The organism is Undibacterium sp. MH2W (genome assembly GCF_049340215.1).
Lineage (GTDB): Bacteria > Pseudomonadota > Gammaproteobacteria > Burkholderiales > Burkholderiaceae_D > Undibacterium.
The window spans coordinates 744,546-802,216 of the sequence record NZ_JBMPPA010000002.1; the positions used below are offsets into that span (position 1 = coordinate 744,546).

Genomic DNA, 57,671 nt, shown 5'->3' on the forward strand with positions numbered 1-57,671 from the left:
CACCAACCATCATCCACCACGTCGTCATTCCCGCGCAGGCGGGAATCCAGTGCGCGTCAGTGCTTTTGCCTTGAGGTAATCTCGATTGGCGGCACTGTGGATGGTTTTATTAAACTGAAAATGTGAGTCATTGTTGAGGTACCAATAGCAACTTCATTCGCTACCAATTCGCCTACTTGACTAGTTCATTGTTTGATAAAGAAGATGGGATATGTTAATGTTACTTTAATATTTTTCTTGTGCGCGATTTTTCACGGAGGTCATTGTTATGCAAATATGGACCAAAGTTATTGCCTTAATCGGTCTTTCTTTTATTCATCATTTTTCGCTGGCAGACGACACTATTTCCCATTCGAGGCCATCAGACCCAGTACGAGTACCTCTAAAGCCAACACACTTAAAGATTGTATTGACAACGCAAGACAAACAAGCGATCGACAGAGTGGCGGCACTATTTGATAAATTTCAACTATATCCATTGCAGAGTGTGTCTACTACCTACTTATCACCTGCTATAAACTCGAATAAAAATCCTAAAGAAAAAAACCGAGGAGAGGCCAAAGGTTCTACGACTTACAGTGTAAAACTTGATAGCGATGTGAAGCTCGATCAGGAAACCGTAAAAAAGATAATCGATGATGCATTTGAAAAATCTAAGACACCACTTGGTTATGAATTAACTCTACAAGCCAGTTAAAAACTCCTACTTCATCCCCTTGCAGTCCCATGACTATCACTAAATCAGCCTGAGGATTTGGTGCTTTCCTCAGGCCTATCTTTTAACGTCGCCCCACGTCGACAATACTTTTTCCACCCGCCGCTTTGCGCACCATAATTTTGGTGGAGATACGCTCAGTCATTTCTTGAACGTGAGAAATAACGCCCACTTTACGGCCTTGGGCTTGTAGGCTATCGAGGGCGTCCATGGCGATGCGGAGGGTATCTGCGTCGAGACTTCCAAAACCTTCATCGATGAACAAGGATTCGACCTTGACACGGTTACTCGATAACGACGCTAAACCCAATGCGAGTGCGAGGGAGACCAAGAAAGATTCACCGCCAGAGAGGGAGTGAACTGAGCGGCGTTCATCACCCATGTCCTGATCAATGACCAGCAAGCCAAGGCTGTCGTCGATGCGTTGTAAGCGATACCGACGTGCGAGTTGATATAAGTGTTGGTTCGCATAGGCGAGCAACATATCGAGGGTGTATTGCTGGGCGTAATTGCGGAATTTTTTACCATCTGACGCACCGATGAGTTCACCTAATTGCGCCCAAATTCGGTAGCGATTTTCTTGTGCTTTTAATGCGTCTAAAAGTGAGGCTACTTGTTCCTTCCGGTGCTCATCTTGACTTAGTTGCGTGCGGAGTTGGATCACTTCTGCTTGCGCGACCTGCTGCTGTGTTGTAAAAAATGTGCGCTGTGTTTGTAGGGTAGCAATATCTGGCTGCGATTCTGTTGTGACCTCATCAGGGAGGGCGATTGGTTGTTGTTGAAGATGGGTGGTTCTTTGTTGCTGACGCTCTTGCACAATCGTACGCGCATGTTGGCATGCATTGCTGATGGCTTGGAGGGCTTCGCGCTCGGCAGTCATCCATTGATGGCTGTGTGCGAGTAGTGTCTTTAATTGTGGAAGATCCAGTGGGTGATCTGGATGTGCCAAATTGTGCGTCGACAGCCAGTTGTCAAGTTCGCTTAGGCGTTGCACTTGTTGCTGTTGGAGTACTGATAAGCGGTGTTGCGCTTGTGTATAAGCCTCGTTTGTCTGTATCAACAAATGCTGGTGCGCTAGCACCTTTTCAGCGAGCAATGTTTGGGCTTCTTTGGCAGCTTGAACCGCTTGGTGCAAGCGGGCGACAACGCTGTGTACCGCTTCTCCCTTGAAGAATTGTTGTCGTTGCTGTTGGAATGCTTCCAATTGCTGGATGCACCGCTGCCATTCTTGCGCAGTTCGGTGCTGTTCTTGTTGTGCGTGCAGTTCGGTACTTGCGAGTGTTGTCAGTGTCAAAGTGAGTGTGTTGCGTTCTTCGGACGCTTGTCGCAGGGTGTTCATCGAGTGCTGCCATTGGAGCACTTGTTGCGCACAGCTTTCTTGAAAGGCGACGGGAGATGCTTTCCACAAATCGCGCCAGGTATCGCGTAAAGATACCGCATCGCTTTCTGTATCCTCGGATGAGTCACGAGAGATAAATGCCTGATCTATATCATCGAGTGCGCTGTGCAAGCCTTGTTCGGCACTGGCGATTTTTTCTATGGCTTGTTGGCGCTGTGTGACAATTTGTTGTAAATCGAGATGGCTTGTTTGTAGTGCATCTTTGCAGATCGCCAATTGCTTTTGCGCTTGATCCCATGCGGTTTGTGCAGCTTCTTTGGCTTGTAAGGCTTGCTGGTATTCGATTTCTTGTTGTTGTAGCTGCGCAAGGCGATGTTCATTGTCGTCATACAACTGCGTCAGCCAAGTAAGAATCGCGTCCTCATTGATGAGCGGCGTCGGCAATGACGTCGCGAATGGATACAGCGGATGGTCGTGCCATACCTCTTCTTGTTGTCGCACCGCGTCTCGTAATTGCTGTAATTCAAGCGAGTGATGTTGCCGCTGCTGATGTTGCTGATCAGCGATGGTTTTTTGTTGATGCCACTGTTCACGCCATTGCTGCTCTTTCTGACGACAGGTGTTCAGTTGTTCTTGCAAGGTAGCGAGTAGGGCACGTAATTGTGGTTGATGTTGCGCATAAGGATGCTCTGTCGCGCCACAAACGGGGCATGGCGATGCTGCCTCAAGTTGCTCACGTAATTCTTCCACACTGGCGGCACATGCCAACTCTGCTGCCTTCAGTGCTTGCTCTGCTTGCTGTGTGGCGGCGAATGCGGCAGGTAACTCTGCTTCGGCGTGGAGTGCTTGTTCTTGCGCGTCATTGATGCGTTGGTCTATAGAAACGATATTGGTGTCGTGCGTTGTGATACGGTGGCGCTGCTCTTTGATATGTTGTAGAAGTTGAGTTGCAGACACGATGTCTCGTCGACGTTGGTCTGCAATATGCTTCTGCTGTTGAAGCGCAGGGAGATCAAAACGGGCATAATTTTGGGCCAGCAGTGAACGTTGTTGCTCTATGTGTGCAAGTTGCTCTGTGGCTTTAGTGACGGCATCTTGATGTTGTCCAACGAGCGCCTGTTGAGTGACCTCTGCCGTTTGAAAATCGGTTACTCGCTGCTGGTGAAATTGTGCGTCTTGTTGACACTGTGCCGCCTGACGGAACAGGCGTTCCCACGCTGGCCATTGCTCAGCCAGCCCTTCAATTGCGCGGTGCTGGTGTAGCCACAGTTGGCTGGTCTGAACACGTTTTTCGCACTGAGCTAAGGCTGCCTGTTTCTCTTGATGTTCACGACTCGCTTTCGCATGATGTTGATCAGCGAGAGCGGATTTTTCTTTTGCCTCTTGGAGCTGCGGTTGCAAATGCGCGATGCTGGCATCGATCAACCGGGCCTGTTCGAGCTCCGGTGCTGCGTTGCTTTGCGCTTGCTCGCTGAGTTGGTATTGTGTTGTTGCTTCTGCTAACGTCGCTTGTAATTGCAGTTCGTCCTGACGACCTTTTTCGAGACGGATTTGTGCCTGTTCGATGGTGCTTGTTTCTTGGCTTATACTGGCCGTGAGGCGTTGGATCTCAGTGATGAGAGGGCGCACACTTTGTACGAGATCGACGCGTCGGAGTAAAGTGGCGCGTGGCGCACTTTCTCGTTCAATGTCGTCAGCGCGTTGCACATCGAGACGCGCTGCCGCTTCTTGTTGCGTCAATTTTTCTAACTCATGATACCAGCGTAGATGGTCGTCGATCGCTTTCACGACAGCGTCGAGCTGCGTTAAACGCGCCGTGCTGGTGGTGATGTTGTTATCGAGAGCTTGTCGTTCTTCGTCGTTCAGTGGCTTATGATCAGCCAGTCGCAAATGAAATCGCTCCAATGCTTCGCGTTCTTCTTTCGCGCGTCGGAATGCATTGATCGAGAGCTCTTGATAAATGTGGCTACCTGTCAGTGTTTGCAGGAGGTTGCCTCGATCATCATCATCTGCTTTTAAAAAGCTAGAAAACTCATTTTGTGCCAATAAAACGGCGCGGGTAAATTGTTCAAATTTGAGACCAATACGTTGGACAATTTCTGCTTTAACTTCGGTTTTATTACCGCCAATCGCGATTAAGACTGGCAACTGATGCAAGCTCATCGTCGTTGCTTGTAAGTTGCCGCTGGCTTTGTTGTAAGAACGTTTGACACTCCAACGTGCGCGGTAGGTCATGCCATCATTACCAACAAAATCCACTTCCGCATAACCGTCACCTGTTCCGCGTCGGAGCAGGTTGCCAGTGTCTTGTTGAGAAATGAATATTTTCCCATCGGGTAAGGTTTTGTTGCCACTCGCTTTGACAAGTCTTGGCGTTTCATCATAGAGAGCCATACACAGCGCATCTAAGAGGGTACTTTTACCTGCACCCGTTGGCCCACTGATGGCAAACAGTCCGGCTGAACGCAATGGCTCTTCTTCAAAATTGACTTCAAATTCGCCCGCAAGGGATGCTAGATTTTTACCACGGAGTGCCAAGATTTTCATGACCGCACCTCCGGTGTTCCAAGCAGAAGTTCTGCAAACGCCGTCGTGATCTCGGCTGGAATCTCTGAAGGGTCCTTGGTGCCATATTTACGTTGGTAAAGACGCTCAAAGATCTGCTGTGGTTGTAGCTTTTCGAGCTCTTCTAATCGCTGGATATCGCTTTTTTCTGCAGAGGCATGGGTAAAGTGAGTATCGATCTTGGCGAGTCTGACCCGCTTACCTTCGATGGCTTGTTCTATGGTTGCACGAAGCGTTGGCTCAGGGGCATCGAGGAGCACGCGTACCTCTAAAAATGGCATGTTATCCGGCAGTGTATCTTGTGGAATATCGATGGCGGTCAGTGCCACTAAGACTTTGGCTAAAGATTGTGGTTGCCGTGGGATCCGTAATAATTCGACTGATCGAGGCACAGGCAATGATGTGATCTGTGTCACGGTATCGCCATCGAGGTCGATTTGCAGTACTTGATGTTGATAATCGACTTCAGCAAATGACAAGGGAATGGGGCTACCACAGTAACGTAGATGGTCCTTCTTACCGACTTTCTGTGCTAGATGTAAATGCCCTAGTGCAGCATAGGCGATCGATGTGTCAAATACATTGGCAGACAGTGCTTCAGTACCCCCAATAACGATAGGCCGTTCGGAGTATTCAGAGACTTCGCCGCCCACCATATGGCAATGTCCCAATGCAATGATTGCTTGATTGTCATTCCGCACACTGAGCGCGTAGTCCGTGGCTTGGCGATAGAGTAATGCAATTCCTTCCATATAGAGATCGCGCGCGCCCTCAACGCGAGGGACATCGCCTGGGCGGAGGAAAGGAATAGCGAGACACCACGCCGCGATGTGATGCTGCTTGTCGTGCAGAGGAATAACGAGACGTTGCAGATCGATATCGCCATTCTCTAAACGAGGGATAAATCCAATCACTGTTGCATCCAAGCTTTCCATGAGCGGTGCTGGAGCTTCGAGGCGTCCAGGAGAATCATGATTGCCAGCAATGATCACGATTTGAAGTGTTGGAGAAGCGATCTTTGCTTGTTGTAGGAAGCGGTAGAATTGCTTTTGTGCTGCGGCAGAAGGATTGGCAGTATCAAAAATATCACCAGAGATCAGCAACACATCGACTTCTTGTGTAACGAGCGTTGTGCGTAGCCAAGTGAGAAAAGCCTCATGCTCGTTATAACGTTCAAATTGATGGAGTGTTTGACCTAAATGCCAGTCGGAAGTGTGGATGAGGCGCAAGGAAAATCCTTCTTACTGATGCGGGGTAGCGGAACAAGCGGGTTGTTCTGAATATAGCGCAGATGCCGCAGAAATGGTAGCGCGTCTTCGGTGCGCTCGTGACGATTTTTTTGTTTTTTGTGTGTCATCTAATTCTGTTAGGATGCTGTTCTGCCTTACCCGCCTTTTAAAGAAAAACCGATCTCGAACCATGAAAAATACGCTGCAGCAACCCGCGATGAATTTTTATCTACTCGGCGAAAATGCGGCAGTGATGCAATCGCTTCTGCCTGTTGATCCGCATTGTCAGCGTCGGATCTGGGCGGTGGCGCAGGCGCTGAATGATGAAGCGCAGTGTATCGATGTCGTTCCTGGAATGAATAATCTCACCGCAGTGTTTGATCCCGATCTACAACGCGGTGACGAGATGATCGATCGACTCAAGACGCTTTGGGCATTGGTGGAGGCAGAACAGTTTTCCCCACGAGAAATAATCATTCCTGTCCGTTACGGCGGGGAAGATGGACCCGATTTAGCGGTCGTCGCCGCGCACACAGGATTGAGTGAAGAAGCCGTGATCGCTGCGCACAGTCAGGCGGAATATCTTGTTTATTTTCTCGGATTTCAGCCAGGATTTGCCTACCTCGGAGGCCTCCCCGCATCATTAGCGACACCGCGCCGTGCTGAGCCCAGGGTCGCCGTGCCTGCTGGTTCAGTAGGCATTGGCGGACAGCAAACAGGGATCTATCCGTCGAGTAGTCCTGGCGGATGGCAAATTATTGGACGGACAGACTTGCGTTTGTTTGATGTCAATCGCCCAACGCCGAGCCTCTTACAAAGTGGCGATGTGGTGCGATTTGTTCCGATTGATGTCGCTCTACAGCACGGAGAGAATCATGCTTGAAATTCTTCGTGCAGGTATTCAGACAACGGTGCAGGATCAAGGACGATCAGGATTTCGACACATGGGTGTGGCGCAGGCCGGTGCGCTAGATGCGCCTGCAATGTGGCTTGCGAATCGTTTGGTCAATAATGCAGGAACCGCCGCTGGGCTGGAGGTCGTGGCGGGGCCCGTAGAGATACGGTTTTTACGGGATGGTTGGCTTGCGCTCTGTGGTGCGGATTTTGATGCGACCTTGGATGATCAGGCGCTATATTGTGGTTGGCGCTACCCATTCAAAGAAGGGCAACGACTTCGTTTACGTGGTCCTAAGACGGGTGTCCGTACTTATCTGGCTGTTGATGGGGGAATTGATGTGCCGGTCATCATGGGCTCTCGGTCGACGGATGTCGGTGCTGGGTTTGGTGGTCATGAGGGGCGGCCATTGCGCAATGGCGATCGCCTGCCCATGGGCGAGACCTTTTCGTTAAAAAATAAACTAGGCACACCGCAGCGACAATGGACACCTGAAATACGTGTTTTACGTGGTCCTGAATTTGATCAGTTTGATGAAGTCAGCCAACAGCAATTCTTTAAACAAGCATGGACGGTGAGCACACAGAGTAATCGGATGGGTTATCGTCTACAGGGAAGCACCTTGCAACGGCATGCGCCATCAGAGCTTTTATCGCATGGCGTTTTACCAGGGGTGGTGCAAGTGCCACCAAATGGGCAACCGATTGTCTTGTTGGCGGATGCACAAACAACGGGTGGGTATCCCCGTATCGCCGTGGTGATCGCGGCAGACTTATGGAAGCTCGCCCAAGCCCCTGCTGGAAGACAATTCTGTTTTGTTGAGACGAACCTCGACGGAGCGACAGCGGCGCGTCAACAATGGCAACATGAGTTATACCGGTTTGAATGGAGTTTATATGGGAAATAATGTCTCTCAAGAGCAAAACATCACCATTGATTTAAATGCGGACCTTGGTGAAGGTGGGGCCGATGATGCAGCGATTCTGGCGTGCGTCAGTTCTGCCAATATCGCGTGCGGTGGCCATGCAGGTGATGCGGAAAGTATGCGAGAAGCGGTGCGTGCTGCGTTGCGGTGTGGTGTTGCTATCGGTGCGCATCCCAGTTTTGTCGATCGGGAAAATTTCGGTCGTACAGAAATGCAGATCCCTTTGCAGCAGGTGTTTGACGAGGTGTTAGCACAGATCCAAGCGCTGCAAGAGATATGTGCGGAAGAGGGGGCACAGATGGTACATGTGAAGCCCCATGGTGCCTTGTACAACCAAGCCGCGCGTGATGTGCACCTAGCGGAGACGGTTGTGAACGCGATTGCCGCTGCGGGTCCCCAATTGCGAGTGGTGGGCTTAGCAGGGAGTGCGTTGATTCAGGCTGCACGACGTGCTGGTATGCCTGTGGCGGAAGAAGCATTTGCTGATCGACGTTACAACGGTGATGGGACACTAGTTTCTCGTCGACTACCGGGTGCAACCATCGATGAAGTGCCACTTGCCTTGCAACAAGCGCTACGCATGGTTGAACAGCAATCCGTGACGAGCATCGAAGGCACAACGCTTTCCATGCAGATTGATACCTTGTGTCTCCATGGTGATGGTGCACATGCCCTGCAACTTGCCCGCGAATTACGCGCAGAGCTGATCGCTCGTCACATCCATATCAGCGCTTCGAAGGGTTTCAATAGCTAAAAAAGGTGGTCACGCCTTGTGCTTGATTCTTGCCAGTAGACGAATATCGTCACCAATCGTCGTCAGGTCATTGATCGATAACTGCGGGGACTGATCCACGTGGCTCAACGTAGGAAGCTTGAAGAGACCAGCGCCGTTACCGAGAAGCTTTGGCGCGAGATACACCAATAGTTCATCGACGCAACCAGCAGTCATGAGCGCGCCATTTAACGTTGCTCCTGCCTCGACATGGACTTCGTTGTATTGTCGCCGACCTAGTTCTCGCATGAGCGCTGGCAGATCAATGCGGCCTTGCGAGTCAGGTAAGCACAGAACTTCGGCACCGCGAGCGATGAGTGCCGCTTGTTTTTCTGCGTTTTCTTGTGCGCACACAATCATCACGTTTGCGGCATTGAATAGTTGTGCGTTCGGATCGATACGCAATTGCGAATCCAATACAATTTTGTGCGGTTGTCGAGGCGTGCTGATCCCTCTGACAGTGAGTGCAGGATTGTCTGCGATAACCGTGCCGATCCCCGTCAAGATGGCATCCGCTCTGGCTCTCCAACGGTGTCCATCCTGCCTTGCTTCTGGACCTGTAATCCATTGACTTTGCCCATTGGGTAACGCCGTCTTGCCATCAAGACTACCAGCGACTTTGAGACGTACCCATGGTGTGCCAGTTTCCATCCGTTTAAAAAAACCGATGTTCATTTCTCGTGCGGTATCGGCAATATCTTGCCAGCCGAGTTCAGCAGCCGATGCAACACTGATCCCCGCTTGCTGCAAGATAGCGAATCCACGCCCAGCAACCTGCGGGTTCGCATCGCCTATTGCTGCCACCACGCGTGCAACACCAGCGTCCACTAAGGCATTGGCGCAAGGCGGGGTACGTCCGAAATGACTACACGGTTCTAGAGTGACATAAGCAACTGCCCCCTTCACATCGTATCCTTGCGCGGCGGCATCACGCAGTGCTTGCACTTCGGCATGTGCCTGACCAACCGGCTGTGTCCAGCCACGACCAATCACGCTGCCATCTTTCACAATCACACACCCCACTTTGGGGTTGGGTGAGGTTTCTATCGTGGCGTTGGATGCCATCTCCAGCGCCAGTTCCATGAACCGGCGCTCATCCGTCCGCAAAGTGGCAGCTGTTGTCATCAGGTGTGTTGAATCGTGATGGTTGGGAACTTGCTCGTCATATCTTTCGCTTTCTCTGCGACTTTGATTGCGATCTTACGAGCAATATCTTTATACACGGCGGCGATCGGACCTTCTGGATCGGCGATCACCGTTGGTTTGCCTGCATCAGCTTGCTCACGGATCGCCATCGTTAATGGCAGACGTCCCAAGAAGTCGATACCGAAATCAGCACACATTTTTTCGCCACCGCCCTCACCAAAAATGGCCTCAGCATGGCCACATTGAGAACAAATGTGGGTGCTCATATTTTCGATAATACCCAAAATAGGGATGTCGACTTTTTCAAACATTTTTAAGCCTTTGCGCGCATCCAGCAAGGCAATGTCCTGTGGCGTTGTCACGATGACAGCGCCAGTGACAGGCACTTTTTGTGACAGAGTCAGCTGTACGTCACCTGTGCCAGGTGGCATATCAACAATCAGATAATCCAGATCACGCCAGTTGGTTTGCGTGAGTAATTGTTGCAACGCTTGGGTGACAATCGGACCACGCCAGATCATTGGTTCATCAGGGTTAATCATGAAGCCGATCGACGATACTTGCAGTCCGTGATTCTCCATTGGCTCCATGGTTTTACCATCGGTTGTTTCTGGACGACCAGAAATACCCATCAGCAAGGGTTGCGACGGACCATAAATATCGGCATCCAAAATACCAACCGCGGCACCTTCAGCGGCCAATGCCAACGCAAGGTTCGCTGCGGTGGTGGATTTTCCTACACCGCCTTTGCCGGAGGCGACGGCAATGATGTTTTTAACGGTTGGCAAAAGTTTTACGCCGCGTTGCACTGCATGGGCTACGATTTTTGATGTGACGTTGACCGTCACGTCGCCCACGCCGGGCACTTGTTTCAACGCACTGACAACTAACTGACGTATCGGTTCGAGCTGGCTTTTTGCGGGATAGCCGAGCTCCACATCTAGACTGATTGCTGAACCAGACACTTGGATGTTTTTAGCCGATTTACTACTGACAAGGTCTTTGCCAGTGTTCGGGTCGATGACTTGGGATAAGGTATTTTTTACAACTTCGGCAGTGAGCGTCATGTGTTTCTCCATTCAATTTCCGCAAGTCTAGCGCAAAACAGGAAATCCGATGTAATAGCCCTTGGCGGCGTCGTTGAATCTTCGTAGAAAAAATGCTGTCTTTCTGTTATGGTCAGGGCTCAACATCAATATAAAACGATATCCTTGGAGACCATAGATGGATATACAACTCTACCTGCCACTGATTGGCATTCCTATTATTGTCGTCGGCTTTGCGCTGCGGTTTAATCCGCTGATGGTCGTGACCCTAGCAGGGTTGATCACCGGACTCGCTGTCGGCATGGATGTAGGCGCGCTATTAGAGACGTTTGGCGAGAAATTTTTAAATAGTCGTCAACTGTCGAGTTCGATTCTGATTTTGCCCATCATCAGTTTGTTAGAACACTATGGTCTGCGCGAGCGGGCGCAAGAATGGGTGCGAAACATTCGCAGCGCGACGACTGGTCGGATTTTGATGTTGTATTTTGTGGTGCGTGAATTATCCGCCATGCTGGGATTACTGAGCCTTGGTGGTCATGCGCAGACCGTGCGCCCTTTGTTGGCGCCGATGGCTGAAGGGGCTGCACAGCAAAATTACGGTGATTTACCCCCCGATCTTCGCGATAAGATCGCTGCTCACGCGGCTGCTTGCGACAATATCGCCCTGTTTTTTGGGGAAGATATCTTCATCGCATTTGGTGCCGTGTTGTTGATGACAACGTTTCTGAAAGAGAATGGCATCAGTCAGATTGAGCCTTTAACGGTGGGGCTTTGGGGCTTACCGACAGCCATCGCGGCCTTATTGATTCACTTGGTACGGCTTTCACGTTTGGATGCCCGCATTGCCGCTGAGGTTAATGCATGGCGCACCACCCAAGAGGCCATCGGGAAAGCGAGTGCATCATGAACAGTATTGCTAATATTCATCTCGTTTTTTATGTAATTGGCATTGTGTTGTTGTTGGTGGCAGGAATGACATGGCGTGACACCGCTCATCCCAAACGGTGGTCGACCGGCTTGTTCTGGTTATTGTTTAGCAGCAGTTTCTTGTTCGGTGACCTGATGGTGGCGCAACTCGGCAAGCCGCTTGCCTATCGGATCAATGGCGTTGTAGTTCTATTGCTGGCGCTGATTGCTGGCGCCAATCTGTTGGGTTCCGGACAGCACAGCAGGGTGATGACGCCCGTATTCCAAGAAAAACTCAAAAAAATCGGCATGAAGATTTTTTTGCCTGCTTTATCGATTCCGGTGATCACCGTTATTTTGACGTTATTCGCAAAAACAGTGCACATCGGTGATTGGTACCTCTTGGATCAGAGCAACCTCACGCTGGCCGCGCTGGTCGTGGCATGCCTTTGCGCATTGCTCTTATCTTGTGGCGTGACAGGCGGCACACCGTTACAGGCAGTCCGCGAGTCACGCCGTTTGATCGATACCCTTGGCTGGGCGCTGGTCTTGCCGCAAATGCTGGCGATGCTGGGTGGCGTGTTTGTGACGGCGCACACGGGACAGGCTATTCAACATGTGGTTAGCATGCTGATCACGCCAGAGAGTCGCTTGGGTCTGGTGATTGCTTATTGTGTTGGTATGGCGGTCATGACCATGATTATGGGCAATGGCTTTGCCGCGTTTCCGATCATGACGGCTGGCGTCGCGTTGCCGTTTTTAATTATCGGCCAACATGCGAATCCCGCGGCGGTTGTGGCGATTGGCATGTTCTCCGGTTATTGCGGTACCTTAATGACGCCGATGGCGGCGAACTATAATATTGTTCCTGCGGCATTATTGGAGCTCAAGGATAAATATCTGGTCATCAAAACACAGATTCCTACCGCGTTGTTGGTGCTCATTGCCAATATTCTTTTGATGTATTTTTTGGCATTTCCTCATTCAGTTTAAGAAAAATTGATGCGTAAAATTCTATTAACGGGCTTTGCCCCCTTTGGTTCCGAGACGTCAAATCCTTCGTGGGAGGCTGTGCGGGTATTGCACGGCAGTCTTATTGATGGTCACGAGATAGTGGGTGTCGAGCTACCTTGTGAATTTAATACGAGCTTAGACGTGCTGGCACAGGCGATCGACGTGCATAAGCCAGACATTGTTCTTTGTTTGGGGCAGGCCGGTGGTCGTACTGACATATCGGTTGAACGCGTTGCCATCAACATCAACGATGCGCGCATTCCAGATAATGCCGGACAGCAACCCATTGACACCCCAGTAACGGAAGAGGGACCCGTCGGCTATTTCAGTACCTTGCCCATGAAGGCGATTGTGCAGGCATTGCGAGACAATGGAATTCCGGCGAGTGTCTCCCACACGGCGGGTACCTATGTGTGTAACCATGTTTTCTATGGTTTGATGCATCAACTTTCGCGCCTTCCTCATGTGAGAGCGGGTGGATTTGTCCATGTGCCGTATTCTCCACAGCAGGCCGCTGCCCATCCAGGTGCACCGAGTATGGCGCTTGGGATGATGACCGAAGCGATACGTATTATGATCAAGACAAGCTTACACACTGCCAAAGACGTGAAAGTCTCCGCGGGGATCACCCATTAGGCGACATGATGATGTGTTGTTAGCGAAATAAATATAAAAACGTGTAAGGTTTCCTGTTTGAGGTCGACTACATCCTACATTGTTGTTGCTTGTGTGATGGAGCCAATGATTCTTTTCACCGCGCTGGGCGGGAAGTCAGGGGGTCTTTTGATGGCATGACAATGTTTCTTTCATCCATCAGGAGAACACCATGGTGCAGGCAATAGATTCTTCTTCGACTTCGACAACATACACGACATCCTCCTCGTCCACGACCTCTGACGGTGCGGCGGCGGCGGCTTTGCAAGCGCAATTAGAGCAGTATCAACACCAGCTATCCGATTGCGTTAACTGTAGTTCTGCCTCAACGCCAGAGGGCAAGCATGCGATTGCCGAGATATCGAGCAAAATTAGTAGCCTCAAACACGTGATTGAGTCCAGTCAACAGAAAGCGCCTGCCGCATCCTCCTCGAATCGGAGCGATCGGACAAAAGCGACCGAGAAAGCCCAAGCAAACCCGTTGAACCCGACCCAACAGGTGGGCGGTGTGAATGCCAATCAAACTGCGCAACAAGTGCAAAATCAGATAAGCACGGATGCAGTCAGGCCCGTTGTTGCACCGAATTTGACGGTAGGGGTGAATGTGAACGTCTATTCGTAGGTCGACGCAGGACCTTTCCCTTACATTTATTCGAGTGAAAGTGCCCCCCCAAGACAGGCGCAACGTCAATCTGCATCCTCAAATGCTTGATCTATCCCAGTGGATAACCTGTGCATAGCTTGTGCATATATAGCGCTAAACAGTGGGCAACTCTGTGAACAACTTGTCAGGACACGCCTTGACGATGTCTCAGGATCGTTTGTTTTACTTAATTTGTAACATTATTTAAAAATGATGTTAAGAGTGAAATAAAAGATCGTATGATATGTCATCAAATTGTCACAAAGTTGTTGAGCTGAAACGCACGATGGCATGAGACCCGATTTCTGGTCGCATTGTCACGCCGTGGCGTTTTTGGTTATGGGGGAATGCTTGTAATGAAAAGTAATCATGAAGATGGTGTTGGAATCGCTCAATCTTCAGTTTGTGCTGCACCGAAGTCTGCACCGAAGTCCGCAAAGAAATTAAAGCAACAAGAAACGCTTTTTCAAGCGCCAACCCGAAAAGACCTCGCCACCTTGGCGATAGATGAACTTCGTCCTTGGCTTATTAGTTGGATGTGTACCAGTAACATCGAATGGATGCCATCAAAAACACAAATCCTCGATGTGCTCGATGTATTGCGCCAACGCGATGATGCTGCTGATTTTTTGCAGGTGATGGCAATGTGCCGAAACTATATTCAAAGTGAATAACTGCTTAATTATCGGGCATTGCCGATCGATTCGCGACCGTTGTACGGCATGCCCTCTCTACGCGTTTATAAGTAAAAAGATAAGAAATAATCCCCAGAAACAGGCGTGAATCATCGATTGATCACTGTTCCTGCTTTTTAGAGAATTTACTCCGTTCATAATTTGGCTAAATTCTATTGCGCACACTGAATTTCTGCTTCAAACTCCTGCAATTATTGGGAAAACATCGTTAAATACAGACATTGTCTACCTGCGCTATGCTGACAGATGTCTGTCTATCTGCAGACCATCGACGGCTGCAATTTTCTCGACCAAGCCCGTGGATTACCCGCATGAATGTATCGCGGGTTTTTTATTGACCTTCTTGTATGTACTAATTCATGAACACTCTTATCTGGTTCGTTATTCTGTATTGGGTTATTTCGGTCGGTATTGGGTTGTACGCCGCACGCTACGTGAACAATTCGAAAGACTATGCGGTCGCTGGGCGTTCATTGCCCATGTACGTGGTGACAGCGACGGTATTTGCGACTTGGTTTGGCTCTGAAGCCGTCTTAGGGATTTCATCCACCTTTGTGAAAGAGGGTTTTAAAGGTGTCGTGGCTGACCCGTTTGGATCTTCGTTGTGCTTGGTGTTGGTGGGTCTGTTTTTCGCCAAACCGTTATATCGCATGAATTTGCTGACAATCGGCGATTACTATCGCAATAAGTTTGGACGCATTGTCGAGATTTTGGTCACGTTATGTATCGTGGTCTCTTATCTGGGCTGGGTTGCCGCGCAGATTAAAGCCCTGGGGCTCGTGTTTAATGTTGTCTCTGGTGGCTACATCGAAATGAACACCGGCATGATTATTGGTGCTGCCAGTGTGTTGATTTATACCCTGATGGGAGGGATGTGGTCGGTTGCGATTACTGACTTTTTACAAATGATCATTATCGTTGTCGGCATGATTTACATCGGATGGGAAGTCTCAGGCATGGTCGGCGGTGCAGGCGCCGTCATTTCGCACGCCGCAAACGCGGGTAAATTTGAATTCTGGCCGAAACCCGAGGGGCGCGAGATGCTCTGGTTCTTTGCGGCGTGGATTACGATGATGTTAGGCTCCATTCCACAGCAAGACGTATTTCAACGCGTCGCGTCGTCTAAAAATGAAAAAATTGCTGGAAATGCATCTATTTTGGGTGGCGTTTTGTATTTCTGCTTTGCGTTTATTCCGATGTTCTTGGCTTACTCGGCGACATTGATTGATCCGGGCATGGTCGATAGTTTGATCGATAAAGACTCGCAGTTAATTCTGCCAACCTTGATCATGACCAAAGTGCCGATGCTGGCGCAGGTGATGTTTTTCGGTGCGCTTTTATCCGCGATTAAGAGTTGTGCTAGTGCAACTTTGCTCGCGCCGTCGGTGACTTTTTCTGAGAATATTTTAAAACCCTTCTTTCCTCAGCAAACGGATAAGCAATTTTTGCGCATGATGCGTGGTGTCGTGCTTGTTTTTACAGCAATAGTCACCATGTTCGCTATGAATACAGAGTCAAGTATTTATAAAATGGTCGAAAACGCTTACAAAATCACGCTGGTGGCTGCTTTTGTACCCTTGGCGTTTGGTTTGTATTGGAAGCGTTCGACAGCACAGGGTGGGTTGGTCTCGATTATCATTGGGATCGCCTCTTGGGTTTCACTGGAAATCATTGCACCAGATGGTTATTGGCCACCGCAATTAGTTGGCTTACTGATGAGTGCGGTTGGGATGATCGTGGGTTCCTTGTTGCCACAATACTCACGGAAAACGCTGACTGCCTGATAAAGCTTTTGATGCGATGCGCAAATCCGGCGTGAAACCCTTTATAATTCAGGGTTTTATCAGTTTTTTTAGGGCGAGAGTATGCCGATTTACGCTTACCGTTGTGACGATTGTGGTTTTGCTAAAGATGTATTGCAAAAAATTTCCGACGAGCCTTTAACTGAATGTCCGTCTTGTGGAAAGCCGGCATTCAAAAAGCAAGTGACTGCTGCAGGCTTTCAGTTGAAAGGCTCAGGCTGGTATGTGACGGATTTCCGTGGTGGATCTGGTTCCGCCGCGACGACCGGCACATCAGCGCCTGCCGTCAGTTCGACTGAGTCCGCATCGACAGCGGCAGCGCCATCGACGGCTCCAGCGTCTTCTACACCGACGGCCAGTACAGACTAAAACGGTTTATCCATCGACGTGATCTATTAACCAGAATTAACCAGAAAGTTCATCATCATGCGTAAATACTTTATCACTGGCTTGTTGATCCTGGTGCCGTTGGCGATCACGTTGTGGGTGCTCCATGCAGTCATTAGCACCATGGATCAGTCGTTGCTCTTGTTGCCTCCGGAGTGGCGGCCTGAGAATCTCGTTGGTTTTCAGTTCTTGGGGTTAGGAACCATCCTCACGCTCATGATTATTTTTGTGACCGGCTTGCTGGCACAAAATTTCATTGGCAATTATGTGGTCAAACTGTGGGAAGCGTTGCTCAATCGCATTCCCATCGTGAATTCGATTTATTCGAGCGTGAAGCAGGTGTCTGATACCCTGTTTTCATCCTCGGGCAATGCCTTTCGCAAAGCAGTGCTGATTGAGTACCCACGTCAAGGCTCCTGGACGATTGCTTTTTTGACAGGCGTTCCTGGTGGTGATGTGGTGAACCATCTGAAAGGCGAATTTGTGAGCGTCTATGTGCCGACAACACCAAACCCGACATCTGGTTTTTTCTTGATGGTGCCGAAAAAAGACGCGATCGAACTCGATATGAGTGTCGATGCAGCACTGAAATATATTGTTTCCATGGGCGTGGTGGCTCCCGAGCATCTCCCACCAAAATAATTGATCAGGTGAATGATCTCATTCATCCTTTCAAACCATTTTTAATTTTGAATACAGACAGGTAAGAAATATGTCCATGCGTACCCATTACTGCGGCCTCACTACTGAGGAATTACTCGGCCAAACCGTCAGCCTGTGCGGCTGGGTGCATCGCCGTCGTGACCACGGCGGTGTGATTTTTATTGATCTGCGTGATCGTGAAGGTTTGGTACAGGTTGTGTGCGACCCAGATCGTGCAGACGTGTTTGCTGCTGCTGAATCCGTACGTAATGAATTCTGCTTGCGTATCACTGGCTTGGTCCGCGCACGTCCAGAAGGTACTGGCAACGCCAACTTGAAATCCGGCAAAATCGAAGTATTGGCACACAATGTAGAAATCCTCAATGCGTCCGTCACGCCACCGTTCCAACTTGATGATGACAATCTGTCGGAAACAACACGCCTGACACACCGCGTGCTGGATTTGCGTCGTCCACAAATGCAAAACAACCTGCGCCTGCGCTACAAAGTGGCGATGGAAGTGCGTAAGTTCTTGGATGCAAACGGCTTTATCGATATCGAAACACCGATGTTGACGAAATCCACACCTGAAGGCGCACGTGACTACCTCGTTCCTTCTCGTGTGAATGCGGGTGAATTCTTTGCATTGCCACAGTCTCCACAGTTGTTCAAACAGTTGTTGATGGTAGCGAACTTTGATCGTTACTACCAAATCACGAAATGCTTCCGTGACGAAGACTTGCGTGCAGACCGTCAGCCTGAATTCACACAGATCGATTGCGAAACATCGTTCATGTCTGAACAAGAAATTCGCGACATGTTCGAAAACATGATCCGTTTGGTATTCAAAAACACGCTCAACATCGACTTGCCAAATCCATTCCCAGTGATGGACTTTGCTGAAGCCATGGGCCTGTACGGCTCTGATAAGCCAGACATGCGTGTGAAATTGCAGTTCACCGAACTGACTGACATCATGAAAGACGTCGACTTTAAAGTCTTCTCTGGTGCAGCAAACATGGCCAACGGTCGCGTCGTTGGTATGCGTGTACCAGGCGGTGCCAACATGCCACGTTCTGAAATCGACGCATACACACAATTTGTTGCGATCTACGGCGCGAAAGGCCTGGCATACATCAAGGTCAATGAACTGGCAAAAGGCCGTGATGGCTTGCAGTCACCGATCGTTAAAAACATCCACGACGCTGCATTGACTCAAATTTTGGAAAGAACAGGCGCGCAAGATGGCGATCTGATTTTCTTTGGGGCGGACAAGGCCAAAGTCGTGAACGATGCGATCGGCGCATTGCGTGTGAAAATCGGTCACAGTGAGTTTGGTAAATCCAATGGTCTGTTCGAAGACACATGGCGTCCATTGTGGGTGATCGACTTCCCAATGTTTGAACATGACGAAGAAAACGATCGTTGGACAGCAACACATCATCCATTTACGGCACCAAAAGATGGTCATGAAGATCTGATGGAAACCGATCCAGGTAAATGTATCGCGAAAGCGTACGATATGGTCCTGAATGGCTGGGAATTGGGTGGCGGTTCCGTTCGTATCCACCGTGCAGATGTACAGAGCAAAGTATTCCGTGCGTTGAAAATCAGCGACGATGATGCGCAATTGAAATTCGGCTTCTTACTCGACGCATTGCAATATGGCGCGCCACCACATGGTGGTCTGGCGTTTGGCTTGGATCGTATCGTGACGATGATGACCGGTGCGGAATCGATCCGTGACGTGATTGCTTTCCCGAAAACACAACGTGCACAATGCTTGTTGACACAAGCACCGTCGGCTGTGGATGAAAAACAATTACGCGAATTGCATATCCGTTTGCGCGCGACAGAGCCAGCAATCAAAGGCTAATGTCTTGATCGTATCAATAAAAAGCGAGGCACTGGCCTCGCTTTTTTTCATTTATCGACCATTCATTTTTGTTCCTCATTGTTTGGAGACGAATCTTCGCCAGCTGTCTAACATCCATTTCGTTGCCTTAAATGCAATAGCGCAAACAACGTTAAATTGCGTCACATCAATAGAAAGTAGCTTACTTGATGCTTTAAAGAAACCTATAATCAAAGCACATTAACTACAACGATACTGAGGAGACACAATGAAACAACTGAAAATGATGCGCCGTATAGCTGTTGCTATAGGCTTATTGGCATTGAGCGCTTCAACGGCTTTTGCATCCGAGCACGGTACAGAAGCAGAAGCCCAAGAAATGGTTAAAAAGGCCGTCGCGCTGGTGAAATCGGCGGGACCTGAAAAGGCCTACAAAGTATTCACAGAACATCCCGACGGCGCGTTTAAAGAAAAAGATCTCTACGTCTTTGTTTATCAATTCGACGGTACCTGCGTGGCCCAGGGCGCGAATGCAAAGATGATCGGTAAAAACCTGATCGCGATGAAAGACGTGGATGGTAACGCTTTCATTAAAGGGATGATCGATATGGTGAAGGCATCATCAAAAGGATGGTACGGTCCTTACAAGTTCAATAATCCAGCTAATCAGTCTTATGAGCTGAAAAAATCCTACTGCGAACGTGGTGCTGGCGACACGATGGTCTGTGTTGGTACTTATTTCGAGAAATAATACCTGACGTTACCGTCTGATCCCGAAAACTGCTGATGCATATGCTCAGCAGTTTTTTTATTGGGGCGTCGATATGCTCTCGACTGATGGTGGAGCGGGATGCATCAAGATGCAATAATGACGACGAAAAAAAGTGAAACAGATAAAGGCGCTAAAATAGCAACTCATTTGAACTGTTCTGTTTCATCACCATGCCTGCTCATAAAATTCCTGAATCTGTTCTCGTTGTCATTTACACCCCTCAACTCGAGGTCTTATTGTTAGAGCGAGCGGATAAACCGGGCTTCTGGCAATCGGTGACGGGCTCGAAAGATACCCCTGATGAAGATTTGCGCGAAACAGCAATTCGCGAAGTCCAAGAAGAAACAGGTATCGATGCACGTGCGTTTTCATTACATGATTGGCACACATCAAATATCTACGAAATTTATCCCGTATGGCGGCATCGTTATGCGCCGGGTGTGACGCATAATACGGAACATGTCTTTGGTTTATGCGTCAGCTCAACCGTTGACGTTACGTTAGCGCCACGAGAACATCTACAGTATCAGTGGATGCCATGGACTGCGGCTGCGGATAAATGTTTTTCTGCTTCGAATGCCGAAGCGATATTGCAATTACCGAATAGAATTTGAGTCCAATTCACCCCACGGAGGTCGCGTGTGAAACTCAGGATCGCCACCTATAACATGCATAAAGGCGTGAGCGCCTTTGGTCGCGAGGCGCGTATTCACGACATGAAAGAAGCGATTGCAGGGCTCAATGCGGATCTGATTTTTCTGCAAGAAGTACAAGGCCGCCATGACAACCATGCCAAAAGGCACAGCGCTTGGCCCCAAGCAGGACATCATGAGTTTCTCGCGGATGACTCGCATCACGTTGCCTACGGGATGAATGCTGTCTATGAACATGGTCATCACGGTAACGCTTTGCTGAGCCGCTATCCGATCATTTCGCTCGTCAACCATGATGTCTCCGATCACGCTTATGAGCAGCGAGGCATATTGCATGCGGTGGTGCAGATCGATACAGTGGCCGTTCACTGTTTTGTGATTCATCTGGGTTTATTTGCCGCCAGCCGACGCCGTCAGATTCACGCTTTAATCCAGACAATTGTCAGAGACACCCCCCCAGGGGCACCGCTGATTATTGCGGGTGATTTTAATGATTGGAATCAACGCTTGAGTTCTACGCTGTATGAACATCTTGGTGTTGACGAGGCGTTTGATATGGCGGGTCGCCTCGGCAGTACTTCTCCTGCTTCCGGTTCACTCAAGACATTCTTCGCACCATGGCGGCGCTCCCACGCACGGACATTCCCAGCGCAGTTCCCGTGTCTGTGCCTTGATCGCGTTTATCTACGCGGCTTTCAGGTGGAACAAGCCACGGTGCTTCAGCATGCGCCGTGGCGTGCGTTGTCGGATCATGTTCCTATCTTAGTGAACCTAGAGATGCCGCTCGATGCGACGTAATCTATGAAAAAACTTCCCTATTTTGACGGTAATGATGTGCAACTACTGCATTGCGGTGGGGAATTTTTTTCGGCGCTCGTCGCTGAAATCGAGAGCGCTCGTCAGGAGATTTATCTCGAGACGTACTTGTTTTCACACGACCAAACAGCGAATGCCGTACGTGATGCGCTGATCGCAGCCGCTGCCCGCCAGGTGTCTGTTCGCGTCGTCATTGACTGGCTGGGGAGCGGTCGACACCAAGCACAAGCGCTCACGCAGTATTTACAGGCGGGCGGCGTACAGTGTCGTTGTTTTAACCCTTGGTTCACCCGAGGGCTGGCGCGGACACATCGAAAAATTGTGGTGATTGATCAGCGTGTCGCTTTTGTCGGTGGCGTGAATATCATCGATGACTTTATTTCTGACGACGGGTGGGATCATGTATTGCCTTTCCCGCGCTGGGATTTTGCAGTGCAAATCCAAGGGCCACTCGTTGGGCACGTACACCTTGAGGTAGAAGCGCAGTGGCGTAAAACAGGCCGCCTTGGCTTGTTGTCTCGTCTCGCTTTATTACGTGACTTATACACGGCAAGTCCTACTGGAGATGTCCCACTGAGCCGCGCCGCGCTGATCGTTCGTGATAACTTACGTCATCGCGCTAGTATTCAAAAAGCGTATTTATATGCCCTTGGTAATGCCCGTCATCGCGCAATTTTAGTGACACCCTATTTTGCGCCGGGCAGAAAATTCAGACGTGCATTAATTGTAGCGGCATCACGCGGTGTCGAGGTCATTTTGTTGATCGGTGTGGGGCAATTTGTTTTGCAGGACGCCGTTGCACATTCGTATTATCCTAAACTGCTGCGTCGGGGCGTTCGTTTGGTCGAGTACCGGAAAACACAGTTGCACGCTAAGGTGGCAGTGATCGATCAGGATTGGGCAACGGTAGGATCGAGTAATGTGGATGGATTAAGTTTATTCGTTAACCATGAAGCGAACGTCGTGATTGAGGATGAAGCCTTTAGTTTGAAATTAACCTCAGAACTACAACGAGGTATCACAGATGGCGTTGAAGTGCGGCTAGAGGATTACGTGAATAAGCCGTGGTATAAAAGAGCATGGTATGGTTTCGCCTATTTGGTCTATCGTGCGCTCATGCGTTTGGTGACCTTTGGAAGTTATGGTTAAAGCAGATAAGCTCGGTTACCGATTCCTCCCTCATTGTCTACGTTGTTGCCTTATTCGTTAAAGAATCGGATAACGTTGCGTCCATCGTCTTTTGCTTGATACATCGCTTGATCGGCCCATTTCATGATTTGCGACTCGCTGCTATACAGAGCGTGAAACAGAACGGCACCGATACTTGCCGAACAGTGATGTTCGATATACTCGGGGTTTCCATCGTATTGCACAGGTAAAAAGTAAGGCGTACCGACCGCATTGCGAATTTTTTCTGCGATCGTTAGTGCAAGACCTTTCGAAATGGTTTCTTCAGGATGGAGCTCACTGATAATAATCACAAATTCATCGCCGCCAAAACGTGCCACGGTATCAATTTCTCTGACGCAGGATTTTAGCCGGTTAGCTACCTCGATCAACAGTAAATCGCCAACATCGTGACCAAAATTATCGTTGAGTGGTTTGAAGTTGTCTAAATCAATCATGAGCAGTGCCGCATAGTTACCGCTCCGCTTACCGGCGGCAATACTTTGCTCAATACGATCATGCAAGAGACGTCGGTTGGGTAGATTTGTCAGTGGATCATAAAAGGCAAGTCGGTAGACATCGCTTTCCATGCGTTTGCGTTCTGTGATGTCTTTGATCGTGGCAAGATAATAATTCTGATTGCCCTTTTCATCGTTGACGAGTGATAACGTCACGTTAGCAGGAAAGAGATGGCCATTTTTGCGACGTAATGTGACTTCAATCTCTCCTTCGGTGCCTTTTTTCAATTGCTCAAGGAGACTTGCGATATGTTCGTTTTTGTCTGCGGGCCAGTAGGGGAGTCCTGCCCCTCGCGCTAATAATTCAGCGCTGCTAAAACCGGTCATCCGGCAAAGAGCTGGATTGACCTCAAGCACTCTGCCTGTGGGATCAAGTACGGTAAATCCATCCTGCATTGAGTTAATGAGCTTGCGAGTGAAGGTGAGCGCATCATGTAATTCTTCTTGCATCACCTTCAAGGCCGTCACGTTGTCATGCGAGACGATGATGCGGGTCGGATGCATCCCTTTCATTCGGGCAACGCGTGCAATAAACCAGCGGTGCTCATCTTTTGAATGGTATGGGAACTCAATTTCAAAGTAGTCGCGGGTGCCTGATAAGACCTCGACGAGTTTGACGTAAAAAAGACTCGCTTCTGGATTTTTGGCGAGGGGTTCCTGTGTATTTGGGCGGCACAGATCAAGATAACTCGTTTGTTTGATAATGTGCTCTGGATCGCCGCCATTGGCGATGAGGAAATTGAACCAAGCGTTGTTGGCGAGGACGACAATGCCATTTTCGTCCAGAACGCAGACCTGCGCAGTGAGATCGTTGAGAATCGCGTGAACAAACAGGTGGGAGCTTTCGAGCTCTCGTTCCATGTTTTTCCGAACGGTGATATCTGTGACGTAGACCAGCCTGCGCTGCTGATGATCGCTACCGGTAATCATCGCGGATTCACTGATGACATGCACGACTGATCCGTCGTGTCTGACAACCTCCCATTCACCTCCCAACGCGGTTTCTGATCGGAGAAAGCGTTGATGTAATTCCAAGATACCCGCTTGTACCTCAGGTTTAAATACCATGGTAAAAGGCTTGCCTTGCATTTGTTCTTGGGTGTAGCCGTAGACATTGCAATACACGTCGTTGACAGCCTCATAGGTGCCATCATAATTAATCACCGCCATCCCGAGCGGGGAGCACTGCATGACCTCGTCAAATGACATGAGAGAGGTGGTGAGTGAGCGATCCCGAACTGCGTTATGTTGCATGTTGACTCCTGACATGGAAGGCGGAGCTAATTGGGGTCTTGCGCTAGCGAAGAGAATGATATTCATTCCCCACTGCTAATTAATATAGCAATGAATTTGTAACAGCGCAGGAATTTTACGCCAAGAATGATTTATTAATAAAGCAATTTTAATTATCTTTAAGATAATTTTAAATCAACATCGACGGAAGCAATCGATATCTCGTGTGCTTCATCGACCTTATTTGGACTGAGAAATCTATTGTTGTTCTTCTTACACACCGTTACATATTGACAGAAGAATGCGATGCCCGACCGTTATTGTTGTCAAAGGCTTGGGCACCGTACCTGTCTCGTGATTTCTCGTCGAGAAGACGATGTTGCATTGCAAAACGAATAATCCGCCACGAATGCGCATCAAAGGCATATTTGCCTTGTATTTGGCTCTTGACTGCAATACATTGCTTCAAAATAGAATGAACGTACGGAAACGATGCAGCTCCCCTTTTGTGTGAGGGCAAGTCATCCGGCTCTTTCAAAGAATCATGCATACAGGATGTAATAACAGTGAGTAAGATGGTGAATCAGGGTAACGGCGCGACATCTACCCGCATTGATAAATGGTTGTGGGCTGCGCGGTTTTTTAAAACAAGAAGCTTGGCGACCCATGCTGTTGATCTGGGGCGCGTATTACAAAATGAACAGCGTGTTAAGCCAGCGCATGATGTGAAACCTGGCGATCTTCTCGATATTCAACATGGTGAACAACGATGGGAAGTACGGGTATTGCGTATTCTTGAAGTGCGCGGCCCTGCTGCGGTTGCGCAGACCATGTATGAAGAAACGCCCGCCAGCCTTGAGAAACGGCAGAAAGCCGCTGACGACAGGAAGTATTTCCGTGAACCTACAGCCCACATACAAGGAAGACCGACAAAACGTGATCGGCGTCAACTTGATGCCACGCGTGATTGAGGCACGTTTTCGGGCGAATGGAACGAATTGGACGGATCCGAGGTACCGCTTTGGCATGCGAAATCACGTCGCTAGGCTGGGGAAGATGAATTCGTTAATGACAAGGAGGCGTTTGACATCAGACAAGGAAACAATCGCAGCAACGTCGTTGATAATATTTCCAATGAGAAAGTATTAGATGGGTTTTTGATCTTCGACATTTCAAAACAAATAGATACTCTCCTCTAATGGGCGAATCTGGTTTGACTTTTAATGCGCCGTAGATAATAGTACGAGCGTTCGATTAATTCACTGATTTACATGATGTTAATGTGAACGTGAAGCATTTCAATATAGACACTGTAATATGAATATGACATCGAAATTCATGCGCAAAGGGGAATTAACCCGTGCAGCAATCCTGGATGTAGCACTTGACGCCGCGAGTCGCGACGGTATTGAAGGTCTCACAATAGGCTTGTTGGCGGACAAAATGAACATGAGCAAGTCCGGCGTGTTTGCCCATTTTGGGTCGCGTGAAGATTTGCAGATCGAAGTGCTGAAGTTGTATCACCATCACTTTGAGCAAGAGGTGTTTTATCCGAGCATGAAAGAAGAACGTGGCTTACCACGTCTGCAGTCGATGTTTGCGCTCTGGATCAAGCGCGTCACAGTCGAAATCGCTTCTGGTTGTATCTATATCAGTGGCGCTGCCGAATATGACGACAGACCAGGACCTATTCGCGATGAACTTGTCGGTATGGTGAAAGCATGGCAGGGAGCATTGCAGCGCGCAGCAAGTCAGGCGATACAGCTCGGGCATTTGCGCCAAGATGTCGATCCAGACCAGATTGTCTATGAAATGTACGGTTTAATTCTGGCTCTGCATCACGATGCACGTTTTCTGCGCAAACCAGGTAGCGTAGACCGCGCACAGGTCGGTTTTGAACGCATGATCGAATGTTATGCGCCGGTCGTCGCCAGATAGGGTGACACCGACGTCAATTAGGAATTTTTGAAACACCTGTTTCCACATTAAGTTTAACTTTGCCGTCAGGAGAAAATCATGGGTCAATATATCGCTCCATTGCGTGATATGCAGTTCGTGTTGCATGAATTATTGAATGTTGAATCGGAACTCAAGCAATTGCCAAAGCATGCTGATACCGATGCTGACATCATCAACCAGATTCTGGAAGAAGGCGGCAAATTTACTTCCGAAGTCTTGTTCCCGTTAAATCACTCTGGTGACCGCGAAGGCTGCCACCATGACAAGGCAAATTTCTCTGTCACAACACCAAAAGGCTTCAAAGAAGCCTACAAACAGTTCGTCGAAGCAGGCTGGCCTGCATTGTCATGCGATCCTGATTTCGGTGGTCAGGGCTTGCCATTGGTCGTCAATAACTCATTCTATGAAATGATGAACTCGGCGAACCAAGCTTGGACCATGTATCCCGGCTTGTCCCATGGTGCGTACGAATGTATCCACGAACACGGCACACCAGAGCAAAAAGCACTGTACCTGCCAAAACTGATCACTGGCGAATGGACAGGAACGATGTGCCTGACCGAGCCACACTGTGGTACCGATCTGGGTCTGTTGCGTTCTAAAGCAGAGCCGCAAGCTGACGGTTCCTACAAAATCACTGGCGCGAAGATTTTCATTTCCGCTGGTGAGCACGATATGGTCGACAATATTGTCCATCTGGTGCTGGCACGTTTGCCAGGTGCGCCAGAAGGTTCAAAAGGTATTTCACTGTTTATCGTACCAAAATTCTTGCCTGACGCCGACGGCAATCCAGGTGTACGTAACCCGATTTTCTGCGGCGCGATTGAAGAAAAAATGGGTATCCATGGCAACTCCACTTGCCAAATGAACCTCGATGGCGCAACTGGCTGGTTGATCGGCAGCCCGAACAAAGGCTTGCAAGCCATGTTCGTGATGATGAATGCTGCCCGCCTTGGTGTCGGTATGCAAAGTCTTGGTTTGACCGAAGTTGCTTACCAAAACGCGTTAGTCTACGCAAAAGACCGTATCCAGATGCGTAGCCTGTCTGGTCCTAAAGCACCAGAAAAAGCAGCGGATCCGATCATTGTTCACGCTGACGTACGTCGTATGTTGTTGACGGCAAAAGCATACGCTGAGGGCGCACGTGCATTCTGCTCCTACGTTGCTTTGCAACTGGATAAAGAGCTGAACCACCCAGACGAAGAAGTGCGTAAAGACTGTGCTGATGAAGTTGCTTTGCTCACACCAATCATCAAAGCCTTTATCACTGATAACGCATGGGTTGCTACTTCAGAGTGCTTGCAAGTCTACGGTGGCCACGGCTTTATCGCTGAATGGGGCATGGAACAGTATGTTCGCGATGCACGTATCAACATGATCTACGAAGGTACAAACACAATCCAATCTCTGGATTTGTTGGGTCGTAAGATTTTGATGGACAACGGTGCAAAACTGCGTAAATTCGGCGCGAAAGTACAAGCGTTTGTTGAAGCAAATGGCACGAACGAAGCGATGTCTGAATTCGTCACACCATTGGCTGAATTGGGCGACAAAGTAACCAAGCTGACGATGGAAATTGGTATGAAAGCATTCCAGAATCCAGATGAAGTTGGTGCAGCAGCGGTACCTTACCTGCGCGTCGTTGGTCATTTGGTTTATAGCTACTTCTTCGCACAAATGGCGAAGATTGCTCTTGAAAAAGAAGCATCTGGCGATACGTTCTACAAGGCTAAATTAGCCACAATACGTTTCTACTTTGGCCGTTTATACCCAGAAACAGCGATGCTGATCCGTCAGGCACGCTCTGGTGCAGCAAACGTGCTTTCACTCGAAGCTGATTTGTTCTGATGTAAGTCAACGTAGGATGCCTTAGCGCATCTTCACTCTCTGACCACCGTGTGACAGATCGTGTTACGCGGTGGTCAGAGGCTAATACAAGGAAAAGCCATGACCAATTTCATCGTAAAAAAAGTTGCCGTTCTCGGCGCGGGTGTGATGGGTGCGCAAATTGCAGCGCACTGCATCAACGCAAAAGTACCTGTTGTTTTATTTGATCTGCCAGCAAAAGAAGGCCCAAAAAACGGCATCGTTCTGCGCGCGATTGAAAACCTGAAAAAACTCAATCCAGCACCGCTGGGTAACAAAGACGACGCAGCGCTGATTGAAGTTGCGAACTACGAAGACAACCTCGACGTGCTCGCTGGTTGCGATCTGATCATTGAAGCCATTGCAGAGCGCATGGACTGGAAACATGATCTGTACAAAAAAGTCGCCCCGCACATTGCGCCAAACGCGATTTTTGCATCGAACACATCTGGTTTGTCCATCACTGCCTTGTCTGAAGGTTTTGATGCAGAATTGAAGGCACGTTTCTGTGGCGTTCACTTCTTCAACCCACCACGCTACATGCATCTGGTTGAGTTGATCCCGACAGTAGCAACACGTCCAGAAATCATCGACCAGCTCGAAGGCTTCCTGACGACCTCCCTCGGTAAAGGTGTGGTGCGTGCGAAAGATACACCAAACTTCATCGCTAACCGCGTTGGTATTTTCGGCATGCTGGCAACAATCCATGAAGCCGAGAAATTCGGTTTGACCGTGGATGTCGTGGATGATCTGACTGGTAAAAAACTGGGTCGTGCTTCTTCTGGTACTTTCCGTACAGCAGACGTCGTTGGTCTCGACACAATGGGTCACGTGATCAAAACGATGCAAGATAATCTGGCAGATGATCCGTTCTTCGCTGTCTACAAAACACCTGAAGTTTTAGCAAAGCTGGTGGCAGCAGGCGCATTGGGTTCTAAAACTGGTGCTGGTTTCTACAAAAAAGTAGGTAAAGACATTCAACGTCTGGACTTCGCAACAGCACAATACGTCAATGGCGGCGCAAAAGCCGACGACGTGGTTGCGCGTATGCTGAAAGAAAAAGATCCAGTCAAGAAAATGAAAACCTTGCGTGAATCGACGCACGTTCAAGCGCAATTCTTATGGGCGATCTTCCGTGATGCGTTCCATTACATCGCTGTGCACGGCGCAACGATTGCTGATAACGCACGTGACATCGATTTTGCGATGCGCTGGGGCTTCGGCTGGAACGTCGGTCCATTCGAAACATGGCAAGCGTCTGGTTGGGCAGAAGTTGCTAAGTGGGTAAAAGAAGATATCGATGCTGGTAAAGCACTGTGCAATGCACCGTTGCCAAGCTGGGTATTTGAAGGCCCTGTTGCTGAACACGGCGGCGTTCATACATCCGCAGGTTCTTGGTCTGCAAGCCAATCGACATTCGTTCCACGTTCGACCCTGGCTGTCTACGACCGTCAAGCGTTCCGTGCGCCAGTACTAGGTACAGGTGCAGCAACAGGTGCAAACGCTGGCACAACCTTCTTCGAAGATGAGTCTGTTCGTATTTGGCATCAAGGCACTGAAGCACAACGTGATGACGTGTTGATCTTGTCACTGAAAACGAAGATGCACGTGATTGGCCCTGGCGTCATCGAAGGCATGGAAAAAGCGATTGCTGAAGCTGAGAAAAACTACAAAGGTCTGGTCATCTGGAGTGCAGATGCAGCTGATGGCGGTGCTTTCTCTGCAGGTGCTGACTTGCAAGCAATGTTGCCATTGTTCATGTCTGGTGGCGTTAAAGCAATCGAACCTGCAATTTCACGTTTGCAGAATGCACACCAAGCATTGAAATACGCGAACATCCCAGTCGTCGCGGCGGTTTCCGGCTTGGCGTTGGGCGGTGGTTGCGAATTGTTGATGCACGCAGCAAAACGCGTCGCATCGATCGAATCTTACATTGGTCTGGTGGAAGTGGGTGTCGGTCTGGTTCCTGGCGGCGGTGGCTTGAAAGAAGCGGCAGTCCGCGCTGCAGCCGATGCTAAGGGTACTGATTTGTTGCAGTTCCTGAAAAACTACTTCATGAACGCCGCGACAGCAGCTGTTTCTAAGTCTGCACTTGAAGCGAAGAAGATGGGTTACCTGTCTGAGAGCGATGTGATTGTGTTCAACCCTTACGAATTGTTGCATGTTGCTAAAGTAGAAGCGCGCGCGATGTTTGATGCTGGCTATCGTGCACCAATGAAGAAACTGGTTCCTGTGACCGGTCGTCATGGTATTGCAACAATCGCTGCACAATTGATCAACATGCGTGACGGTGGTTTCATCTCTGCACATGACTACAAACTCGGCAAAATGATTGCAGAAGTTGTTTGCGGTGGCGATATCGACAACGGTAGCCTGGTCAGCGAACAATGGTTGCTCGACATGGAGCGTAAGGCGTTTATGGAATTGCTGAACCATCCAAAAACACAAGAGCGCATTATGGGCATGATGCAAACTGGCAAGCCAGTACGTAACTAATCGGAGTACATAACATGACTAAACAACTTCAAGACGCGTATATCGTCTCTGCTACCCGTACACCGATCGGTAAGTCTGGTCGCGGTATGTTCCGTAATACACGCCCAGATGATTTGCTGGTGCGTGTCATTCAATCCGCCATGGCTCAGGTACCAAACCTCGATCCTAAGTTGGTGGAAGACGCGATTATCGGTTGCTCCTTCCCTGAAGGCGCACAAGGTCTGAACCTGGCACGGATGGGTGTGTTGCTGGCAGGTTTGCCAAACACAATCGGTGGCGTAACGATTAACCGTTACTGCGCTTCTGGTATCACTGCCGTGGCGATGGCTGCTGACCGTATCCGCGTTGGTCAGGCTGACGTGATGATCGCTGGTGGCGTGGAATCGATGTCGATGGTACCAATGATGGGTAACAACCCATCCATGAACATGGCCATCCTCAAAGACGAAAACGTTGGTATGGCGTATGGCATGGGCTTAACCGCTGAAAAAGTAGCGCAACAATGGAAAGTTTCCCGTGAAGCGCAGGATGCCTTTGCTCTGCAATCACACCAACGCGCTATCGCTGCACAAAATGCAGGTTATTTCGATGCAGAGACAACATCGGTGGATATCATCGATCGCGTACCTAATTTATTGACCGGCGAAATCGAACTGAAAACACGCACAGTGACACGTGACGAAGGTGCACGTCCAGATACTTCCTTAGAAGGTTTGGCAAAACTGAAAGCTGTTTTTGCTGCGAAGGGTAGTGTCACTGCTGGTAACAGCTCGCAAACCTCCGATGGCGCCGGTGCTTTGATTCTGGTCAGCGAAAAAATCCTGAAGCAATTCAACCTGACACCATTAGCACGTTTTGCATCCTTTGCAGTGCGTGGCGTTCCACCAGAAATCATGGGTATCGGCCCGAAAGAAGCGATTCCAGCGGCATGCCGTGCAGCAGGCATCACGCAAGATCAGATCGACTGGTTCGAACTGAACGAAGCGTTTGCAGCGCAGTCGTTGGCAGTGGTGCAGGACTTGGGTCTCGACCCAGCAAAAGTCAATCCAATGGGCGGCGCGATCGCTTTGGGTCATCCACTGGGTGCTACTGGCGCGATCCGTTCTGCAACAACGATCCATGCTTTACATCGCAATAACCTGAAATACGGTATGGTCACCATGTGTGTTGGTACCGGTATGGGCGCTGCAGGTATTTTCGAGCGCATGTAATTCGTTTAGGGATTAAACCGTTCTATCCACTAAAAACCGCACAAGCTCTTTGTGCGGTTTTTTTTACAAATCAGCCCCAACACAGGTCGCCGAGCGAGGCTACAATTGGGGCTGTTTTCAGAATCAGCCTCAACCATAAGAAAAGAGACAACCATGACAGATATCCTGACCCACAAAGAAAACGGTGTTCTGACGATCAGCTTTAATCGTCCTGAAAAAAAGAATGCGATTACCGCAGCCATGTACCAGACTATGGCTGATGCCTTGCGTGATGCCGAAACGGATACGGCGGTGCGAGCAATTCTGATCACTGGCAAGCCTGAAATTTTTACTGCGGGCAATGATCTTGAAGATTTCATGAAAAACGCAGGTAGCCTCGCAAAATCGGATAGCGTTCCACCCGTGTATCAGTTTATGCAGGCGCTGAATGATGCAGGCAAACCGGTTATCGCCGCTGTGTCAGGCGCTGCTGTTGGCATTGGTACGACCTTGCTGATGCATTGTGATCTGATTTATCTGGCAGACAATGCAAAATTGTCGATGCCATTCACGCAATTAGGTTTGTGCCCAGAGTTTGCGTCGAGCCTCGTGTTCCAGCAAATCGTTGGTTACCAACGCGCTGCCGAAAAACTGATGCTTGGTGAGGCATTCAGCGCGCAAGAAGCGTTTGAGATGGGCTTCGTCAATAAAGTGTTACCGCTGGCTGATTTGTTGCCGTACGCGCAGCAAGTGGCCGCAAAATTGGTGGCATTGCCTGCTGCTTCGATCCGCACGACAAAACGCCTGATGAAAGGGGCGCAACCTCAGGCGATCGTTGCAAAAATGGCCGAGGAAAATCAACACTTTGCCGCCATGCTCAATGCTCCTGAAGCGAGAGAAGCCTTTATGGCCTTCTTCCAGAAGCGGAAGCCGGACTTCAGTCAATTTAATTGAGGTGGCGTTTGCGATCACCTTGTAGCGATGCCGAGTCATTGTGTTGCTCCAACGTGAAATAGCAATGGGGACCGAAGCAAGGCTGTAAGCAAGACAGCAATCGCATCGGTACGCGAAACAACACATGAAACGAGATAAAGGTCGACAAGCTGTCGGCCTTTTTTTATGATGTTATAAAAATAGCTATTTCATTAAAATTTTTATATATCAAATAGCGTTATCGTTGAAATGTAAACTTACTTGCTTTCCTGCCGCATGTAAGTGCCCCAAAAACAGTTGCTTTGACATTCACTATGATCCTTTACTCACCACGTTGTGTGACGCTGCAGCGCCTGATCAGGCTGCTATTGGCAGCCACGTTATTTCTGACAATGTCTGCTTGGTCCGGCACGCTGCCCGACGCCGAATTGTTTTTCAAAAATGCGAATTTTAGTGGTGCGAAACTATCGCCCAATGCCAAATTTGTCGCCATCCGAATTCCTAATAAAGAGCATCGTGCATCGTTGGTTGTTCTCGATCTAGCGACCATGACACCACAAACCGTCGCCTCGTTTGAAGTGGCGGATGTCGTGATGTTTCAGTGGATTAACGATGAACGTTTGATCCTCAATGCGGGGGATCTACAGGCTGCACAAGCCGATATCAATGACGCACCCGGACTCTATGCTGTCAATCGCGATGGCACCGAATTCAGACAATTGGTGGAAAGAAATGTCGAATATTTAAAATCGGGCTTAGAAGCCAATATTCTGCCATGGAACAATTTTTTTATTGCGGCAAAACAGAACCAAACCGGCAATGACGTCTTTATCGGACAAATTGAAGGATACGGGAAAAATGTTGATCAGTTTTGGCAAGTAAAAACACTCAATACACGTAATGGACGCACGGTGACACTGGATGCGCCTGCATATGCCAATGAGTGGTTTTTTGATAAAGAGGGGACGCTTCGCGTTGTGGTGATTCGTCAAGGACGGATGCGTACTGTGCAATATAGCGATCCATCGACGGGACAGTGGCGCAAACTTGCTGAATTTGATTTTCTGAGCAAGGATGCGTTTGAACCGATCACCTTGGGACCGGATAATGTCTTGTATGTTGCCTCGAATAATGGGAAAGACAAGACGGCGATCTATCGCTTTGATCTCGAACACAATCGTCTACTTCCAGATGCGGTCGTTTCCTCTGCTAAGTATGATATTGATGGAGGACTTCTGTTCAATCAGGATCGATTAGTTGGTGTGCGGTACGAGGTCGATGGCGAAGTAACACAATGGTTTGATCCGGAGATGGCGGCACTGCAAAAAACAATTGATCGCTTGTTACCGTCGACGACCAACCGAATTGACTTTGGCATTCGCGCTGAAACACCTTACGTCGTGATTGATGCATTTTCGGATGTGTTGCCACACACCTTCCTTCTCTTCAATAAAGAGACGAAAAAAATTTCGCGACTGGGCGCTTCTCATCCTGATATCGAGTCGAAAAAAATGTCGAAAATGGATTTAGTGCACGTGACAGCGCGGGATGGCATGGATATTCCCACTTACGTCACCATCCCCAATGGCTCTAGCGGAAAAAATTTGCCCATGGTGGTCTTAGTGCATGGCGGTCCATGGGTGCGCGGTGGTTTTTGGCAGTGGGAGCCCGAGGTTCAGTTTTTGGCATCGCGTGGCTACGTGGTGCTACAGCCCGAATTCCGTGGAAGTGTCGGTTATGGATATCAGCACTTTCATGCGGGATGGAAGCAATGGGGACGGGCAATGCAAGATGACGTTGCAGATGCGGCAAAATGGGCGATAGCGTCGGGTATTGCAGATCCTCAACGTATCTGCATCGCTGGTGCAAGTTATGGCGGATATGCGACGTTGATGGGATTGGTTAATAACCCCGATATTTTTCGCTGTGGCATTGACTGGGTCGGCGTGACTGATATCGACTTGTTATACTCCGTCAAATGGAGCGACACCAATGACGTTCAGAAAAAATATGGAATGCCAGTCATGATTGGTGACCCAGTGAAAGAAGCAGAGCAGCTCAAGGCGGTGTCCCCCTTGGTGCAGGCTGCTCGCATTAAGCAGCCGCTCTTGCTGGCGTATGGCGGTGTTGATGAACGCGTTCCCGAAATACACGGTGAAAAATTATATAAAGCAGTCAAAGTAGGTAATCCAGACGTTGAATGGGTGTCGTACTCTGACGAGGGACATGGATGGCGACTTTTAAAAAATAAAGTCGACTTCTGGACGCGTGTTGAAAAATTCCTAGATAGAAACATTGGCCAACATTGATCTGCCATTGTTATATGGCAAAACAAGAACTGGCGGGTTGAATCTGGTGACTGACTCTGCTGGACTAATAAGCGACTCGTTTTCCGATGAAAACAAAAATAAAAATACAGGTACCTCTATCCAAGCCACGTAATCCGCTGGCCTTAGCGGCACGAATGCGCAACGCGGGGGCGCATGAGGCACCGCATCCGCAGCGCACTGCACGCAGAAAGGCCCGTCAGAGCTTACGATTGCAGGGATTGCGTGATCGAGAAGAGGACGACTCGACGAGCAGTGATTAAAGATTTCTGGAATGAAAGTTTGTGAACATTTTTTTAAATAGATGTTGAATTTTCTAGCTTTTTGAATAATACTAAGTCTCAGGAGATGCGTTTAGTGCTGAGTGACAGTAGTGCCTTTGCTGTGAGTGGCGGTTTCAACGATGGCGAAGAAAGTCATCGAATTCATCAGCGTTGATGTGCTTTCGCACTGAATGTCAAAGTTAGGTAAATCAATAAAAGCCAAATGGGTTCACGCCTGATGCAACAGAGACTGAATCTGGTGTGTCTGCATCACATTAGCGTGTGCTCATGATGGTGTGGCGAGGAGTATGGTCTTCTCGTCAGATACGCTTCATTTCCAAAGGCAGGTCATTATGGCTTCCGTCACGTTTGATGCTTCACATCCTCGTCAGATCAAAATTCGCTGGAACGATTTTGAACATGGTTTTGTGATTAATGGACAAAATCTCGGGCGACATGGTGAGGCAATCGCCATACATTTTTTTCGTTTTTCATCGAGCTGGTTTTCTCGTGGCAGTGACATCACAGAACAACATCAGCGACTATTCATTGGTCCCGCCAATGAGCGTGCAGCGATTCGCTATGCGATTCGTAAAGACCCGCAACATCCAGAGTGCTTATTGATGGAGGGTGAATTTTCTGTCACAGGAATCGATCAAGTGGTGATGCAGCCAGACCTGAATAGTGACGTGACGCCAGAGTACGGTGATGGGGAGATTTCCGGCGAGTTCATCGCGCCATTTCTCTTGGGGCATTGGCTTGTCGCGTTTTCAGAAACGAAAAAGCCGCAGTTGGTCGTGTCATCTCCATCGGTCCCTCTCGTGTCTGGACCGGCGATCATCTAGTGTTTCGTGTGCACCAATTATCGAAAAAAAGCACCTCGTGAGGTGCTTTTTTTTGGGGAGTTGACCACCAACAGCAGAGGTTTATTTTCCCGCTGCTTTTGCTTGATCTCGGATCGTGGCGAGACTAGCGCCAGGTGTGATGAGATTGCCGTCGTAGCGCAATTCAATTAACGCAGGAAGTTGCTTCTCACGGCTGAAGGTGAGCGCGCGCGCAAGTGCTGGCGCAAATTCGGCTGTTGTGAGAACAATTTCACCACTGCCGCCATACGCCCGCGCTAAGGCGGCGAAGTCTGGATTATGTAATTCAGTACCAGAAACACGTGCAGGAAATTCGCGTTCTTGATGCATACGAATGGTGCCATACATCCCATTATTGAAAACCAGTATCACGACACCCGCTTGATATTGCACTGCAGTCGCTAACTCTTGACCATTCATGAGGTATTCGCCATCCCCCGCGAAGGTAATGACGGTGCGTTGTGGATCGATGATTTTTGCAGCGATACCTGAAGGTACGCTGTATCCCATCGCGCCGGAAGTAGGGGCGAGTTGGGTACGGAATCCACCGTAACGGAAATAACGATGTGCCCAAGTCGCATAATTGCCAGCACCATTCGTAATAATCGTGTCCGGTGGGGTCTGGAGCATGAGGTCTTGCACGACCTGCCATAAATTGAGGGGGGCGTTCTCCTGCGCGAAAATAGCAGGCTCGGTTTGCCACGCTAACAGCTCTGCTTTTGCTTCTTGGACTGTGTGTGCCCATTGTGCAGAGGCATCGAGTGCCTCCATGTCAGCAAGTGCTTCAGCAATTTCCTTCATGCCACTGTTGATCATGAGATCGGCTTGGTAGACGCGTCCCAGTTCTAGTGCGTCGCTATGGATGTGAATCAGCTTCTGTTGTGGAATAGGTGCATGAAGCACGGTATATCCGCCCGTTGTCATCTCACCTAAACGTGGTCCGATAGCAATCACCAAGTCAGCGTCTTTGATCCGTTGTGCGAGTTTTGGGTTGATACCGATACCCACATCACCAATATAGTTGGGATGTTGGTTATCGATCAAATCTTGGAACCGGAATGCGCACGCCAATGGCAACTGGTTACTACTGGCAAAGTCACGGATGTTATCTGATGCAGCTTTATCCCATCCACTGCCACCAATCAACAAGATAGGTCGTTTTGCTTCACCCAGCATTTGGCGAAACCGCGCTAATTGCTGCGGCGATGCTGATGCTTGCACGGGGGTATAGCAGCGCGTATCGGGTACATCAGCGACTTGTGCCAACATATCTTCTGGTAACGCCAGTACAACGGGGCCGGGGCGACCGCTGGTTGCAATTTGAAAGGCACGTGCAATGTACTCTGGAACACGATCTGCGCGATCAATTTGAGCCACCCACTTCGCCATTTGTCCAAACATACGTCGATAATCGATTTCCTGAAACGCTTCACGTTCAACAAAATCATTGCCGACTTGTCCGATAAAGAGAATCATTGGCGTGGAATCTTGGTAGGCCGTATGCACACCGATTGAGGCATTCGTTGCGCCCGGTCCGCGTGTCACGAAACAAATCCCTGGCTTGCCGGTCATTTTCCCGTAAGCATCTGCCATGAATGCGGCGCCACCTTCTTGGCGGTTGATGATGAAGCGAATAGGGCTATCGTGCAGCGCATCCAACACAGGGAGGTAGCTTTCCCCTGGCACACCAAAAATAGTATCTACACCATGGACTTGCAATGCATCGACGATGAGCTGACCGCCTGAACGAGAATTCGACATGATAGAAATGAGGAGCAAGGAAAAGCAGTAAGCTACCAGAAACCTTACAAAATTTGCAGTGGTTCTGACGGAAAACGCGGAAATCTGTCGTTCTGAGTGCGCTTTGATACAGGGTAAGTGGGTACTGACTGTCACTGGACTTACGCATTCTGAGGTAGAATAGAGGGTGAAGCAGGCCAGACAATCGCTGGTTGCCATGGCAACATGGTGACGGGAGGAAGGTCCGGACTCCATAGAGCAGGGTGACGGCTAACGGCCGTACGTTGAAAGCCAAGGCGCGAGCTGAGGTATAAGGCGAGGAATAGGGCCACAGAGACGAGTCTTTGGGGACGTAGTAGGGCGCAAGCTCATGCTAAACCACAAAGGGTGAAACGCGGTAACCTCCACCCGGAGCAATTTCAAATAGGCACGCGTTGAGGCGGCTCGCGGAGCGTGCGGGTAGAAAGCTTGAGCGGCGGAGTAATCCGTCGCCTAGAGGAATGATTGTCATAGCAAAGGGTCGCAATACCTGATGCCGTAACAAAATCCGGCCTATCGGCCTGCTTCAATTTATTCTTTCGACGACAGCCAAGATTTTCCTCGCTGCCGTTATCATCCATGGTCAGCCGTGCCAGTATGCGTTGATCAGGAAACCTGTTATTCAGGCGAACCTTAGTTAGTCTCTCCCCCGTGCCCGGTGCCTCGTGTCGATAGTTTTCCAATTGATATCGTCTGTTTTCTGAATTGCTCTTCGCCGCACTGGGCATGCCGTTGTAATTTTCGATTGTAAAACAGATATTTTTAATGCAGCCTATGTCGCTTGTAGGAAGGCTTCATGGTACTGTAGACGCATCGAAAAATCCGCGTTTTACCATACAAACGACTCGGGGGTTTTCAAAAAACGATGGCGATGCAGTTTTCTGAAATTCTGGTGTTAAACTAGTATCACTATCGGTGTAAATCGATTTTGATCCGTTTCCTGATTTCTCCGGATGACGTCAGGAGTCATGACAACCCCACACATCTAAATATTGCAGGCGCATGGAGAATCAGGGCATAAAAAAACAGCGTGAAGTGCCACTCACGGTCGTTGTCATCTGTGTGTGCCTGATCGTCGCGGCAATCGTAACGCAGAGCTGGTGGTCTATCCGGGAGGATAAAACCCTCACTCTTGCCGATGCACAGCAGCACAGCTATTTTACGGTGAGGATTCTGGAAGAGCATGCCAGTCGTGCTTTTAGCGAGGCGACCCGGGCATTGGATGTCACTGCGAACGAAATTCGTGTACTTCAGGTAGAGTCCTCTTCGCATGACGCTGAAGTGCAGAAAATCGTCTCCAGTCAATACCACGAATCGCAATTTATTTATTCTTTGTCTTTTTTCGACAATCTGGGCGTGCGTCGGTTTTCAAATCGTCCTTTCCAGGATTTGTCCAATAACGGTAAACCACTGAGCCACATTGAGGGCTTGGTCAAGCGTCCTGCTTTTTCTGATTTAGTCATTGGTACATCGCGCAAATTAACCGAAGCGGATCAATGGATATTGCCCATCGCACGGCACGTCTATGATCAGCAAGGGAAGGCGCTTGGTATTCTTGAAGTGGATATCCGGCTTGCCTATTTCCAAGATTTCTATGAAATTGTTGCCCGAGGCAGCGCGGCAGGCATCTCGGTGCACGACCAACATGGCAATATCCTTGCGAGAGCACCATTTGATCCGATTTTCCTTGAGCGGCCGTTAGTGCAGTCTGAACTGCTATCCGCCTTTGCTGAGGTGTCAAGTGAAGGTTCACTCGTTGGTGGTTCACTGATTAATGGCAGTGGAGAATATCTTTACACTTACCGGAAAATAACCGGCGCACCACTGACGCTTGTCTATGAAAGGAACATGGACAGTATCCTGCTTGATTGGAATAAACGGTTATACCAGCGGATCATGTTCACCTCTTTAACGGTGGCATTCATTCTGGTTCTGGCATTGATTCTCATGTGGCAGTTGAAGCGTTTGCAGGTCTCACGGGCGAAATTTATTGCCAGCGAAGATCGCTATCGGATTCTATTCACTGGCGCCCAAGATGCCATCATGATTATTAGCAAATCGCACCAGTACGTCGATTGTAATCATGCTGCAGTGGCATTACTGGGGGTGCAATCGGAAGCCGATGTCATTGGAAAGAAGGTAGGGAGTTTTTCTTCAGCGGTGCAATCCGTAGACGGTTTTGAGTCTACTGACAAGGAAACCCTTATTGCTTCACTGATTGATTTAGCTTTTAGTGGTAAAGCGCAGTGTTTTGAATGGCGGTTGATTAAAAATGGCGCACCGTTTTACAGTGAAGTTTCTCTCAGTCCCGTTGAGATTGATGGAGAGATTCTGCTCTTTTGCGTGGAGCGTGATATTAACGCTCGCAAATACACTGAGCGTCTTCTAGAGGGGCAAAATCGTCTCTTGCAATTTATTGGCGCCAATGAAGATCCTGTTTATATCCTCAATGCCGTGTGTGATTTCGTCAATGAAATGCGTCCTAGCTGGTGCGTTGGCTTGCAACTATTGTCGGATGACCAGCGTACGTTCTCGCAAGGTATTGGGCAGCAATTTCCGGAGATTTTGGTCTCGCAGATGGAGAATATGCCGGTAACGCACGGTAACGGTATCTGGAGTGATGCCGTACTGATCGCGTGCCCGGTACAAATTGAAAATTTACAGCAGGCCCCTTGCATGCAGTTCGTGAATGGACTGGAAGATCTGTCTGAATTTGAATCAAGCATGGCATGGCCTCTGATGGATAAGCACGGCCAAGTGCTTGGTAGTTTCACGGTGCTTTTCCCTGATGTGCCGACCATGACGGAAGAAGACATGGGTTTGATCGGCATTATGATTGAAATTGCCACGATTGCAATCGAGGGCCGTCGCTCAGAGAAAAAGATCTTACAACTCGCGCATTACGATGAGCTAACAGGTTTGCCGAATCGCTTCCTGTATAACCAGCATCTTGCCAAAGCCCTCTCTCTCGCGGAACGTAACCGTACGCGATTGGCGGTGTTATTCCTTGATCTGGATCGCTTCAAAAACATCAATGACACTTTTGGTCATGATGAAGGCGATAAGGTCTTAAGGAGTGTTTCTCAACGCTTCCGCCATACACTGCGTGAGTCTGATATCGTCGCCCGAGTTGGTGGGGATGAATTTATCTTATTGATTGACCAGTTTAATGAACCGCGTGATCTGGGAGATATCGCCGATAAATTATTGTTTGAAGCGTCACAGCCCTTCGAAATTTATGGTCAGGAATGCCAACTCAGCGCAAGTATTGGGATCGCGACATTCCCAACCGACGGTAGGGATGCGCAAACCTTGCTGAAAAACGCAGATATCGCGATGTACCGCGCCAAGAACAAAGGTAAAGATAATTTCCAATTTTATGCGTCTGAAATGAATACGCATACCGTTGAGCGTCTGGCGTTTGAAGCGCGCTTGCGCAAAGCCCTCGAACGTCGGGAATTCGTGGTCTATTATCAGCCCAAGGTGTCCGTGTCGACGGGATTGATCGTTGGTGCAGAAGCGTTGGTGCGTTGGAATCATCCGGAGCGCGGTATTTTGTACCCTAATGATTTCATTATGCTAGCAGAGGAGGCGGGCTTGATTCCGCGTCTCGGTATGCTGGTATTGGACGTTGCTTGCCGCGATGTCCTCACGTTCCGCCAGCTAGATCATCGTTTTGGGCGGATCGCCATTAACCTCTCTGGATCGCAGTTCAATGATCATCAATTGCTCGATGAGGTGAAAAGTGTTGTGGAATTCTGGCGGGTGCCTGCCAATGCCATTGAGTTTGAGATCACGGAAAGTATGGTGATGCATAACCGTGAGCAAGCGATTATCTTGATGGATGGGTTTAAAGAGGCCGGCTTTACCTTGTCTATTGACGATTTTGGTACTGGTTATTCATCGCTCGCTTATCTCAAGCGATTCCCCGTCGATAGTGTGAAGGTTGACCGTTCCTTTATTAAGGACATTCCAACAGACCCGAACGACACCGCCATTGTGCTAGCGATCGTTGCGATGGCACACACTCTGGGACTAAAAGTGATTGCCGAAGGCGTTGATGCCGAGACGCAACTCGATACCTTGCGTGATTTTAAATGTGATGAATACCAAGGTTTCTATTACAGCAAGGCGATTTCAGCCAAGGATTTCCAACATTTGCTGCAAAAACAGGCAAAACTTGACATGGTGACTTAGTTTTTGTTGTTGAAAGCTTATTAAAGTTAAGTAGGTACTCACTTGGTCTACGCGATTGATTCTTCATCCACGCTTATTTTGTCCTGTGGTAATGGGGCGAATGTAAGTGTCGGCATCATGTTTCTATGATCGTCTAATTTCTAGTATTTTTCATTTTTCTTGGCCGTTATTTTTGATCACGTACATCACTGTATGTGACAAGCTACTTTCAGAATATTTCGTAAGTTATTAATTTATTGGACTATTTCAAAAAAGTGCTTTCGAGGTAATTACGCTAAGTCATTGACTTCATTAAAGAAATTCAAAATTTGCGTTGTAATTTTACTTGACCACGTTCAAGTCATCCTCTAAAGTGGGAATCAGTGTGAAAAAGTGTATTTTTGTGGGATAAATTCCCTGCAAAATGTTTTTTTTCACCAGACTTCTTATATCAATCAAAGTCCAGGTCAAAGGTACAAGCGTGTTTCAGGGTCCATCCGCACTCAATCTCGATGCGAAAGGCAGAATGTCTATTCCTGCCCGTTATCGTGATGCCCTGAGCGAGCAATATCAGGGACACGTTACCCTGACCCGCCATCCAGACGGATGTCTTCTTTTATTTCCACGACCCACTTGGGAAGCGCATCGCGAACAAATCGCCGCGTGGCCTATTCAGGCACGCGACTGGAAACGTATCTTTCTCGGTAATGCCTTTGATGTTGACCTCGATAGCGCTGGGCGTATTTTGATCGCGCCTGAGTTGCGTAACGCTGTCGGTATCGAGCGCGACATCATGATGCTGGGCATGGGCAGTCATTTTGAGATCTGGGATGCCGCACGTTTGGCCGAAAACGAGGCGAACGCCAAAGCGGCGGGCGCACCTGACGTATTAAACAATTTTTCTTTCTGATCGCGAGAAATGACGAACCAAGCTGCGACAGAATTTACGCACAAGACCGTGCTTTTGCATGAGGCAGTCGACGCCTTGGATATGCACGGTGAGCGTGCCAATGGTACTTACATTGATGGTACCTTTGGGCGCGGCGGCCATAGCCGCCTTATTTTGCAGCAATTAGGGCCGCATGGCAGACTGATTGCATTTGACAAGGACACGCAGGCGATCGCCAATGCGTCTCAGATTAATGATCCTCGTTTTCATATCGTTCACGATAGTTTCGCCACCATGACCGACGCGTTACAGACGCTGGGTGTGACGCAAGTGGACGGTATTTTGATGGATCTCGGTATTTCATCACCCCAAGTCGACGACGCGAGTCGTGGTTTTAGTTTCCGTGCTGATGGTCCTTTGGACATGCGCATGGACACCACGCGGGGTATCTCCGCGGCTGAATGGTTGGCGAGCGAAGATGAAGAAAAAATTAGGGAGGTTATAAAAAATTATGGGGAAGAACGGTTTGCTTTTCAGATTGCAAAGGCGATTGTTGCTCGCCGGCAGACGGATGCCATTACTGGAACCCGACAGCTTGCAGAACTCGTCGCACACGCCGTCAAAACTCGCGAGAAGGGTAAGGACCCGGCAACTCGCACCTTTCAGGCTATACGGATTTTCGTCAATAAAGAGCTTGAAGATCTCGAGATAGGTCTCGATGCCGCGTTTTCAGCGTTGGCACCGATGGGGCGCATGTCAGTGATTAGTTTTCACTCGCTCGAAGACCGCATCGTCAAACAATTTTTTGCGTCGAAAGTCAAGGTAGCGCAACCAGATCGGCGTCTGCCGATTCGTCATCTTGATTTGCCGCAGCCGAAAATGCGTCTGCTCAATCGTATTAAGCCCTCTGACGCCGAAGTCACTGAGAATCCACGATCACGCTCAGCGATTTTACGTGTCGCAGAACGTCTACCTGAGGCGAAGGTATGACGACGCGGATCAATGTTATCTTGGCGACCCTCTTGATCGGTTGCGCTTTGTCGCTCATCAATGCGCAGTATCAAGCACGTCATTTATTTATTGAATTAGAAAGTGAACAAAGTCTTAGCAAGCAATATGAATTGCAATGGACGCAACTCAAACTAGACCAATCTACCTACGGCAAACACGCACGTATTGAAGAAACGGCAACCCGTGAGCTGAATATGGTTGTTGTGACGCCTGAACGTACTCAATACCTGAAAGCGGAGGAATTGAAATGAGTCGCGCAGGAAATAGCACGCGCACAGCAGCATCGCGTGGCGTGTCATTTTCATCGAATCCAGTATTGGATGTGAAACTGCCAACGTGGCGGTCTCGACTCGTGCTATTTCTTTTGTTTGGTGCTTTTTTTGCCCTGATTGCCCGCGCCATGTGGTTGCAAGGGATCACGACTGAATTTTTGCAAAAGCAAGGCGCAAGTCGCTACGCCCGTACCTTAGAGTTACCTGCTACTCGTGGCAAGATCACCGACCGTAATGGCGAAGTACTCGCCTCCTCCGTTCCCGTCAAAGCGATTTGGGCGATCCCCGAAGATGTACTGAGCGCGCCTCCAGAGAAAATTCGGCAGTTAGCACAGCTGTTAGAAATGACAGAACCAGAATTACGTAAAAAACTCGATTCCGATCGCCAGTTCGTCTACCTGAAACGGCAGGTAGAAGCAGACGTCTCTGAAAAAATCCAGGCGCTGGGTATCCCTGGTATTGATACCCGTAAAGAATACAAACGGTTTTACCCTGAGGGTGAAATCATGGCGCACGTCGTTGGTTTTACGAACGTTGAAGATGTAGGCCAAGAAGGTATTGAGTTAGCGTCGGAAAAAGAGTTAGCCGGCAAACTTGGTAGTCGTCGTGTGATTAAGGACCGCCTGGGTCATATCGTCGAAGATATCCGAGCAATCCGTGAGCCGCACGATGGACATGAATTGAATCTGTCGATCGATAGCAAGATTCAGTACATCGCTTTTACTCATCTCAAAGAAGCGGTCGAAAAGCACAAGGCAAAAGCGGGTGCCGCGGTTGTGCTGGATGTGAAAACGGGCGAAGTATTGGCGCTTGTTAACCTTCCTGCCTATAACCCAAACGATCGCTCTGTATTGACGGGTGCACAATTGCGCAACCGGGTGTTAACAGATACGTTTGAACCTGGTTCTACACTCAAACCGTTCACCGTTGCCTTGGCGTTGGATAAAGGTCGCGTCACTCCTGAGACTGTGTTTCAGACCGCACCAGGTCATATGACCATCGGCACGGCAACGATTCATGATGCGCATAAGATGGATGCACTGACTGTCGCGCAAGTGATTCAGAAGTCCTCCAATATCGGTACCGCAAAAATTTCTTTTACGATGCAGCCACAAGAAATGTGGGAGTTATTCACGAGCGTTGGATTCGGGCAGCAACCGAAGTTTGGCTTTCCGGGGGCTGTCGCGGGTCGTTTGCGTAACTATAAAAACTGGCGTCCGATTGAGCAAGCAACCATGAGCTATGGTCACGGTATTTCTGTTTCCTTAATTCAGATTGCCCGCGCCTATATGATTTTTGCTCGTGACGGCGATATGATTCCGCTGACTTTTCAGAAATCAGTCGAAGCGCCAAAAGGACAGCGTATTATCTCGCAGCGGACTGTGATGGAAATGCGCAGCATGATGGAATCAGTAACACAGCCAGGAGGCACCGCGACCCAAGCGCGGGTTCCTGGGTACCGTGTCGCTGGAAAAACTGGTACCGCACATAAAATTGAAGGTGGCCGCTACGTCAATAAATATGTTGGTGACTTCGTTGGCTTTGCCCCTGTCTCTAATCCCCGCGTCATTGTCGCTGTGATGATCGATGAACCCACAACGGGTGGCTACTACGGTGGTACCGTGGCTGCACCTGTGTTCTCGGCCATTACCGCCAATGTTCTGCGCTCAATGAATGTTCCTCCTGATTCGTCAATTACGACGATTGTTCCTGATAACAGCGTTCAGGAGAGCATGTAATGACAACACCTATTTTATCAATGAATGACATGGTCAACTGGCTCAGGCAAGTCGCTCCAGAAGCGCAACTGAGTTCCAATTCAAGAACCATCGCAGCAGGCGATGTCTTTTTTGCCGTCCGCGTGGTCGAAGGCGACGGGCGTCTCTATATTCGTGATGCCATCGCCAAAGGCGCCGTGGCGGTTGTTTACGAAGCAGACGACTACGTATGGGATGAGAGCATCACCATCCCCCATCTGGCCGTCAGTCAGTTACAAAAGCAATTGGGCTATATCGCCAGTGCGTGGTACAGCGTTCCTGATGCATCGATGTACAGTATTGCCGTTACAGGCACGAATGGTAAAACATCATGTACCCAATGGCTGGCTAAAGCCTTGTCGCTTAATAAATGTGACAGCGCTGTGGTTGGGACTTTGGGTACGGGTTTGTATAAAAATGGTGTACTCGGTCAATTATCTGAAACCGGCTTTACGACGCCTGATCCGATCAGCTTGCAGCGGAGTCTAGCAACGTTGCGTGATGATGGCGCGGAAGCCCTTGCGATTGAAGCGTCCTCCATTGGACTTGATCAAGGACGTTTGCTGGGGTTGCACATTGACGTGGCCTTATTAACGAATTTGACCCGTGATCATCTGGATTACCACGGTGATATGGCGACCTATGCCGCAGCAAAAAGCGCTTTGTTTGATTGGCCTGGACTGCGTACCGCTGTTCTCAATCTCGATGATCCTTTTGGCGAACAACTGGTGGGGCGGCTTCGCCAACATTACCCATCGTTGACTGTCATTGGATATAGCTTAGAGAAGCGTGAGCAGTCAGATTATCCTGTACTGACAGCGACGCACCTTAAAACATCTCATACCGGCACCAGCTTCCATTTGGATTCACCCTACGGAAGCGGTTTGGTGAAGACGCAGTTGATTGGTCAATTTAATATCAGCAATATCCTCGGAGTACTTGGTGTGCTTTTCGCTAAGGGTCTGAGCTTTGCTAAAGCAGTCGCAACAATCGAAAAGCTCTCTCCCGTCCCTGGTCGCATGCAACTGTTAGGAACAGCCGGCCATGTCATGGTGGTGATTGATTATGCGCATACACCAGATGCGCTGGAAAAAACGATTGACGCATTACGCCATGTCGCCGAAGAGCGTCACGGGAAATTATGGTGTGTTTTTGGTTGCGGTGGTGATCGTGATCCGGGTAAGCGCCCACAAATGGGTGCCATTGCGGAAAAAGCAGACCATGTTGTGGTAACGAGTGATAACCCTCGTAGTGAAAACCCATCGACGATCATCGAGCATATTGTCGCTGGCATGCGTGTTCCGCCACATATCGTTGAAGATCGTGCTAACGCGATTCTGTACGCAATCAAACATGCCGGTGATCAAGATGTCGTGTTATTAGCGGGCAAAGGGCATGAAACCTACCAAGACATTCTTGGTAAAAAATGGCCGTTTTCGGATGAAGAGCACGCCGCATTGGCGCTGGCGACCGTCGCGACGAGCGGCAATATGAAACGGGGTAGCTGATGGAATTTACTTTTAAACAGCTCCTGCCCTCGCTCAGTCAGGCATCCATGACCGCTGATGTACAGGTTACCGGTTTGTCGACCGATAGCCGCAAGATCAAAGCGGGCGACGTCTTTGTCGCGCTGCGTGGTGAACAATTTGATGCACACGATTTCTTACCGCAGATCACAAGCACCGGTGCGGTTGCCGTGATTGCGGAACGCGTACCTGCAGACTTCCCCTTGCCAGCAATACTGGTTCCTGATAGTCGCTTGGCGTTAGCGGAAGTGGGACGTTTCTGGCGACAGCAGTTCTCTTTGCCGGTCATTGGGGTGACAGGCAGCAACGGTAAAACGACAGTCAAAGAAATGATCGCCTCCATTTTGGCGACAGGTTTTGGCGAGTCACACCGTTTATCGACCAAAGGTAATCTCAATAACGAAATCGGTGTGCCGCTGACCGTGATGGAGCTTCGTGCTACGCATCAAGCGGCAGTGATCGAAATGGGAATGAACCATCCCGGTGAAATTGCCTTGCTCGCTTTTGTGGCGTGCCCAACGGTTGCCTTGGTCAACAACGCGCAGCGAGAGCATCAAGAGTTCATGCAAACAGTGCGCGCTGTCGCTGAAGAAAACGGGACGGCAATCAAGGCATTGCCAGACAATGGCACGGCGGTCTTTCCTTACGGCGATGAGTACAGCGAACTCTGGCGTAGTTATGCGACAGAACAAGGTCAACGTCGCGTCATTCGTTTTGGATTATCAGCACAGGCTGAGGTTGCTGGTACGTATGTCGCCAGTGTCTTTGGTAGTGACATCACGATGTCCATTGCTGGTAACACGTCATTGATTCGTTTGCAGGCCGCTGGTGAACATAACGTCTTAAACGCGCTTGCCGCCGCTGCATGTTGTCATGCTATTGGTATAGCGGATGACGTGATTGTGCGCGGACTAGAACATTTCCACCCTGTATCGGGACGTTTGCAACGTAAGCAGGCGGTGTGCGGCGCGACGCTGATTGATGACACCTACAACGCGAATCCGGATTCTGTCCGTGCCGCAATCGATGTCTTAAAACAAGTCGGCGGCGACACGATCTTGGTACTCGGTGATATGGGTGAGGTAGGGGAAAGCGGCGCCGAGTTTCATCACGAAATTGGTGCTTACGCACAGGCTTCAGGTCTCTCTAGCTTATACCTTCTGGGCGATCAGGTTCGTCATAGCGCAACAGGGTATGGCGAGCGTGCCGCTTACTTTAACGACATCACTTCACTGCTGTCGGCGCTGGATGATCGCGTCACAGGTGAAAGCACCGTCTTGGTGAAAGGCTCACGGTTTATGAAAATGGAGCGCGTAGTCCACCATCTGCTCGGTGCAGAAAACTCTTTACAACAAAAAACAATAGGAAGTCACTAGCATGTTGCTCTGGTTAGCAGAATTTTTTAAACAGGATCTGGGGCTGCTGCGCGTCTTTGGTTTTATTACTTTCCGTGCAGTATTCGCGACAATGACTGCCTTATCGATCGGTATTTTTTCCGGTCCCGCGGTGATCCGTATGCTGACTCGTTTGAAGGTCGGACAAGCTGTGCGTTCTTATGGCATGGAAACACATTTGGTCAAATCAGGCACGCCGACGATGGGTGGTGCGTTGATTCTGATTTCGATTGCGATCTCTACCTTGTTGTGGGCAGATTTGAGTAATCGTTTTATTTGGGTTGTCATGATCGTGACGTTTGGTTATGGCACGATTGGGTGGGTTGATGACTATCGTAAAGTCGTTAATAAAGATCCAGAGGGCATGCGCTCTCGCGAGAAGTACATGTGGCAGTCCATTATTGGTTTGATCGCGGCATTCTATTTAGCATTTTCGGTGTCTGCTCCGAGTAGTTCAAAGATTCTCGATTTGTTATTTGCTTGGGTGCAGTCAGGATTCAGTATGGATTTGCCACCGAAAGCAGATTTGATCGTGCCGTTCTTTAAAACGATCAGTTATCCGTTGGGTGTTTGGGGATTTATCGCGCTGACATATTGCGTCATCGTCGGTACGAGTAATGCCGTTAATTTCACCGATGGATTGGACGGCCTAGCCATTATGCCGATCATCATGGTGGGTTCAACGCTAGGCATTTTTGCGTACCTCACGGGTAACGTGGTCTATGCCAAGTATTTGTTGATTCCCCATATTCCCGGTGCGGGCGAATTGTTGATTTTCTGTGGCGCGATGGCTGGGGCTGGTTTGGCATTTTTATGGTTTAACGCGCATCCAGCACAAGTATTTATGGGTGACGTTGGTGCGTTGGCATTGGGCGGTGCGCTTGGCACAATCGCCGTGATCATTCGTCAAGAAATCGTCTTATTCATTATGGGCGGCATTTTTGTTGCTGAGACGGTCTCGATTATTTTACAGGTGGGTTATTTCAAATTCACCAAAAAGCGGTATGGCGAAGGTCGTCGTTTATTTTTAATGGCACCTTTACATCACCACTTTGAGAAAAAAGGCTGGAAAGAAACCCAGGTGGTTGTTCGTTTCTGGATTATCACGATGTTGTTGGTGTTAGTCGGTTTGGCATCGTTGAAGTTGCGTTGATGTTTTACGTTGATGTTTTACGGTGATCTGTTGATCGGATCACTTTTTTGATCGTTTGCATTGTTATATATGAATTTTTCTGGAAAACACGTGTTGGTCTTAGGTCTCGGTGAATCGGGACTGGCAATGGCGCATTGGCTGCTGCGCGCCGGCGCGCAATTGCGTGTTGCTGATACCCGCGAAGCACCGGATCGCCTTCCAGCATTAATGGCATTGGGAGGAGAGGTCGCCTTTGTGGCTGGGCCATTCCATGCAGAATTATTGAATGGTATTGACTGTGTTGCACTCAGTCCTGGTCTGTCGCCGCTGACAGAATTGAAAGAAATTAGTGCCGCTGCCACTGAACGTCAAATCCCTTTGTGGGGTGAGATGGAATTTTTCGCACAAGCCCTAGCGAGTCTCAAAGAGGAGCGTGCATACGCGCCGAAAGTGATCGCCATCACCGGTACAAACGGTAAAACAACCGTCACGAGTTTGGTCGGTTTGTTATGTGAACGCGCCGGCTTACGTACCCGTGTGGCTGGAAACATCAGTCCTGCTGTCCTTGATGTGTTACGTGATGATCTTGATCAAGATGCTTTACCTGATGTGTGGGTGTTAGAGCTTTCTAGTTTTCAATTGCATAGTACGTTCAGTCTTCAAGCCGATGTGGCGACGGTTCTCAACATTACACAAGACCATTTAGATTGGCACGGCAGCATGTCTGCCTATTGTGCTGACAAGGCGAGAATTTTCGGTGAAAAAACCATTCAGGTTTTAAATCGTGATGATCCTTTAGTGATGACGATGGCGAAGAGTGCCAATCAGGTTGTGACCTTTGGTTTGGATGAACCGGAGGTGATTGGTGATCTTGGTTTGATCAATGAACACGGCATGGGCTGGTTGATGACAGCGACACCTGCTGAAGATGCACCCGTGATCACGAGCCGGCGTAAGAAAAAAGACGCTGATGAGATGCCTGTCTTGATGACGCGTCTCATGCCGACGGATGCATTACAAATTCGCGGTCAACATAATGCCGCGAATGCATTGGCTGCATTAGCCTTGTGTCGCGGCATTGGCCTCACATTTGCGCCGCTGTTACATGGTCTGCGTGAATATAAAGGTGAGCCACATCGTGTCGAGGTGATCAATACGATTGCGGATGTCGACTATATCGACGATAGCAAAGGCACGAATGTCGGTGCGACCGTTGCTGCTTTGAAAGGTTTGGGCCAACAATCCGATTCACCAGAAAAACGCATCGTGCTGATTGCTGGTGGTGAAGGAAAAGGGCAGGATTTTTCTCCTTTAGCGGATGCGGTAGAACGTTATGCGAAAAAAGTCATCCTGATCGGAAAAGCCCGCCAGGAAATCCGCCAGGCGTTGGCAGTGACCAACGTCGAGTGCGAAGAGGCGGATGATCTTGATCTTGCGGTACAACTTGCTGCGGCGTCAGCAAAGCCTGGCGATATCGTTCTGCTGTCGCCTGCTTGCGCGAGCTTGGATATGTTCCGTAATTACGCGCACCGTGCTGAAGTGTTTGTTCATGCCGTGCGTGAAGTGGCATTGGCGCGTGGGGAGATTTGCTAATGAAGCAAATGCTGCGTCCATTTCAACGCCTGTTACCGTTTGGGGCACCTGGTCCTCAGACGCAATTGGTTCATCGTTCAAAAATGATGAACTATGATCAAGCGTTGGTATGGGTCACGATGATCTTGATGCTGTTCGGCATGGTCATGGTGTATTCCGCATCCATTTCGTTACCTGATTCACCAAAGTACGCCAACTATACCAATAACCATTTTCTGGTACGTCAGGCGCTTTTTATTATCGTTTCGCTGGTGGCGGGTGCCTTTGCTTTTCGGGTCCCGTTGGTGAGCTGGCAAAAAATCACGCCCTATTTGTTTGTCATTACCCTGATTTTGTTGGTGGCTGTGTTGATTCCGGGCTTAGGCAAAGGGGTGAACGGTGCGAAGCGCTGGCTGTCTTTTAAAGTCTTTAACATTCAGCCTTCTGAATTCATGAAATTATTCATGGTGTTGTACGCAGCAGATTACACCGTGCGTAAGCAGGAATATATGCACAAGCTGACGAAAGGGTTTGTGCCGATGCTCGTCGCAGTGGGCGTCGTGGGACTGCTACTGTTGCTGGAACCTGATCTGGGTGCATTTGGTGTGATCGTTTGTATTGCGATGGGCATTTTGTTTTTGGGTGGCATTAACGGTATTTGGTTTGGCGGTATTGCAGCAACGCTCGTCGGAATATTTTCACTCGTGATTATCTTGTCGCCGTGGCGGCGTGAACGGATTTTCGCGTACATGAATCCATGGCAAGAAGATAATGCACTCGGAAAAGCGTATCAGTTGTCCCATTCATTGATCGCGTTTGGACGTGGCGAAATTTTCGGTGTTGGTTTGGGGGGAAGTGTCGAAAAATTGCATTACCTACCTGAGGCACATACGGACTTTTTGTTGGCGGTGATCGGTGAAGAATTAGGGTTTGTTGGTGTGATGGTCGTAGTGCTGCTGTTTTATTGGATCTTAAAGCGCGCGTTTGAAATTGGTCGCCAAGCGATTGCCCTGGATCAAACGTTCGCAGGTCTCGCAGCCAAAGGTATCGGTATTTGGATTGGTGTACAGGCGTTCATTAACATGGGCGTGAATTTAGGATTATTGCCCACGAAGGGCTTAACGTTGCCGTTGATGAGCTACGGTGGTTCAGGTGTGATGATTAATTGTGTTGGGTTGGCGATTTTGCTGAGAGTCGATTTTGAAAACCGTGTGCTGATGCGCGGAGGTCGTGCATGAGTAACCGAAAAAAATTAATGATAATGGCGGCAGGTACGGGAGGACACATTTTCCCTGGACTTGCTATCGCGGACATTATGCGTGAGCGCGGTTGGGACGTTTCTTGGTTGGGAACAACGACAGGCATGGAGTGCCAGATTGTTCCAAAGCACGGTATCCCGATGGATAGCTTGGAATTTACGGGGCTGCGTGGCAAAGGATGGAAACACACGCTTACCGGCACGTTGAAGTTAGTGAATAGTTTCTTTAAGTGCTTTTCATTGATCGGTCGCCGGCAGCCTGATGTTGTATTAGGTATGGGTGGCTATGTGACAGTACCAGGTGGACTGATGGCGTCATTGCGCGGTAAGCCGTTGGTTTTGATGAATGCGGATGCGGCCTTGTTGTTGTCTAACAAAGCATTGCGACCATTTGCGAGCAAATTATTGTTCGGATTACCGTCCGCCACGCATCCAGTCGATGCAAAGCTACAGGTGACTGGTAATCCTATCCGTAAAGATATTTGTGAATTACCCGCACCGACCGTTCGCTATGCAGAACGTCAGGGTGCATTAAAAATATTGATTGTCGGCGGTAGCCTCGGTGCGAGAGTGCTGAACGATTGTTTGCCTCAGGCCTTGGCACTGATTCCTGCTGCAGAAAGACCGCAAGTGACGCATCAATCGGGCAAGCAAAACATCGACGCCTTACGCGCCAACTATGCAAGCGCGGGTGTTGATGCGGAAGTATTGGACTTCATTGATGACATGCCACGTCGTTACGCCGAAGCAGATCTCGTGATTTGTCGCGCTGGTGCGATTACCGTGTCTGAATTAACGGCGGCAGGTGTGGCAAGTATTTTGGTGCCTTTCATGGCATCGAGTACTTCTCATCAAAAAGAAAATGCAGAATGGATGGACAAGCAAGGTGCTGCGATATATCTGCCGCAAGCAGAACTGCAGCCAGCAGCACTGGCAGCCCGTCTTCAAGCACTTAACAGAGAGCAATGTCTGACGATGGCGCAAAACGCTTATGCCTGTGGGCAGCGTGACGCCAGCAAAAACATTGCAACAATATTGGAAGCATTAGCATGAAACACAAAGTTAAACATATTCACTTCGTTGGTATCGGTGGCTCGGGGATGAGCGGTATTGCCGAGGTGTTACTCAATCTGGGATATACGATTTCCGGATCGGATTTGAGCAGCAACGCCGCCTCACAACGCCTTGCACAATTGGGTGCGGATGTGAAGATCGGCCATGCGGCAACTCACATTGAGGGTGCTGATGCAGTGGTGACCTCGACGGCAGTCAAAGCAGATAATCCAGAGGTGGTTGCTGCACGAGAAAAACATATCCCGATCGTGCCACGCGCTTTGATGTTGGCGGAGTTAATGCGTCTCAAGAGCGGTATCGCGATTGCCGGAACGCATGGCAAAACGACGACGACAAGCTTAGTTGCTAGTATTCTCGCCCAAGGCGGTTTTGATCCGACCTTTGTGATCGGTGGTCGCTTAAACAGCGCTGGAGCGAATGCGAAATTAGGCAGCGGCGATTTCATTGTTGCAGAAGCCGATGAATCCGACGCGTCATTTTTGAACCTCTTGCCTGTGATCGAGGTGATTACCAATATCGATGCGGACCATATGGAAACGTACGGTCATGATTTTGGAAAGCTCAAGCAAGCCTTCGTTGAGTTCACGCAGCGTTTGCCATTTTATGGTGTTGCTGTTTTGTGCATCGATGATGTCAACGTCCGTGAAATCATGCCATTGATTTCTAAACCGATCGTTACGTATGGTTTCCACGAAGAAGCAGAAGTCCGTGCAGTCAATGCAACGGCATCGGGCGGAAAAATGCACTTTACGGTGGTGCAAGAGGGCTATGCGGATATGCAGGTGAGCTTAAATCAACCAGGGATGCATAACGTACAAAATGCATGCGCTGCGATCGCGATTGCGCGTGAAGTGGGCGTTGCCGATGAAGCGACACAAAAAGCTTTGAGCGAATTCAATGGCGTCGGTCGTCGTTTCACGCGCTATGGTGAAATTCCGCTCGCCGCTGGTGGTAGTTTTGCGTTGGTGGACGATTACGGGCACCACCCAGTTGAGATGGCTGCAACCTTGGCTGCAGCACGTGGTGCGTATCCTGATCGTCGACTGGTGCTGGCGTTTCAGCCGCATCGTTACACCCGTACACGTGACTTGTTTGAAGATTTCGTCAAAGTAATCGCTACCGCCGACGCCGTGGTGCTTGCCGAAGTCTACGCAGCCGGTGAGGCACCGATTCTCGCTGCCGACGGACGCGCATTGACGCGTGCGCTGCGCGTGAGCGGAAAAGTAGAACCCGTGTTTGTGGAAGATATTCAGGAAATGCCAGATAGTCTCTTGCATGTATTGAAAGACGGTGATGTTTTGATCGTCATGGGCGCAGGATCCATCAGTGCGGTGCCAGCAAAACTGGCGCAGGCAAAATAAAAATTTAACATCAGATCATCATGAGTGAATTGAATAGCAAAGCGTTGGGTAAAGTGGGTGTCGTGTTCGGTGGTCGTTCCGCTGAACGTGATATTTCGATCATGTCTGGTACAGGCGTATTGAATGCACTCAGAGCACGAGGTGTGGATGCACATCCTTTTGATCCGGCAGAGCGTAGCATCGCTGAATTAGCCGCTGAAAAATTTGATCGCGTATTTATTGCCCTGCATGGTCGTTACGGTGAAGATGGTTCGATGCAAGGTGTGTTGGAGCAACTCAATATCCCGTACACCGGAAGCGGTGTGATGGCTTCCGCGATTGCGATGGATAAAATCTTTACCAAACGTATTTGGCAGACACATGGTTTATCCACACCCAAATATGCCGTATTGACGCCAGAAACATCGCTGCGTGAAGTGCCGGATGCATTGGGTTTGCCTCTCATTCTGAAACCACCTCATGAAGGGTCGACAATTGGCATCACCAAGGTCAAAGGCTATTCTGAAATGCAAGAAGCGTATGCTCTCGCAGCCCAATTTGATGATGTGGTGTTGGCTGAGGAGTTTGTCGAAGGTCGCGAATTAACGATTGCGATCTTGGGTCGTGGGAAAGACGCGCATGCTTTACCTATTATTGAGATCGTTGCGCCGGATGGTAATTACGATTATCAAAACAAATATTTTACCGACGACACTAAGTACCTGTGTCCCGCCCCTTTGGATAGCGCGTTAACTGCAGAAATTCAGCAGATGGCTGTCGAGGCTTATCGGTCGCTCGATTGTGAAGGATGGGCGCGAGTGGATGTCTTGTTGCGTCAATCGGATAACAAACCGTTCTTATTAGAAATTAATACTTCTCCGGGCATGACGGGACATTCATTGGTTCCAATGGCAGCAAAAGCAACGGGTTTGAGTTACGAAGACATCTGTCTTGAGATTTTGAAAACAGCGCGTCTTAAAATTCACACTGAATCGAAATAAAGAGGAAAAAACGGATGTGGCACGACGTTAAAATGATGAATAATATCGCCAATGCGTTATTTGGCTTGGTATTGCTCGTCTTAATTGCGTCTGGTGTGTGGTGGGTCATTCAACGGCCAATGTTCACCTTGTCGTCAATCAAGATTGTGGGCGTCACCCCACAGTCTCTGCGGCACGTGAACGCCGTGACGATCCGAAACGCAGCATTGCCAAAAATTCGCGGCAACTTCTTCACCGCTAATTTGGATGCAGTTCGCGGGGCGTTTGAAAGTGTGCCTTGGGTGCGTAAAGCGAGTGTGCAGAGAGAATGGCCGAATAAGCTGACCGTGACGCTCGATGAACATGTGGCGTTGGGCACTTGGGGAGATGACGGACGGCTGATTTCTGTGGCAGGGGATGTGTTCACGGCCAACTTGGCTGAGGCCGAAGATGATACAGATTTGATTGCACTGAGCGGACCAGATGGTAGTGAAAAAGAAGTGCTGAGTCAGTACCAAGAGTTTAAAACGTGGTTTGCCAAAATTAATCTGACACCAGACTCGGTCACGTACTCTCCGCGATATGCATGGAGTGTCAACCTGAATAACGGTATGCGAGTTGAGTTGGGAAGAGTGCAAGACGGATCGACATTGAAGTCACGGGTAGATAAATTAATGATGGTTTACCCAAAACTGGTCGCCAATGCGCAGGAAAGTATTGAAAGTGTAGACATGCGGTATCCCAACGGATTGGCAATGAAATATGCGCATCCTGAGGGATCGAAAAAGCAAACAAAGGCAATTGGAAAGACATGACAAAAGACGCAAAAAATCTGATCGTTGGTCTCGATATCGGTACATCTAAAATTGTGGCGGTAGTCGCTGAAGTCATGCCTGATGGCAGACATGAAGTGATTGGCTTGGGACAGCATGAATCCAAGGGCTTGAAAAAAGGCGTCGTCGTCAATATTGAAGCGACTGTCGAGTCGATCCAGCGTGCCTTGGAAGAGGCTGAGCTGATGGCTGATTGCAAAATCAGTCGCGTTTATACCGGCATCGCTGGAAGCCATATCCGGAGCTTTAACTCCAGTGGTATGGTGGCGATTAAAGACAAAGAGGTCACTGCAGCGGATGTGTCGCGCGTGATTGAGACGGCGAAGGCAGTCAATATTCCGACCGATCAGCAGTTGCTGCATACCTTACCGCAGGAATTTATTGTTGATAGT

Annotated in this window: 47 protein-coding genes and 1 other RNA gene (1 of these 48 only partly in view); 42 read left to right on the forward strand and 6 right to left on the reverse strand. The window is 49.2% G+C overall.

Annotated features, from left to right (window positions below):
- The first annotated feature begins 268 nt into the window (after positions 1 to 268).
- Positions 269 to 697 (forward strand): hypothetical protein, encoded by a 429-nt coding sequence (locus tag ACO0K2_RS07625; protein WP_423017349.1) that lies wholly within the window; start codon positions 269 to 271, stop codon positions 695 to 697.
- An 82-nt stretch (positions 698 to 779) separates the two neighbouring features.
- Here the strand turns inward: ACO0K2_RS07625 and ACO0K2_RS07630 are convergent, their stop codons facing one another.
- Positions 780 to 4,601 carry an AAA family ATPase gene (locus ACO0K2_RS07630; RefSeq protein WP_423017351.1) on the reverse strand — a complete coding sequence of 1,274 codons (3,822 nt, stop codon included), beginning with the start codon at positions 4,599 to 4,601 and terminating at the stop codon, positions 780 to 782.
- Positions 4,598 to 5,848 carry an exonuclease SbcCD subunit D C-terminal domain-containing protein gene (locus tag ACO0K2_RS07635; RefSeq protein ID WP_423017353.1) on the reverse strand — a complete coding sequence of 417 codons (1,251 nt, stop codon included), beginning with the start codon at positions 5,846 to 5,848 and terminating at the stop codon, positions 4,598 to 4,600. The genes ACO0K2_RS07630 and ACO0K2_RS07635 overlap by 4 nt, the downstream gene beginning before the upstream one ends.
- A 202-nt stretch (positions 5,849 to 6,050) precedes the next feature.
- Here ACO0K2_RS07635 and pxpB point away from each other — a divergent pair, with 202 nt between their 5' ends.
- The 3 genes from pxpB to ACO0K2_RS07650 are packed head-to-tail and all read left to right on the forward strand — an operon-like array spanning position 6,051 to position 8,422.
- The gene (gene pxpB / locus ACO0K2_RS07640; protein WP_423017484.1) at positions 6,051 to 6,731 is read left to right on the forward strand and encodes a 5-oxoprolinase subunit PxpB; all 681 of its coding nucleotides are present in this window, start codon (positions 6,051 to 6,053) and stop codon (positions 6,729 to 6,731) included.
- Entirely contained in the window at positions 6,724 to 7,650 is a 927-nt protein-coding gene (locus ACO0K2_RS07645; RefSeq protein ID WP_423017355.1) for a biotin-dependent carboxyltransferase family protein, read from the forward strand. The genes pxpB and ACO0K2_RS07645 overlap by 8 nt, the downstream gene beginning before the upstream one ends.
- Positions 7,651 to 7,669: 19 nt before the next feature.
- Positions 7,670 to 8,422 (forward strand): 5-oxoprolinase subunit PxpA, encoded by a 753-nt coding sequence (locus ACO0K2_RS07650; RefSeq protein WP_423017486.1) that lies wholly within the window; start codon positions 7,670 to 7,672, stop codon positions 8,420 to 8,422.
- Between the two features lie 9 nt (positions 8,423 to 8,431).
- On the opposite strand, the gene ribD is transcribed toward ACO0K2_RS07650, so the two are convergent.
- Positions 8,432 to 9,565, reverse strand: a complete 1,134-nt coding sequence (gene ribD / locus ACO0K2_RS07655) for a bifunctional diaminohydroxyphosphoribosylaminopyrimidine deaminase/5-amino-6-(5-phosphoribosylamino)uracil reductase RibD (RefSeq protein ID WP_423017357.1) — start codon at positions 9,563 to 9,565, stop codon at positions 8,432 to 8,434.
- Complete coding sequence (apbC, locus tag ACO0K2_RS07660; protein WP_423017359.1) at positions 9,565 to 10,653, reverse strand: iron-sulfur cluster carrier protein ApbC; 1,089 nt, start codon at positions 10,651 to 10,653, stop codon at positions 9,565 to 9,567. Before apbC ends, ribD begins: the two co-directional genes overlap by 1 nt.
- 157 nt (positions 10,654 to 10,810) lie before the next feature.
- Between apbC and ACO0K2_RS07665 the strand changes: the two genes are divergently transcribed.
- The 13 genes from ACO0K2_RS07665 to ACO0K2_RS07725 all read left to right on the forward strand — a co-directional run bounded on the left by ACO0K2_RS07665 (position 10,811) and on the right by ACO0K2_RS07725 (position 22,620).
- On the forward strand, positions 10,811 to 11,539 hold the full coding sequence (locus ACO0K2_RS07665; protein ID WP_423017361.1) for a DUF969 domain-containing protein: 729 nt from the start codon (positions 10,811 to 10,813) through the stop codon (positions 11,537 to 11,539).
- Positions 11,536 to 12,531 carry a DUF979 domain-containing protein gene (locus tag ACO0K2_RS07670; protein ID WP_423017363.1) on the forward strand — a complete coding sequence of 332 codons (996 nt, stop codon included), beginning with the start codon at positions 11,536 to 11,538 and terminating at the stop codon, positions 12,529 to 12,531. Before ACO0K2_RS07665 ends, ACO0K2_RS07670 begins: the two co-directional genes overlap by 4 nt.
- A 9-nt stretch (positions 12,532 to 12,540) precedes the next feature.
- Positions 12,541 to 13,188 (forward strand): pyroglutamyl-peptidase I, encoded by a 648-nt coding sequence (pcp, locus tag ACO0K2_RS07675; protein WP_423017365.1) that lies wholly within the window; start codon positions 12,541 to 12,543, stop codon positions 13,186 to 13,188.
- A gap of 190 nt (positions 13,189 to 13,378) precedes the next feature.
- Entirely contained in the window at positions 13,379 to 13,828 is a 450-nt protein-coding gene (locus ACO0K2_RS07680; RefSeq protein WP_423017367.1) for a hypothetical protein, read from the forward strand.
- Between the two features lie 377 nt (positions 13,829 to 14,205).
- Positions 14,206 to 14,523 (forward strand): hypothetical protein, encoded by a 318-nt coding sequence (locus ACO0K2_RS07685; RefSeq protein WP_423017369.1) that lies wholly within the window; start codon positions 14,206 to 14,208, stop codon positions 14,521 to 14,523.
- A 380-nt stretch (positions 14,524 to 14,903) separates the two neighbouring features.
- Positions 14,904 to 16,328: a sodium:solute symporter family protein gene (locus tag ACO0K2_RS07690; RefSeq protein WP_423017371.1), complete on the forward strand. Its 1,425-nt coding sequence runs from the start codon at positions 14,904 to 14,906 to the stop codon at positions 16,326 to 16,328.
- A gap of 81 nt (positions 16,329 to 16,409) precedes the next feature.
- Positions 16,410 to 16,715: an FmdB family zinc ribbon protein gene (locus tag ACO0K2_RS07695; protein WP_423017373.1), complete on the forward strand. Its 306-nt coding sequence runs from the start codon at positions 16,410 to 16,412 to the stop codon at positions 16,713 to 16,715.
- A 57-nt stretch (positions 16,716 to 16,772) separates the two neighbouring features.
- Positions 16,773 to 17,375 carry a DUF502 domain-containing protein gene (locus ACO0K2_RS07700; RefSeq protein WP_423017375.1) on the forward strand — a complete coding sequence of 201 codons (603 nt, stop codon included), beginning with the start codon at positions 16,773 to 16,775 and terminating at the stop codon, positions 17,373 to 17,375.
- 70 nt (positions 17,376 to 17,445) lie between these two features.
- Positions 17,446 to 19,251 (forward strand): aspartate--tRNA ligase, encoded by a 1,806-nt coding sequence (aspS, locus tag ACO0K2_RS07705; protein ID WP_423017377.1) that lies wholly within the window; start codon positions 17,446 to 17,448, stop codon positions 19,249 to 19,251.
- A 247-nt stretch (positions 19,252 to 19,498) separates the two neighbouring features.
- The gene (locus tag ACO0K2_RS07710) at positions 19,499 to 19,981 is read left to right on the forward strand and encodes a cache domain-containing protein (RefSeq protein WP_423017379.1); all 483 of its coding nucleotides are present in this window, start codon (positions 19,499 to 19,501) and stop codon (positions 19,979 to 19,981) included.
- A gap of 191 nt (positions 19,982 to 20,172) precedes the next feature.
- Positions 20,173 to 20,616, forward strand: coding sequence for a dihydroneopterin triphosphate diphosphatase (nudB, locus tag ACO0K2_RS07715; RefSeq protein WP_423017381.1), 444 nt, complete (start codon positions 20,173 to 20,175; stop codon positions 20,614 to 20,616).
- A gap of 27 nt (positions 20,617 to 20,643) precedes the next feature.
- Positions 20,644 to 21,453 (forward strand): endonuclease/exonuclease/phosphatase family protein, encoded by an 810-nt coding sequence (locus ACO0K2_RS07720; RefSeq protein ID WP_423017383.1) that lies wholly within the window; start codon positions 20,644 to 20,646, stop codon positions 21,451 to 21,453.
- A 3-nt stretch (positions 21,454 to 21,456) separates the two neighbouring features.
- Positions 21,457 to 22,620 (forward strand): phospholipase D-like domain-containing protein, encoded by a 1,164-nt coding sequence (locus ACO0K2_RS07725; RefSeq protein ID WP_423017385.1) that lies wholly within the window; start codon positions 21,457 to 21,459, stop codon positions 22,618 to 22,620.
- A gap of 50 nt (positions 22,621 to 22,670) precedes the next feature.
- Here ACO0K2_RS07725 and ACO0K2_RS07730 read toward each other — a convergent pair whose 3' ends face one another.
- A complete protein-coding gene (locus ACO0K2_RS07730; RefSeq protein WP_423017387.1) occupies positions 22,671 to 24,410 on the reverse strand; it encodes a PAS domain S-box protein in 1,740 nt (579 codons plus the stop codon).
- A 554-nt stretch (positions 24,411 to 24,964) separates the two neighbouring features.
- Here ACO0K2_RS07730 and ACO0K2_RS07735 point away from each other — a divergent pair.
- The 9 genes from ACO0K2_RS07735 to ACO0K2_RS07775 all read left to right on the forward strand — a co-directional run bounded on the left by ACO0K2_RS07735 (position 24,965) and on the right by ACO0K2_RS07775 (position 36,268).
- Positions 24,965 to 25,360: an RNA-binding S4 domain-containing protein gene (locus ACO0K2_RS07735; protein WP_423017488.1), complete on the forward strand. Its 396-nt coding sequence runs from the start codon at positions 24,965 to 24,967 to the stop codon at positions 25,358 to 25,360.
- Positions 25,361 to 25,727: 367 nt separating this feature from the next.
- Positions 25,728 to 26,327, forward strand: coding sequence for a TetR/AcrR family transcriptional regulator (locus ACO0K2_RS07740; protein ID WP_423017490.1), 600 nt, complete (start codon positions 25,728 to 25,730; stop codon positions 26,325 to 26,327).
- Between the two features lie 78 nt (positions 26,328 to 26,405).
- A complete protein-coding gene (locus ACO0K2_RS07745; protein ID WP_423017389.1) occupies positions 26,406 to 28,196 on the forward strand; it encodes an acyl-CoA dehydrogenase C-terminal domain-containing protein in 1,791 nt (596 codons plus the stop codon).
- Between the two features lie 99 nt (positions 28,197 to 28,295).
- A complete protein-coding gene (locus tag ACO0K2_RS07750; RefSeq protein WP_423017391.1) occupies positions 28,296 to 30,710 on the forward strand; it encodes a 3-hydroxyacyl-CoA dehydrogenase/enoyl-CoA hydratase family protein in 2,415 nt (804 codons plus the stop codon).
- Positions 30,711 to 30,724: 14 nt separating this feature from the next.
- On the forward strand, positions 30,725 to 31,921 hold the full coding sequence (locus tag ACO0K2_RS07755) for an acetyl-CoA C-acyltransferase (protein WP_423017393.1): 1,197 nt from the start codon (positions 30,725 to 30,727) through the stop codon (positions 31,919 to 31,921).
- A gap of 153 nt (positions 31,922 to 32,074) precedes the next feature.
- Entirely contained in the window at positions 32,075 to 32,854 is a 780-nt protein-coding gene (locus ACO0K2_RS07760) for an enoyl-CoA hydratase (RefSeq protein ID WP_423017395.1), read from the forward strand.
- A gap of 293 nt (positions 32,855 to 33,147) precedes the next feature.
- Positions 33,148 to 35,142 (forward strand): alpha/beta hydrolase family protein, encoded by a 1,995-nt coding sequence (locus ACO0K2_RS07765; protein ID WP_423017397.1) that lies wholly within the window; start codon positions 33,148 to 33,150, stop codon positions 35,140 to 35,142.
- 86 nt (positions 35,143 to 35,228) lie between these two features.
- Positions 35,229 to 35,423 (forward strand): hypothetical protein, encoded by a 195-nt coding sequence (locus ACO0K2_RS07770; protein WP_423017399.1) that lies wholly within the window; start codon positions 35,229 to 35,231, stop codon positions 35,421 to 35,423.
- Between the two features lie 353 nt (positions 35,424 to 35,776).
- A complete protein-coding gene (locus tag ACO0K2_RS07775; protein ID WP_423017401.1) occupies positions 35,777 to 36,268 on the forward strand; it encodes a hypothetical protein in 492 nt (163 codons plus the stop codon).
- 81 nt (positions 36,269 to 36,349) lie between these two features.
- Here the strand turns inward: ACO0K2_RS07775 and ACO0K2_RS07780 are convergent, their stop codons facing one another.
- Positions 36,350 to 38,047, reverse strand: a complete 1,698-nt coding sequence (locus tag ACO0K2_RS07780; RefSeq protein WP_423017403.1) for a thiamine pyrophosphate-binding protein — start codon at positions 38,045 to 38,047, stop codon at positions 36,350 to 36,352.
- A 168-nt stretch (positions 38,048 to 38,215) separates the two neighbouring features.
- Here ACO0K2_RS07780 and rnpB point away from each other — a divergent pair.
- The 16 genes from rnpB to ftsA form a co-directional block, all read left to right on the forward strand.
- Positions 38,216 to 38,597, forward strand: an RNA gene (gene rnpB / locus ACO0K2_RS07785) — RNase P RNA component class A.
- A gap of 470 nt (positions 38,598 to 39,067) precedes the next feature.
- Positions 39,068 to 42,262, forward strand: a complete 3,195-nt coding sequence (locus tag ACO0K2_RS07790; RefSeq protein ID WP_423017405.1) for an EAL domain-containing protein — start codon at positions 39,068 to 39,070, stop codon at positions 42,260 to 42,262.
- Between the two features lie 460 nt (positions 42,263 to 42,722).
- Positions 42,723 to 43,151 (forward strand): division/cell wall cluster transcriptional repressor MraZ, encoded by a 429-nt coding sequence (gene mraZ / locus ACO0K2_RS07795; RefSeq protein ID WP_423017407.1) that lies wholly within the window; start codon positions 42,723 to 42,725, stop codon positions 43,149 to 43,151.
- A 9-nt stretch (positions 43,152 to 43,160) separates the two neighbouring features.
- Entirely contained in the window at positions 43,161 to 44,120 is a 960-nt protein-coding gene (gene rsmH / locus ACO0K2_RS07800; protein WP_423017409.1) for a 16S rRNA (cytosine(1402)-N(4))-methyltransferase RsmH, read from the forward strand.
- On the forward strand, positions 44,117 to 44,392 hold the full coding sequence (ftsL, locus tag ACO0K2_RS07805) for a cell division protein FtsL (protein WP_423017411.1): 276 nt from the start codon (positions 44,117 to 44,119) through the stop codon (positions 44,390 to 44,392). Before rsmH ends, ftsL begins: the two co-directional genes overlap by 4 nt.
- A complete protein-coding gene (locus ACO0K2_RS07810) occupies positions 44,389 to 46,152 on the forward strand; it encodes a peptidoglycan D,D-transpeptidase FtsI family protein (protein ID WP_423017413.1) in 1,764 nt (587 codons plus the stop codon). Before ftsL ends, ACO0K2_RS07810 begins: the two co-directional genes overlap by 4 nt.
- Positions 46,152 to 47,678: a UDP-N-acetylmuramoyl-L-alanyl-D-glutamate--2,6-diaminopimelate ligase gene (locus ACO0K2_RS07815; protein ID WP_423017415.1), complete on the forward strand. Its 1,527-nt coding sequence runs from the start codon at positions 46,152 to 46,154 to the stop codon at positions 47,676 to 47,678. Before ACO0K2_RS07810 ends, ACO0K2_RS07815 begins: the two co-directional genes overlap by 1 nt.
- Positions 47,678 to 49,072 carry a UDP-N-acetylmuramoyl-tripeptide--D-alanyl-D-alanine ligase gene (locus ACO0K2_RS07820; RefSeq protein ID WP_423017417.1) on the forward strand — a complete coding sequence of 465 codons (1,395 nt, stop codon included), beginning with the start codon at positions 47,678 to 47,680 and terminating at the stop codon, positions 49,070 to 49,072. The genes ACO0K2_RS07815 and ACO0K2_RS07820 overlap by 1 nt, the downstream gene beginning before the upstream one ends.
- Position 49,073: 1 nt before the next feature.
- Positions 49,074 to 50,243, forward strand: a complete 1,170-nt coding sequence (mraY, locus tag ACO0K2_RS07825) for a phospho-N-acetylmuramoyl-pentapeptide-transferase (protein ID WP_423017419.1) — start codon at positions 49,074 to 49,076, stop codon at positions 50,241 to 50,243.
- A 69-nt stretch (positions 50,244 to 50,312) separates the two neighbouring features.
- Entirely contained in the window at positions 50,313 to 51,815 is a 1,503-nt protein-coding gene (gene murD / locus ACO0K2_RS07830; protein ID WP_423017421.1) for a UDP-N-acetylmuramoyl-L-alanine--D-glutamate ligase, read from the forward strand.
- A gap of 8 nt (positions 51,816 to 51,823) precedes the next feature.
- Positions 51,824 to 53,032, forward strand: coding sequence for a putative lipid II flippase FtsW (ftsW, locus tag ACO0K2_RS07835; RefSeq protein ID WP_423017492.1), 1,209 nt, complete (start codon positions 51,824 to 51,826; stop codon positions 53,030 to 53,032).
- Positions 53,029 to 54,105, forward strand: coding sequence for an undecaprenyldiphospho-muramoylpentapeptide beta-N-acetylglucosaminyltransferase (murG, locus tag ACO0K2_RS07840; protein WP_423017422.1), 1,077 nt, complete (start codon positions 53,029 to 53,031; stop codon positions 54,103 to 54,105). Before ftsW ends, murG begins: the two co-directional genes overlap by 4 nt.
- On the forward strand, positions 54,102 to 55,487 hold the full coding sequence (gene murC / locus ACO0K2_RS07845; RefSeq protein ID WP_423017424.1) for a UDP-N-acetylmuramate--L-alanine ligase: 1,386 nt from the start codon (positions 54,102 to 54,104) through the stop codon (positions 55,485 to 55,487). Before murG ends, murC begins: the two co-directional genes overlap by 4 nt.
- Before the next feature lie 17 nt (positions 55,488 to 55,504).
- A complete protein-coding gene (locus tag ACO0K2_RS07850; RefSeq protein ID WP_423017494.1) occupies positions 55,505 to 56,467 on the forward strand; it encodes a D-alanine--D-alanine ligase in 963 nt (320 codons plus the stop codon).
- 14 nt (positions 56,468 to 56,481) lie between these two features.
- Positions 56,482 to 57,261 (forward strand): cell division protein FtsQ/DivIB, encoded by a 780-nt coding sequence (locus ACO0K2_RS07855; RefSeq protein ID WP_423017426.1) that lies wholly within the window; start codon positions 56,482 to 56,484, stop codon positions 57,259 to 57,261.
- On the forward strand, positions 57,258 to 57,671 hold the 5' end (the start) of the coding sequence (ftsA, locus tag ACO0K2_RS07860; RefSeq protein WP_423017428.1) for a cell division protein FtsA. Its footprint extends 819 nt past the window's final position; only the first 414 of its 1,233 coding nucleotides appear in the window; its start codon is at positions 57,258 to 57,260; the stop codon falls past the right edge of the window. Before ACO0K2_RS07855 ends, ftsA begins: the two co-directional genes overlap by 4 nt.

What these genes read in the sequence shown, in the direction of transcription:
- ACO0K2_RS07625 (WP_423017349.1), top strand. Translation starts at nt 269, where the DNA reads ATGCAAATATGGACCAAAGTTATTGCCTTAATCGGTCTTTCTTTTATT.
- ACO0K2_RS07630 (WP_423017351.1), bottom strand. Translation starts at nt 4,601, where the DNA reads ATGAAAATCTTGGCACTCCGTGGTAAAAATCTAGCATCCCTTGCGGGC.
- ACO0K2_RS07645 (WP_423017355.1), top strand. Translation starts at nt 6,724, where the DNA reads ATGCTTGAAATTCTTCGTGCAGGTATTCAGACAACGGTGCAGGATCAA.
- ribD (WP_423017357.1), bottom strand. Translation starts at nt 9,565, where the DNA reads ATGACAACAGCTGCCACTTTGCGGACGGATGAGCGCCGGTTCATGGAA.
- apbC (WP_423017359.1), bottom strand. Translation starts at nt 10,653, where the DNA reads ATGACGCTCACTGCCGAAGTTGTAAAAAATACCTTATCCCAAGTCATC.
- ACO0K2_RS07665 (WP_423017361.1), top strand. Translation starts at nt 10,811, where the DNA reads ATGGATATACAACTCTACCTGCCACTGATTGGCATTCCTATTATTGTC.
- ACO0K2_RS07670 (WP_423017363.1), top strand. Translation starts at nt 11,536, where the DNA reads ATGAACAGTATTGCTAATATTCATCTCGTTTTTTATGTAATTGGCATT.
- pcp (WP_423017365.1), top strand. Translation starts at nt 12,541, where the DNA reads ATGCGTAAAATTCTATTAACGGGCTTTGCCCCCTTTGGTTCCGAGACG.
- ACO0K2_RS07680 (WP_423017367.1), top strand. Translation starts at nt 13,379, where the DNA reads ATGGTGCAGGCAATAGATTCTTCTTCGACTTCGACAACATACACGACA.
- ACO0K2_RS07685 (WP_423017369.1), top strand. Translation starts at nt 14,206, where the DNA reads ATGAAAAGTAATCATGAAGATGGTGTTGGAATCGCTCAATCTTCAGTT.
- ACO0K2_RS07690 (WP_423017371.1), top strand. Translation starts at nt 14,904, where the DNA reads ATGAACACTCTTATCTGGTTCGTTATTCTGTATTGGGTTATTTCGGTC.
- ACO0K2_RS07695 (WP_423017373.1), top strand. Translation starts at nt 16,410, where the DNA reads ATGCCGATTTACGCTTACCGTTGTGACGATTGTGGTTTTGCTAAAGAT.
- ACO0K2_RS07700 (WP_423017375.1), top strand. Translation starts at nt 16,773, where the DNA reads ATGCGTAAATACTTTATCACTGGCTTGTTGATCCTGGTGCCGTTGGCG.
- aspS (WP_423017377.1), top strand. Translation starts at nt 17,446, where the DNA reads ATGTCCATGCGTACCCATTACTGCGGCCTCACTACTGAGGAATTACTC.
- ACO0K2_RS07710 (WP_423017379.1), top strand. Translation starts at nt 19,499, where the DNA reads ATGAAACAACTGAAAATGATGCGCCGTATAGCTGTTGCTATAGGCTTA.
- nudB (WP_423017381.1), top strand. Translation starts at nt 20,173, where the DNA reads ATGCCTGCTCATAAAATTCCTGAATCTGTTCTCGTTGTCATTTACACC.
- ACO0K2_RS07725 (WP_423017385.1), top strand. Translation starts at nt 21,457, where the DNA reads ATGAAAAAACTTCCCTATTTTGACGGTAATGATGTGCAACTACTGCAT.
- ACO0K2_RS07730 (WP_423017387.1), bottom strand. Translation starts at nt 24,410, where the DNA reads ATGCAACATAACGCAGTTCGGGATCGCTCACTCACCACCTCTCTCATG.
- ACO0K2_RS07735 (WP_423017488.1), top strand. Translation starts at nt 24,965, where the DNA reads ATGGTGAATCAGGGTAACGGCGCGACATCTACCCGCATTGATAAATGG.
- ACO0K2_RS07740 (WP_423017490.1), top strand. Translation starts at nt 25,728, where the DNA reads ATGCGCAAAGGGGAATTAACCCGTGCAGCAATCCTGGATGTAGCACTT.
- ACO0K2_RS07745 (WP_423017389.1), top strand. Translation starts at nt 26,406, where the DNA reads ATGGGTCAATATATCGCTCCATTGCGTGATATGCAGTTCGTGTTGCAT.
- ACO0K2_RS07750 (WP_423017391.1), top strand. Translation starts at nt 28,296, where the DNA reads ATGACCAATTTCATCGTAAAAAAAGTTGCCGTTCTCGGCGCGGGTGTG.
- ACO0K2_RS07755 (WP_423017393.1), top strand. Translation starts at nt 30,725, where the DNA reads ATGACTAAACAACTTCAAGACGCGTATATCGTCTCTGCTACCCGTACA.
- ACO0K2_RS07760 (WP_423017395.1), top strand. Translation starts at nt 32,075, where the DNA reads ATGACAGATATCCTGACCCACAAAGAAAACGGTGTTCTGACGATCAGC.
- ACO0K2_RS07765 (WP_423017397.1), top strand. Translation starts at nt 33,148, where the DNA reads ATGATCCTTTACTCACCACGTTGTGTGACGCTGCAGCGCCTGATCAGG.
- ACO0K2_RS07770 (WP_423017399.1), top strand. Translation starts at nt 35,229, where the DNA reads ATGAAAACAAAAATAAAAATACAGGTACCTCTATCCAAGCCACGTAAT.
- ACO0K2_RS07775 (WP_423017401.1), top strand. Translation starts at nt 35,777, where the DNA reads ATGGCTTCCGTCACGTTTGATGCTTCACATCCTCGTCAGATCAAAATT.
- ACO0K2_RS07780 (WP_423017403.1), bottom strand. Translation starts at nt 38,047, where the DNA reads ATGTCGAATTCTCGTTCAGGCGGTCAGCTCATCGTCGATGCATTGCAA.
- ACO0K2_RS07790 (WP_423017405.1), top strand. Translation starts at nt 39,068, where the DNA reads ATGGAGAATCAGGGCATAAAAAAACAGCGTGAAGTGCCACTCACGGTC.
- rsmH (WP_423017409.1), top strand. Translation starts at nt 43,161, where the DNA reads ATGACGAACCAAGCTGCGACAGAATTTACGCACAAGACCGTGCTTTTG.
- ftsL (WP_423017411.1), top strand. Translation starts at nt 44,117, where the DNA reads ATGACGACGCGGATCAATGTTATCTTGGCGACCCTCTTGATCGGTTGC.
- ACO0K2_RS07810 (WP_423017413.1), top strand. Translation starts at nt 44,389, where the DNA reads ATGAGTCGCGCAGGAAATAGCACGCGCACAGCAGCATCGCGTGGCGTG.
- ACO0K2_RS07815 (WP_423017415.1), top strand. Translation starts at nt 46,152, where the DNA reads ATGACAACACCTATTTTATCAATGAATGACATGGTCAACTGGCTCAGG.
- ACO0K2_RS07820 (WP_423017417.1), top strand. Translation starts at nt 47,678, where the DNA reads ATGGAATTTACTTTTAAACAGCTCCTGCCCTCGCTCAGTCAGGCATCC.
- mraY (WP_423017419.1), top strand. Translation starts at nt 49,074, where the DNA reads ATGTTGCTCTGGTTAGCAGAATTTTTTAAACAGGATCTGGGGCTGCTG.
- murD (WP_423017421.1), top strand. Translation starts at nt 50,313, where the DNA reads ATGAATTTTTCTGGAAAACACGTGTTGGTCTTAGGTCTCGGTGAATCG.
- ftsW (WP_423017492.1), top strand. Translation starts at nt 51,824, where the DNA reads ATGCTGCGTCCATTTCAACGCCTGTTACCGTTTGGGGCACCTGGTCCT.
- murG (WP_423017422.1), top strand. Translation starts at nt 53,029, where the DNA reads ATGAGTAACCGAAAAAAATTAATGATAATGGCGGCAGGTACGGGAGGA.
- murC (WP_423017424.1), top strand. Translation starts at nt 54,102, where the DNA reads ATGAAACACAAAGTTAAACATATTCACTTCGTTGGTATCGGTGGCTCG.
- ACO0K2_RS07855 (WP_423017426.1), top strand. Translation starts at nt 56,482, where the DNA reads ATGTGGCACGACGTTAAAATGATGAATAATATCGCCAATGCGTTATTT.